General features: G+C 62.7%; 50 protein-coding genes (2 of these 50 only partly in view). 30 read left to right on the top strand and 20 right to left on the bottom strand.

Annotated elements, in window-relative coordinates:
• Positions 1–940: the 3' portion of a methionine adenosyltransferase gene (gene metK, locus ACIPY2_RS03815; RefSeq protein ID WP_347107571.1), read on the top strand. 290 nt of this gene lie to the left of the window's left edge; the window shows 940 of its 1,230 coding nt (coding positions 291–1,230); the start codon falls outside the window, past its left edge; the stop codon is at positions 938–940.
• 145 nt (positions 941–1,085) lie between these two features.
• Positions 1,086–3,176: a primosomal protein N' gene (locus ACIPY2_RS03820; RefSeq protein WP_400265018.1), complete on the top strand. Its 2,091-nt coding sequence runs from the start codon at positions 1,086–1,088 to the stop codon at positions 3,174–3,176.
• Between the two features lie 5 nt (positions 3,177–3,181).
• Here ACIPY2_RS03820 and map read toward each other — a convergent pair whose 3' ends face one another.
• Genes map through ACIPY2_RS03845 form a run of 5 tightly spaced genes read right to left on the bottom strand, consistent with a single transcriptional unit; the run spans position 3,182 to position 7,894 of the window.
• Positions 3,182–3,958: a type I methionyl aminopeptidase gene (map, locus tag ACIPY2_RS03825; RefSeq protein WP_400265019.1), complete on the bottom strand. Its 777-nt coding sequence runs from the start codon at positions 3,956–3,958 to the stop codon at positions 3,182–3,184.
• Positions 3,955–5,064 (bottom strand): glycosyltransferase family 4 protein, encoded by a 1,110-nt coding sequence (locus tag ACIPY2_RS03830; protein WP_400265020.1) that lies wholly within the window; start codon positions 5,062–5,064, stop codon positions 3,955–3,957. The genes map and ACIPY2_RS03830 overlap by 4 nt, the downstream gene beginning before the upstream one ends.
• Positions 5,061–6,005: an alpha/beta fold hydrolase gene (locus ACIPY2_RS03835; RefSeq protein WP_400265021.1), complete on the bottom strand. Its 945-nt coding sequence runs from the start codon at positions 6,003–6,005 to the stop codon at positions 5,061–5,063. The genes ACIPY2_RS03830 and ACIPY2_RS03835 overlap by 4 nt, the downstream gene beginning before the upstream one ends.
• Positions 6,006–6,015: 10 nt before the next feature.
• A complete protein-coding gene (locus tag ACIPY2_RS03840) occupies positions 6,016–6,897 on the bottom strand; it encodes an aldo/keto reductase (RefSeq protein ID WP_400265022.1) in 882 nt (293 codons plus the stop codon).
• Between the two features lie 34 nt (positions 6,898–6,931).
• Entirely contained in the window at positions 6,932–7,894 is a 963-nt protein-coding gene (locus ACIPY2_RS03845; protein ID WP_400265023.1) for a sugar-binding transcriptional regulator, read from the bottom strand.
• A 121-nt stretch (positions 7,895–8,015) separates the two neighbouring features.
• Here ACIPY2_RS03845 and ACIPY2_RS03850 point away from each other — a divergent pair, with 121 nt between their 5' ends.
• The 8 genes from ACIPY2_RS03850 to holA all read left to right on the top strand — a co-directional run bounded on the left by ACIPY2_RS03850 (position 8,016) and on the right by holA (position 19,685).
• Positions 8,016–9,803 (top strand): glycerol-3-phosphate dehydrogenase/oxidase, encoded by a 1,788-nt coding sequence (locus tag ACIPY2_RS03850; protein ID WP_400265024.1) that lies wholly within the window; start codon positions 8,016–8,018, stop codon positions 9,801–9,803.
• A gap of 92 nt (positions 9,804–9,895) precedes the next feature.
• On the top strand, positions 9,896–10,648 hold the full coding sequence (locus ACIPY2_RS03855) for an MIP/aquaporin family protein (protein WP_400265025.1): 753 nt from the start codon (positions 9,896–9,898) through the stop codon (positions 10,646–10,648).
• A gap of 62 nt (positions 10,649–10,710) precedes the next feature.
• The gene (gene glpK / locus ACIPY2_RS03860; protein WP_400265026.1) at positions 10,711–12,225 is read left to right on the top strand and encodes a glycerol kinase GlpK; all 1,515 of its coding nucleotides are present in this window, start codon (positions 10,711–10,713) and stop codon (positions 12,223–12,225) included.
• A 311-nt stretch (positions 12,226–12,536) separates the two neighbouring features.
• A complete protein-coding gene (gene leuS, locus ACIPY2_RS03865) occupies positions 12,537–15,059 on the top strand; it encodes a leucine--tRNA ligase (protein ID WP_400265027.1) in 2,523 nt (840 codons plus the stop codon).
• A gap of 75 nt (positions 15,060–15,134) precedes the next feature.
• Positions 15,135–16,118 (top strand): DegV family protein, encoded by a 984-nt coding sequence (locus ACIPY2_RS03870; RefSeq protein ID WP_400265028.1) that lies wholly within the window; start codon positions 15,135–15,137, stop codon positions 16,116–16,118.
• Positions 16,119–16,184: 66 nt separating this feature from the next.
• A complete protein-coding gene (locus ACIPY2_RS03875; protein WP_400265029.1) occupies positions 16,185–17,015 on the top strand; it encodes a helix-hairpin-helix domain-containing protein in 831 nt (276 codons plus the stop codon).
• A gap of 88 nt (positions 17,016–17,103) precedes the next feature.
• Positions 17,104–18,750 carry a ComEC/Rec2 family competence protein gene (locus tag ACIPY2_RS03880; RefSeq protein WP_400265030.1) on the top strand — a complete coding sequence of 549 codons (1,647 nt, stop codon included), beginning with the start codon at positions 17,104–17,106 and terminating at the stop codon, positions 18,748–18,750.
• The gene (holA, locus tag ACIPY2_RS03885; RefSeq protein WP_400265031.1) at positions 18,669–19,685 is read left to right on the top strand and encodes a DNA polymerase III subunit delta; all 1,017 of its coding nucleotides are present in this window, start codon (positions 18,669–18,671) and stop codon (positions 19,683–19,685) included. Before ACIPY2_RS03880 ends, holA begins: the two co-directional genes overlap by 82 nt.
• 132 nt (positions 19,686–19,817) lie before the next feature.
• On the opposite strand, the gene rpsT is transcribed toward holA, so the two are convergent.
• Positions 19,818–20,078, bottom strand: coding sequence for a 30S ribosomal protein S20 (gene rpsT, locus ACIPY2_RS03890; protein WP_347107561.1), 261 nt, complete (start codon positions 20,076–20,078; stop codon positions 19,818–19,820).
• 176 nt (positions 20,079–20,254) lie between these two features.
• On the bottom strand, positions 20,255–20,809 hold the full coding sequence (locus tag ACIPY2_RS03895; RefSeq protein WP_400265032.1) for a type II toxin-antitoxin system PemK/MazF family toxin: 555 nt from the start codon (positions 20,807–20,809) through the stop codon (positions 20,255–20,257).
• A 158-nt stretch (positions 20,810–20,967) separates the two neighbouring features.
• Between ACIPY2_RS03895 and lepA the strand changes: the two genes are divergently transcribed.
• On the top strand, positions 20,968–22,821 hold the full coding sequence (gene lepA, locus ACIPY2_RS03900) for a translation elongation factor 4 (protein ID WP_144658906.1): 1,854 nt from the start codon (positions 20,968–20,970) through the stop codon (positions 22,819–22,821).
• A complete protein-coding gene (hemW, locus tag ACIPY2_RS03905; protein ID WP_400265033.1) occupies positions 22,822–24,051 on the top strand; it encodes a radical SAM family heme chaperone HemW in 1,230 nt (409 codons plus the stop codon).
• A 28-nt stretch (positions 24,052–24,079) separates the two neighbouring features.
• Here the strand turns inward: hemW and ACIPY2_RS03910 are convergent, their stop codons facing one another.
• Both ACIPY2_RS03910 and ACIPY2_RS03915 read right to left on the bottom strand, forming a co-directional pair.
• The gene (locus ACIPY2_RS03910) at positions 24,080–24,493 is read right to left on the bottom strand and encodes a DUF4870 domain-containing protein (protein WP_400265034.1); all 414 of its coding nucleotides are present in this window, start codon (positions 24,491–24,493) and stop codon (positions 24,080–24,082) included.
• Positions 24,494–24,624: 131 nt separating this feature from the next.
• On the bottom strand, positions 24,625–25,476 hold the full coding sequence (locus ACIPY2_RS03915) for a DUF3097 domain-containing protein (protein WP_400265112.1): 852 nt from the start codon (positions 25,474–25,476) through the stop codon (positions 24,625–24,627).
• Positions 25,477–25,707: 231 nt separating this feature from the next.
• Here ACIPY2_RS03915 and hrcA point away from each other — a divergent pair, with 231 nt between their 5' ends.
• The 3 genes from hrcA to ACIPY2_RS03930 are packed head-to-tail and all read left to right on the top strand — an operon-like array spanning position 25,708 to position 28,669.
• Positions 25,708–26,715: a heat-inducible transcriptional repressor HrcA gene (gene hrcA / locus ACIPY2_RS03920; protein ID WP_400265035.1), complete on the top strand. Its 1,008-nt coding sequence runs from the start codon at positions 25,708–25,710 to the stop codon at positions 26,713–26,715.
• 50 nt (positions 26,716–26,765) lie between these two features.
• Positions 26,766–27,896 carry a molecular chaperone DnaJ gene (dnaJ, locus tag ACIPY2_RS03925; protein WP_400265036.1) on the top strand — a complete coding sequence of 377 codons (1,131 nt, stop codon included), beginning with the start codon at positions 26,766–26,768 and terminating at the stop codon, positions 27,894–27,896.
• 2 nt (positions 27,897–27,898) lie between these two features.
• Positions 27,899–28,669 (top strand): 16S rRNA (uracil(1498)-N(3))-methyltransferase, encoded by a 771-nt coding sequence (locus tag ACIPY2_RS03930; RefSeq protein ID WP_400265037.1) that lies wholly within the window; start codon positions 27,899–27,901, stop codon positions 28,667–28,669.
• A gap of 11 nt (positions 28,670–28,680) precedes the next feature.
• Here ACIPY2_RS03930 and ACIPY2_RS03935 read toward each other — a convergent pair whose 3' ends face one another.
• The gene (locus ACIPY2_RS03935) at positions 28,681–29,550 is read right to left on the bottom strand and encodes a GerMN domain-containing protein (protein ID WP_400265038.1); all 870 of its coding nucleotides are present in this window, start codon (positions 29,548–29,550) and stop codon (positions 28,681–28,683) included.
• Positions 29,551–29,960: 410 nt separating this feature from the next.
• Between ACIPY2_RS03935 and ACIPY2_RS03940 the strand changes: the two genes are divergently transcribed.
• From ACIPY2_RS03940 to ACIPY2_RS03960, 5 genes are all read left to right on the top strand, one after another.
• Positions 29,961–31,040 carry a PhoH family protein gene (locus tag ACIPY2_RS03940; RefSeq protein ID WP_400265039.1) on the top strand — a complete coding sequence of 360 codons (1,080 nt, stop codon included), beginning with the start codon at positions 29,961–29,963 and terminating at the stop codon, positions 31,038–31,040.
• The gene (gene ybeY, locus ACIPY2_RS03945) at positions 31,037–31,510 is read left to right on the top strand and encodes an rRNA maturation RNase YbeY (protein ID WP_400265040.1); all 474 of its coding nucleotides are present in this window, start codon (positions 31,037–31,039) and stop codon (positions 31,508–31,510) included. The genes ACIPY2_RS03940 and ybeY overlap by 4 nt, the downstream gene beginning before the upstream one ends.
• Positions 31,507–32,838, top strand: a complete 1,332-nt coding sequence (locus ACIPY2_RS03950; RefSeq protein ID WP_400265041.1) for a hemolysin family protein — start codon at positions 31,507–31,509, stop codon at positions 32,836–32,838. The genes ybeY and ACIPY2_RS03950 overlap by 4 nt, the downstream gene beginning before the upstream one ends.
• Positions 32,822–33,784: a GTPase Era gene (gene era, locus ACIPY2_RS03955; RefSeq protein WP_400265042.1), complete on the top strand. Its 963-nt coding sequence runs from the start codon at positions 32,822–32,824 to the stop codon at positions 33,782–33,784. Before ACIPY2_RS03950 ends, era begins: the two co-directional genes overlap by 17 nt.
• Before the next feature lie 197 nt (positions 33,785–33,981).
• On the top strand, positions 33,982–35,457 hold the full coding sequence (locus ACIPY2_RS03960) for an LCP family protein (RefSeq protein ID WP_400265043.1): 1,476 nt from the start codon (positions 33,982–33,984) through the stop codon (positions 35,455–35,457).
• Between the two features lie 68 nt (positions 35,458–35,525).
• Here ACIPY2_RS03960 and ACIPY2_RS03965 read toward each other — a convergent pair whose 3' ends face one another.
• On the bottom strand, positions 35,526–37,478 hold the full coding sequence (locus tag ACIPY2_RS03965; protein ID WP_400265044.1) for a M13 family metallopeptidase: 1,953 nt from the start codon (positions 37,476–37,478) through the stop codon (positions 35,526–35,528).
• Positions 37,479–37,728: 250 nt separating this feature from the next.
• Between ACIPY2_RS03965 and leuA the strand changes: the two genes are divergently transcribed.
• The 3 genes from leuA to ACIPY2_RS03980 all read left to right on the top strand — a co-directional run bounded on the left by leuA (position 37,729) and on the right by ACIPY2_RS03980 (position 41,133).
• Positions 37,729–39,468, top strand: coding sequence for a 2-isopropylmalate synthase (leuA, locus tag ACIPY2_RS03970; protein ID WP_400265045.1), 1,740 nt, complete (start codon positions 37,729–37,731; stop codon positions 39,466–39,468).
• 73 nt (positions 39,469–39,541) lie between these two features.
• A complete protein-coding gene (gene recO, locus ACIPY2_RS03975) occupies positions 39,542–40,312 on the top strand; it encodes a DNA repair protein RecO (RefSeq protein WP_400265046.1) in 771 nt (256 codons plus the stop codon).
• Positions 40,313–40,314: 2 nt separating this feature from the next.
• Complete coding sequence (locus tag ACIPY2_RS03980) at positions 40,315–41,133, top strand: isoprenyl transferase (RefSeq protein ID WP_400265047.1); 819 nt, start codon at positions 40,315–40,317, stop codon at positions 41,131–41,133.
• Positions 41,134–41,177: 44 nt separating this feature from the next.
• On the opposite strand, the gene ACIPY2_RS03985 is transcribed toward ACIPY2_RS03980, so the two are convergent.
• From ACIPY2_RS03985 to ACIPY2_RS03995, 3 genes are read right to left on the bottom strand one after another with little or no spacing between them, the layout of a single operon-like run.
• The gene (locus ACIPY2_RS03985) at positions 41,178–42,251 is read right to left on the bottom strand and encodes an alpha/beta hydrolase (RefSeq protein ID WP_400265048.1); all 1,074 of its coding nucleotides are present in this window, start codon (positions 42,249–42,251) and stop codon (positions 41,178–41,180) included.
• Complete coding sequence (locus tag ACIPY2_RS03990; protein ID WP_400265049.1) at positions 42,248–43,285, bottom strand: alpha/beta hydrolase; 1,038 nt, start codon at positions 43,283–43,285, stop codon at positions 42,248–42,250. Before ACIPY2_RS03990 ends, ACIPY2_RS03985 begins: the two co-directional genes overlap by 4 nt.
• Positions 43,286–43,294: 9 nt before the next feature.
• Positions 43,295–44,974 carry an FAD-binding dehydrogenase gene (locus ACIPY2_RS03995; protein WP_400265050.1) on the bottom strand — a complete coding sequence of 560 codons (1,680 nt, stop codon included), beginning with the start codon at positions 44,972–44,974 and terminating at the stop codon, positions 43,295–43,297.
• Between the two features lie 67 nt (positions 44,975–45,041).
• Between ACIPY2_RS03995 and ACIPY2_RS04000 the strand changes: the two genes are divergently transcribed.
• Positions 45,042–46,118 carry a quinone-dependent dihydroorotate dehydrogenase gene (locus ACIPY2_RS04000; protein WP_400265051.1) on the top strand — a complete coding sequence of 359 codons (1,077 nt, stop codon included), beginning with the start codon at positions 45,042–45,044 and terminating at the stop codon, positions 46,116–46,118.
• A gap of 60 nt (positions 46,119–46,178) precedes the next feature.
• On the opposite strand, the gene ACIPY2_RS04005 is transcribed toward ACIPY2_RS04000, so the two are convergent.
• Positions 46,179–46,772 carry a DUF3043 domain-containing protein gene (locus tag ACIPY2_RS04005; RefSeq protein ID WP_400265052.1) on the bottom strand — a complete coding sequence of 198 codons (594 nt, stop codon included), beginning with the start codon at positions 46,770–46,772 and terminating at the stop codon, positions 46,179–46,181.
• A 102-nt stretch (positions 46,773–46,874) separates the two neighbouring features.
• Between ACIPY2_RS04005 and ACIPY2_RS04010 the strand changes: the two genes are divergently transcribed.
• From ACIPY2_RS04010 to ACIPY2_RS04030, 5 genes are all read left to right on the top strand, one after another.
• Entirely contained in the window at positions 46,875–48,338 is a 1,464-nt protein-coding gene (locus ACIPY2_RS04010) for a dipeptidase (protein ID WP_400265053.1), read from the top strand.
• Positions 48,339–48,525: 187 nt separating this feature from the next.
• On the top strand, positions 48,526–48,915 hold the full coding sequence (locus ACIPY2_RS04015) for a HesB/IscA family protein (protein WP_400265054.1): 390 nt from the start codon (positions 48,526–48,528) through the stop codon (positions 48,913–48,915).
• Positions 48,916–49,098: 183 nt separating this feature from the next.
• Positions 49,099–49,971: a cytochrome c oxidase subunit II gene (coxB, locus tag ACIPY2_RS04020; protein WP_400265055.1), complete on the top strand. Its 873-nt coding sequence runs from the start codon at positions 49,099–49,101 to the stop codon at positions 49,969–49,971.
• A gap of 10 nt (positions 49,972–49,981) precedes the next feature.
• On the top strand, positions 49,982–51,703 hold the full coding sequence (gene ctaD / locus ACIPY2_RS04025) for a cytochrome c oxidase subunit I (RefSeq protein ID WP_347107544.1): 1,722 nt from the start codon (positions 49,982–49,984) through the stop codon (positions 51,701–51,703).
• On the top strand, positions 51,700–52,101 hold the full coding sequence (locus ACIPY2_RS04030; protein ID WP_400265056.1) for a cytochrome c oxidase subunit 4: 402 nt from the start codon (positions 51,700–51,702) through the stop codon (positions 52,099–52,101). Before ctaD ends, ACIPY2_RS04030 begins: the two co-directional genes overlap by 4 nt.
• Positions 52,102–52,194: 93 nt before the next feature.
• Here the strand turns inward: ACIPY2_RS04030 and ACIPY2_RS04035 are convergent, their stop codons facing one another.
• Entirely contained in the window at positions 52,195–52,488 is a 294-nt protein-coding gene (locus tag ACIPY2_RS04035) for an HPr family phosphocarrier protein (RefSeq protein WP_400265057.1), read from the bottom strand.
• Positions 52,489–52,643: 155 nt separating this feature from the next.
• Between ACIPY2_RS04035 and ACIPY2_RS04040 the strand changes: the two genes are divergently transcribed.
• The gene (locus ACIPY2_RS04040) at positions 52,644–53,432 is read left to right on the top strand and encodes a GntR family transcriptional regulator (RefSeq protein ID WP_400265058.1); all 789 of its coding nucleotides are present in this window, start codon (positions 52,644–52,646) and stop codon (positions 53,430–53,432) included.
• Between the two features lie 97 nt (positions 53,433–53,529).
• Here the strand turns inward: ACIPY2_RS04040 and ACIPY2_RS04045 are convergent, their stop codons facing one another.
• The 4 genes from ACIPY2_RS04045 to ACIPY2_RS04060 form a co-directional block, all read right to left on the bottom strand.
• Positions 53,530–55,203: a cytochrome bc complex cytochrome b subunit gene (locus ACIPY2_RS04045; RefSeq protein ID WP_400265059.1), complete on the bottom strand. Its 1,674-nt coding sequence runs from the start codon at positions 55,201–55,203 to the stop codon at positions 53,530–53,532.
• Positions 55,181–56,251, bottom strand: a complete 1,071-nt coding sequence (locus tag ACIPY2_RS04050; protein ID WP_400265060.1) for a Rieske 2Fe-2S domain-containing protein — start codon at positions 56,249–56,251, stop codon at positions 55,181–55,183. Before ACIPY2_RS04050 ends, ACIPY2_RS04045 begins: the two co-directional genes overlap by 23 nt.
• A 97-nt stretch (positions 56,252–56,348) precedes the next feature.
• Complete coding sequence (locus ACIPY2_RS04055) at positions 56,349–57,137, bottom strand: c-type cytochrome (protein WP_397321700.1); 789 nt, start codon at positions 57,135–57,137, stop codon at positions 56,349–56,351.
• 87 nt (positions 57,138–57,224) lie between these two features.
• On the bottom strand, positions 57,225–57,671 hold the 3' portion of the coding sequence (locus ACIPY2_RS04060; protein WP_400265061.1) for a heme-copper oxidase subunit III. The gene runs 192 nt beyond the window's last position; 447 of the gene's 639 nt are visible here — the last part of the coding sequence; the start codon falls outside the window, past its right edge; the stop codon is at positions 57,225–57,227.

Here is a 57,671-nt window from a genome sequence, read left to right on the forward strand (position 1 = left end):
TTTCGACGGTGCCCGTTGCGGAGTTTCCGTGTCCATCGGCCAGCAGTCCAACGACATCGCCGGTGGAGTGTTCAACTCCCTGGAGGCCCGCGAAGGCCGCCAGGAGGACGACTACGACCTTCAAGGAGCCGGCGACCAGGGCATCATGTTCGGTTACGCCAGCGACGAGACCGCGTCCTACATGCCCACGCCCATATGGCTCGCCCACCGCTTGTCCGAGCGGCTCACCGAGGTTCGCAAGAACGGCGAACTTGCGTACTTGCGGCCGGATGGCAAGACCCAGGTCACGGTAGGGTACGACGGCGACCGGCCGGTATCCGTTGAAACGGTGGTCATTTCCAGCCAGCACGCAGAAGAAGCGAGCCTGGAGCAGCTGCGCGCAGACCTCGCAAGCCACGTGATCGACCCCGTCCTGGCCGCATCCAACCTTGATCTCTCCCGGGCTGCGAACATCCTCAATCCGGCAGGTGCCTTCGTCATCGGCGGTCCCGTCGGCGACGCCGGCCTGACGGGCCGGAAGATCATCGTCGATACCTATGGTGGGTTCTCCCGCCACGGCGGTGGAGCCTTCTCCGGCAAGGATCCCTCCAAGGTTGACCGCTCCGCGGCGTACGCCATGCGGTGGGTCGCCAAGAACGTCGTGGCGGCCGGCCTGGCGAAGCGCGCCGAGATCCAGATTGCCTATGCGATCGGCCAGGCCCGGCCCGTGGGTACCTACGTTGAGACGTTCGGCACGGAAACCGTTGATCCCGCGCGGATCAGCGAGGCGATCAATGAGATCTTCGACCTTCGTCCGCGGGCCATCATCGATGCCCTGGACCTGAAGCGGCCTATCTACGCCAAGACGGCTGCGCACGGACACTTCGGGCGCGACGAGCCCGATTTCACGTGGGAGCGCCTTGACCGGGTGGACGAGCTCAAGGAGTTCTTCAACGCCTGACCCTTGGCGCCACCCGGCATTGGAAGAATGTCGGTGGTCCATGATTGGTTTGAGTCAGAGATGCCCGCAGTGGGTCGATCCCACTGCGGGCATCCTGCGTTGATGCAGCTGCTGACCTGATGGAAACGAGTGGAGGTTGATGGGTATGTCGGGACCTGACGTCCAGCCGGCGCTGCTCCAACCTTCTTTGCTGCAGGGTTTCCCGGAAAGGTCGGCGAAAACCACCCTCAAGGGTCCGCCTCTGGCATCGGAGAATCCCGTCGCCCGGGTGCTGCTCGAATCACCCCTGCCACATCTGGACCGGCCTTTCGACTACAGCGTGCCGGCGGAACTTTCGGGCACGGCGCTGCCGGGCGTCCGCGTCAAAGTGAAGTTCAACGGGCAGGAACTCAACGGCTACGTGCTCGAACGGAGGGAGTCTTCCGAGGCCGGGCAGCAATTGACGTCGCTGCACAAAGTCGTCTCGCCCGTTCCCGTCCTGACGCCCGAGGTCAGCGCGTTGGCAACCGCCGTCGCTGCCCGATATGCGGGGACGCTCAGCGACGTACTTCGAACGGCAATTCCGCCGCGGGTGGCCAAAGTGGAGAAGGAACCGGCCGGGGAGGAACCGGCCCAGGCCCCGGGGCAGGGCGGTATCGAAGATCCCGGGTGGTCCCTGTACTCTAACGGGAGTCCGTTTCTCCGCCATTTGGCAGCGGGCGGCTCGCCTAAAGCGGTACTCACGGCATTGCAGGGATTTGGTCCCGCAGGTTGGCCGGCATTGATAGCCGCTGCTGTGGCTGCCGTCCGCCAGTCCGGACGCGGTGCGGTGGTGGTGGTCCCTGACTACCGGGACCTTGAGCGATTGGAATCGGCACTCAATTCCGTGCTGCTGGCGGAGGACATCGCGAGGCTAACGGCCGACGACGGACCGACTCCGCGTTATCGGAATTTCCTGCGGGTGCTCAGGGGCGAGGCCGGAGTCGCCATCGGAACCCGTTCGGCCGCTTACGCACCCGTCAACGACCTCGGCCTGGTGGTCTGTTGGGACGACGCCGACGATCTCCACATCGACCAGCGGGCACCCTATGCCCACTCCCGGGAAGTGCTGCTGACGCGTGCAGGCCAGGAAAATGCTGCCTGTCTCTTGGCCTCGCACAGCAGGAGCACCGAACTTCAACGGTTGGTTGAACTGCAGTGGGCGGTGCCCATCGAGGCTCCGAGACCGGTTATTCGTGCAACTGTTCCCCGTGTCCTGAACACTGCCGACAGCTTCGAGCAGGAGCGTGATCCCTTGGCGCGCGTCGCCCGCCTGCCCGGAGCCGCGTGGCGGGCGGCAAAGGAAGGCTTGGAACGCGGTCCGGTCCTGGTCCAGGTGGCTCGCGCGGGCTACGCGCCGTCCTTGGTGTGTGAGGCCTGCCGGGAGCCTGCGCGGTGCAATACATGCCAAGGCCCTTTGGCGTTGTCCAGCGGTTCCGCCATGCCGGCCTGCCGGTGGTGCTCTACCCCCGCGCCGCAATGGCGGTGCACGCATTGCAATGGGGTTCGGCTGCGTCGGGGTGCCACCGGCGCTATCAGGACTGCCGAGGAGTTGGGCCGGGCCTTTCCCGGCCATACGGTCATCACATCGTCAGGGGAAAACATCAAGGGCAGTGTCCCGGACGCGCCGGCGCTGGTGGTCGCCACCGTCGGCGCGGAGCCGGTGGCCGTGCGCGGCTACGCTGCAGCCCTGCTCCTCGACGGCAACTCCCTGCTGCGACGGGAGAACCTCCGGGCAGGAGAAGATACCGTGCGCCGTTGGTTTAACGCTGCCTCGCTGGTCCGTCCGGCCGGTGAGGGCGGCCTGGTAGTGGTCACTGCGGACGATTCCGGTGCCACCGGTGCCTTGCTCCGGTGGGACGCCCCGGGCTATGCGTCCCGGGAACTTGCACTCCGGAAGGAACTGCAGTTGCCCCCTGCGGTCCGCGTGGCCTCTGTCACCGGCCCGAGGGCCGACGTCGTCCACTTTTCCGAGTCGCTCGGTTCTGAGCTGGACCAGGAAGGCGTGGCTCCCCTTCGGAGTGCGGGGCCGGCTCCCGTGCAGCTATACGCAGCTGGAAGCGCGGAGGCGGATGCGGATGTAAGGACGTTGTTCTTCATCCCTTATGGAGATGCGGCGGCCGCCACACAGGCAATGCGCGCTGTCAAGGCGGCCAATGCAGCCAAGCGCACGTCAGGGCCGGTGCAACTGCGCCTCGATGGCGTGGACGTTTTGTAAGCGAGTCAGGAACCGGAGGGCAGGGTGAGGATTTCGGCGCCCGTTTCGGTAACGGCAATGGTGTGCTCGGTATGCGCTGTCAGGCAGCCGGTGGCACTGCGCAAGGTCCAGCCGTCAGGGTCGGTGACAAGCTTCGCGGTGTCCGCCATGACCCAAGGCTCCAAGGCCAGCAGAAGCCCGGGACGCAATTCATAGCCGCGTCCCGGCCTGCCGGTGTTCGGGACGTGCGGGTCCTGGTGCATCGTTGAGCCGATGCCATGGCCGCCGAATTCGACGTTGACTGGGTATCCGGCGTCCTTGAGCACGGAACCGATGGCATGGGAGAGGTCGCCGATTCGTGCGCCGGGAGCCGCTGCGGCAATCCCGGCAGCAAGGGCACGCTCGGTGGCTTCGATCATGGCCACCCCCTCGGGACGGGCGGTGCTGCCAACAACAAAACTGATGGCTGAGTCCGCAGCGATGCCGTTCTTGGACACGGCAAGGTCCAGCGTCAGCAGATCGCCGTCCACAAGGGCGTAATCGTGGGGAAGGCCGTGGAGCACGGCGTCGTTGACTCCGGTACAGATATAGTGGCCGAACGGTCCCCGGCCGAATGAGGGCGCATAGTCCACATAGCAGGACTCGGCGCCCGCCTCGAGGATCATCTCTTTGGTCCACCGGTCGATGTCCAAAAGGTTGGTGCCTACAGTGGAGCGTTCTTTCATGGCCTGCAGGATGTCGGCAACCAATGCACCGGTCACCCGTGCCTTGTCCACTTCCGCCGGGCTCAGGATCTCGATCATTGCTCAACTTTCGGTTGGGGGGAGTGGCGTTTGTTCCGGTGCAGGGCCACCGCTTCTTCCGCAGCGGCGAGCAGTTGGCGTGCAGACTCGTCCCAGTTGAACTCCGCAGCGCGTTCCACCGATCGGCGCGAGCGTTGCTCCCACAGAACGCTGTCATCCAAAGCGGCAACGGCGGCCGCGAAGTCCGCCGGCGACTCCGGGTCCACGTACGTCACGGCGTCAGCTCCGACCTCGCGGAAGATCGGGGTGTCGCTGGCCACCACGGGCGTGCCGAGCGCCATCGACTCAACCAGCGGAAGTCCGTAGCCTTCTGCCTTGGACAAACTGATGAGCGCTGTCGCCCGGCGAAGCAGTTCCTCGTATTCGTCATCTGTGACGCCATTGTGGAACTCCACCTTGGCGCCGTTGGGAATGAGGACTTCCAGTTCGGCCCTTCGCTGCGGAGTGATGCGGCTGAGGAGATGCAGGGTGTAATCCGGAAGTTCCGCCATGCCCCGGATCATGGTCTCCACGTTCTTGTAGGGCATGAAGGAACCCATGTACACCAGCGACTTGTCGGCCCCAGCCACAGGGTCCCGCGGTGACTGACCAGGTTGGGGAGCGTTACCCACGATTCGCACCGGCCTGCGCGTCAAACGGTACTTTGCCATGAGGGCTTCGGTGGTCCGGCTGATGGTGGCAACGATGTCGGCGCGGTTGAGAAGAACCCTTTGGGGCCAGAACGCCTTGTGGTACAGCCGCCACAGCAAGCGGACAGGGGCGGGCAGGAAGCCGGGAGGTGTGGGGTGTTCGTAGTAGATGAGGTCGTGCAGAGTGAGGATCAGGGCGTAGTTTCGGCCGAGGGTGCCCATTGTTTGCATGGGGCAGACCACCACGTCCGCGCCCAGGGTGTTCACTTTGCGGGCAACAAAAAGTTCCAACGGGGACAACGGGCTGTTGACCATGACGTGCGGAACATCCGGCAGCAGGGCAAGTTGACGTTCGTCGTTTACGAGCATGGTGACGTCCGCGATCTTCGCCGTGGCCGCTATGAGGCTCGATCCGTAGCGGCTGATGCCGTCGTGGTGGTCTGTGCGGGTAAATCTGGCGTCGATGACTATTTTCACGCGGGATGTTCCTCCAGGAAGGTCCGGATGGCGGCGGCTGCACGGGCGGGGGTTTCGTAATGGATCAGATGGCCGACGCCGGGAATCACCACCAGCTTGCCGTTGGGCAGGCGTTGCATGAGTTTGTGCTGGTTGGGCAGCGTGGCAATCTCGTCTTTTTCTCCTGCGATCAGCAGAACGGGAAGGTGCAGCTGCCCGGCAACATCGCCCACGGTGCCGGAAACTGACGCTTTGAAGGCTTCGAGCAGGCTCTTCCTGTCCGCAAACGCACTGAAATAAGCGTCGTGCTGGCCGTGGATGAAACGGCGGAGCTGCTTGTCCCTGGTCTTGGCCATGGTGATGCTCATGATGCGGACAATCGCGCGGTTTCGCAGGAGGGCCAGCCCCACGCGCCGGGGCAACCAGGCCGAGGCCTGGTAGTAGAAGACTGCCAGCTTGGTCATCACGCCCTTGGGTCCCTCCAGCGCGGGGGCCGCGATGGGGTTGATGAGGATCAGGGGATGCACCGCGCCCGGATGGGCCGCGGCGAAGTGGCTTGCGACGATGGATCCGAAGGAATGTCCCACCAGGACCGTTGACGGACCCAGACCCAGCGCGGCCATGAAGCCGGAGATGAAGTTGCCGTAGCGCTCAACCGTGTGTTCGTCCTGAAGGAATGGTTCCGAACTGCCGAAGCCTGGCAGGTCCGGCATGATGATGCGCATCTCGGGGAGCAAATCAGCCACCCGAAGCAGTCCATGGTGGTCGCCGCGGAAACCGTGGATAACCAGGATGGTCCGGGTTTTGTCGTCGGCTTTGACCGGCTCATAGGTCCAGTAGGCAACGGTGCAACCATCAACTTCGACGTCGGAGGCCCGTGTCCGTCCCGGGAGAGATGAGCTGAAGAAGCGTCTGGGGGCCTGTGCACTGCCGGAGTTGTGGGCAGTGTCCACTTTTTCCATTCAGCAATTCCTACTTAACGTTGTCCGGGTGGGACCCGGTGCGGTGGTGGCGTTCCAATGCTGCGATTCCGTCCAGGTCCTCTTCATCGAGTTCGAAATCGAAAACAGCGAAGTTTTCCTTGATCCGTCCCGCGGTACTTGCCTTCGGTATGACCAGGTTGCCGAGTTGGAGGTGCCACCGGATGGTTATCTGGGCCGGCGTGCGCCCGTATTTTTCGGCCAGGGCCACGATGGCAGGGTCCGTCAAGACCTGTCCCCGGCCCAGGGGACTCCAGGCCTCGGTTTTGATTCCGAGCTGCTCGTGGAGCGTGCGAAGCCTTGTCTGTTGAAGCCAGGGGTGCATCTCCACCTGGTTGACGGCCGGAACGACTTCGGCAGATTGCATGAGTTGTTCCAAGTGGCCAGGCTCGAAATTGGATACCCCGATGGCGCGCACCTTGCCCTCGCGGTAGAGGGTCTCCAACGCCTTGTAGGTTTCCACGAAGAGTCCGCGGGATGCACACGGCCAGTGGATCAGATAGAGATCCACGTAGTCCAAGCCGAGGTTGGCGATCGAGGTATCGAACGCACGCAGCGTCGCGTCGTAGCCTTGGTCATCGTTCCAGACCTTGGTGGTGACGAAAATGTCCTCGCGCGCCAGTGCGTGCACGGATTCGCCTGAGCCGCCTGTTCCGAGGTTGGCCTCCCGGGCATCGCCGATCGCGCCACCTATGGCCCGTCCAACACCAACCTCGTTGCCGTACATGGCCGCCGTGTCGAACCGTCTGTAGCCTTCCCCAAGCGCGGTGCTGACCAGGGCCTCGGCGCCGGCAGGCGGGACCTTGTAGAGTCCATACCCCAAGCGGTCCATCATGACGCCGTTGTTCAAGGTCTGCCGTCCGGGGAATCTCATAGCAAAGACTCTACCCATTGCGGGCTGGATTACCTCAGGCCTGCCCGTTGAAACTCACCAGCCGCCGGGCAGAGGCCTCGTCAAGGATCAGGTCCGTGGCAAGTCCCGCAGCCAGTGCACCTTGGAGCCCGTTGATCTTCGAGGCGCCGGAGACAACGCAGATCCGACGCCTGACCTGCCGCAGTTGCTCATGGCTCGGCCCGGTGGACCGCTCGTTCAGGGTTATTCCGTCGGAGGAGCCGTCACTGCGGAAGAACACAGTGGCAACGTCTCCCACAACGTCGTCGGCAGCAAGCACTGCCAGGTCCTGCTCATCGAGGTAACCGCCGGCGTAAACGTGGCTGGGATAGTCCGAATCAACTGAACCCACCCCGAAGATGGCGATGCTCATGCGGGCCTGCAGGTCCAGGATCCTCTGAACGCTGCGTTCATTCCACATCGCGGTCTTGGTTGCGGCATGATCGAAGAACGCCGGTACGGGAAACTGTTCAACCCGTGCACCATAGGCGCTGCCGAAGCGCCGCATGATGTCGCTTGCGTAGGTGATGCCGGTGGTCTGCATGTTGCCGGCGCCGTTGAGCTGCACCACGATGCAGTCGTGCGTGACTTTCCTGGTGAGGTGTCGGCTGACCGCGCTCAAGGTGGCACCCCAGGCCACGCCGATGATGGCATTTGAATCCACAAGCGGCCCTATGGTCCTGGCCGCCTGCATGGCCACGCGGTCCAGCGTCTCGGCCTCGTTCAGCGTGTCCAGCACGGGCACCACGTGGACATCCACGCCGAATTGATCCCGGATCTGGCCCTCCAGTTCGGGAGCCGTGTCGAAAGGGCTCCTGATCTGGACCTGTACCAGTCCGGTTTCCCGGGCTGAGGACAGCAGCCGTGAAACCGTTGAGCGGGAGGTTCTTAGCTCGCGGGCGATGGCGTCCATGGTCAGGTCCTGCAGGTAATACATTTGTGCGGCCCGGAGTGCATCCGAATGCCGTGATCGTCCCATCTCACTTCCTTGCTGCACGTTTGTGCAAATAGCTTGACTCCATTTTCCACCTTCGCCAGATTAGTGGTGAAAGGTGCGACGGCAGGCAAGCCACGCACGAACCAAGCCCACGGGAGCAGTTTTGGGACACAACAGGATTTCAGGCCCTTCACCGGATGCACATCGACGTGAATCTGCCACAGCACTGCAGGCGCGGCCCTCGGCCCAGGTCCTGATCATCGGCGGCGGCATCAACGGAGTGGGAACCTTCCGGGACCTGGCCCTCCAAGGCGTGGACGTCGCCCTCGTCGAGCGCGGGGATTATTGCCAGGGCGCCAGTGGTGCCTCATCCCACATGATCCATGGCGGAATCCGCTATCTGGAGAACGGCGAGTTCCGGCTGGTCAAGGAATCCGTGGTTGAGCGCAACCGTCTTCTGCGCATCGCCCCGCACTACGTCAAGCCCCTGCAAACCACCATCCCGATTTTCAGCACGTTCTCGGGCGTCCTGGCCGCACCGATCCGCTTCCTGACGCACAAGCAGGGCAAGCCCAAGGAACGCGGAGCTTTCCTGATCAAGCTCGGCCTCAGCATGTACGACTTCTTTTCCCGCGACGGAGGTACGGTTCCGCGCCACCGCTTCCTTGGCAGGGACAAGGCGCTGGCCGAGTTGCCGCGCCTGCACGAGGGAATCAAATACACGGCGACGTACTTCGACGCATCCGTCCACAACCCTGAGCGGCTGACGCTCGACGTCCTGCAGGACGGTGAGAAGGCGGGGCGCTCCGGGGAATCCCGGAAGGGTGGAACTGCCCGTGCCAGCAATTACATCTCCCTTGTGGGCATGGGTCCGGAGGGTGCGCGTCTTCGCGATGAATTGACCGGCGTGGAGTTTGACTTCAAGGCCGATGTCATCGTCAACACCACCGGGGCATGGGTGGACCTGACCAACGAAGCCATGGGGGCGGCCAGTCGGTTCATGGGTGGAACCAAAGGTTCGCACATTGTCCTTGACCACCCGGAGCTGTTGGCTGCCTGCAACGGTCGGGAGATCTTCTTTGAACACACTGATGGCCGTATCGTCCTGATCTACCCCATGGGGGACCGAGTCTTGGTAGGAACCACCGATGTGGATGCCGACATGGCCGAAGACGCCGTTTGCACCGAAGAGGAAGTGGATTACTTCTTCGATCTCGTAGGCCACGTCTTCCCGACCATCACCGTTGACCGCAAGCACATTGTGTACAGCTTCTCCGGCGTACGGCCGTTGCCAAGGCACGACGCCACGCAGCCGGGTTTCGTTTCCCGCGACTACAGGATCGAACGCAGTGTCCGGAGCGGCGACGGCAACACCGCGACGCCGGGCGGCAAGCCCGCCGTCGTGCTCAGCCTGGTAGGCGGAAAGTGGACAACGTTCCGCGCCCTGGCCGAACACATGACCAACGATGTCCTTCGCGAATTGGGCATGGAGCGGAAGACCTCCACGGCGAAACTCGCCATTGGTGGCGGCGCAGGATTCCCGGCCACTGCCCAAGCCGAACAGGAATGGATCAAGAAGCACAAGGGACCGGGCCTTGACGCCACCCGGGTAGAAACGCTGCTGACCCGTTATGGAACCCGGGCCGAGGAAGTTATTGCCTACCTCCGAGCCGGTGACGATGCGCCACTGCGGTCAACCCGGGAACTCAGCGTCAGGGAATTGGAGTTCATGGCACATAACGAGCAGGTCGGCCACTTGGTCGACGTGCTCATCCGGCGCACGTCCTTGGCCTTCCGTGGCTTGGTGACCGGCGAACTGCTCAATGAGATCGCTGCCGCACTGGGCGGCCCCATGGGTTGGGACTCCGCGGCCAGGCAGGCGGAAGTCCGCCACGCCCAGGAAGTCCTCCGGCGCTACCACAAGGTCAATGTGCACAGCTTGGTGGACTAAACCCACCATCGGGACGGCGCCGGAGACGGTGCCGTCCCAACAGCTCCTTCAACCCGCGAGGGGGCTGACAACAGAAAATAGAGGAGTCAAAGATGTCTCTTGGAATTGTTTTCCTATCCGAAGTATTCGGAACCATGATGCTGACCCTTCTGGGCTGCGGCGTTGTGGCTAACGTTGCGCTCAAAGGCACCAAGGGCAACAACGCCGGATTCTTGATGGTGACGTGGGGCTGGGGAATTGCGGTCTTCGCGGGCGTATTCGTGGCCGCAAAGTCAGGTGCGCACCTCAACCCGGCCGTCACCCTTGGCCTGCTTGTCAAAGGCAGCAAGGAATATGCGCCCGATGTGGCGGTCAGCTTCGGATCTACGCTGACGTACTTCGGTGGTGAACTCCTGGGTGCATTCCTGGGCGCAGTGGTCTGCTGGCTCGCCTACAAGCAGCACTTCGACGCCGAGCCGCTTCCGGCCAACAAGCTGGGCACTTTCTCCACTGGTCCGGCCATCCGATCCACTCCATGGAACCTGGTGACTGAAATTATCGGCACCTTCGTGCTGGTTTTCGTGATCCTGACCTTCGGCGGTACTCCGTCCGGCCTTGGGCCCCTTGCCGTGGCACTCCTCGTGGTCGGCATCGGTGTTTCCCTCGGCGGCCCAACGGGCTACGCCATCAACCCGGCGCGTGACCTTGGCCCGCGCATCGCCCACGCTGTGCTTCCCATCCAAGGCAAGGGCTCCAGCGATTGGGCCTACTCCTGGATCCCCGTGGTTGGTCCGCTGGTCGGTGGTGCCTTGGCCGGCTTGGTTGCCCTTTGGGTTCCGGACATCATGCCCGCCGTGGCCGGCTGATCCAGTAGCGATTTTCCCTCGACAAAACGTAAACCCATAACAACAAAGACAAGGACGTCACCGTGAACCAATACGTCATCGCCATTGACCAGGGCACCACCAGCACCCGGGCCATCGTCTTCGACCACTCGGGCAGCATCGTCTCCTCGGGCCAAATGGAGCACGAACAGATCTTCCCGCAAGCAGGTTGGGTGGAGCACAACGCGGCCGAGATCTGGAACAACACGCGCGAGGTCATCGCCTCGGCCCTGTCCAAGGCGAACCTGACCCGCCACGATATTGCCGCCGTCGGAATTACCAACCAGCGCGAGACCGCGGTGGTCTGGGACAAGAACACGGGTGAACCGGTCTACAACGCCATCGTCTGGCAGGACACCCGAACGCAGTCGATCGTCGACGAGCTTGCAAGGGACGGCGGGGGAGACCGCTTCAAACAGAAGGTCGGCCTGCCGCTGGCGACCTACTTCTCGGGCACCAAGATCAAGTGGATCCTGGACAACGTGGACGGAGCCCGCGAACGCGCCGAAGCCGGTGACCTGCTGTTCGGCAACACCGACGCGTGGGTGCTGTGGAACCTCACGGGTGGTACCGACGGCGGTGTCCACGCCACGGATGTTACCAACGCCTCCCGCACTCTTTTCATGGACCTTGAGACACTCCAATGGGACCAGGAAATCCTGGACATCTTTGGCGTTCCGGCGTCCATGATGCCTGCGATCAAGTCCTCCTCGGAGGTCTACGGCAACGTGCATACGTCCCAACTGCTGAGGGAAACCCCCGTGGCCGGCATCTTGGGAGACCAGCAGGCAGCCACGTTCGGCCAGGCGGCTTTCCAGCCCGGCGAAGCCAAGAACACCTACGGCACGGGCTGTTTCCTGATCTTCAACACCGGTGAGGAAATCGTCCACTCCAAGAACGGGCTGCTCACCACGCTTGGGTACAAGCTCGGTGACCAGAAGCCGCACTACGCGCTGGAAGGCTCCATCGCCGTGACCGGTTCGCTGATCCAGTGGCTGCGCGACAACCTCGGCATGATCAGCTCCGCCCCGCAGGTGGAAGAACTGGCCGCAGGGGTGGAGGACAACGGCGGCGTGTACATCGTCCCGGCCTTCTCCGGTCTCTTCGCCCCGTACTGGCGCGCCGACGCCCGTGGTGCCATTGTGGGCTTGACCCGCTTCGCCAACAAGGGACACATCGCCCGTGCCGCTCTGGAGGCGACGGCCTTCCAGACCCGAGAGGTGCTGGATGCCGTGAACGCGGACTCGGGAGTTCCGCTCACCGAGCTGAAGGTCGACGGCGGAATGGTCGCCAACGATGCCCTCATGCAGTTCCAGGCGGACATCCTGGGCGTCCCTGTGGTACGGCCCAAGGTCATCGAAACGACCGCGCTCGGCGCCGCCTACGCTGCAGGCCTTGCTGTCGGTTTCTGGAACGACCTCGGCGAGCTCAGCGCCAACTGGGGCGAAGACAAGCGCTGGGAGCCGCAACTGGACAAGGAAGAACAGGAGCGGCAGTTGCGTCTATGGAAGAAAGCCGTGACGAAGTCCATGGATTGGGTCGACGAGGACGTTAAGTAGTCTGGCCTGTCGTTGATGACGGCTGCGCCTGCCCCGCCCGCTTCGCGGTGCCCACCACACCCCGGGCGAGGCGCGGCCGTCATCAACTCTCCTGTCAGCTCCAGAAGCCTCCGTTGCGACTGGAGATTTTAAAGGTGCGCTATTGTAGATCTATGCGTGCGAACCTTCTGCTTAGTTAGCCGCGCGGCCTTTGAGCCGTGCGGCCGCCCCTCCATTGTCGAGGGGCTTTTGTGTGTCCGGGGCATTGCGGTCCCGGTGCGTGTGACAGCAGCAGGGGACTATACCGCCATCGAGAACAGAAGAGGGCAGCAGTGAGCGTTCAGCCGGAGACAGAGACCGGAACAGCACAGACGGCGGCGACGCCGGAAGAAGGTGTGTACAGCTTCGCAGCCATGGAAGCGAAGTGGCCGCAGGTTTGGGAAGACCTTAAGGTCTTCACTCCGGCCGACGACGGTTCGCGGGACCGTAGGTACGTTCTGGACATGTTCCCGTACCCCTCCGGTGATCTCCACATGGGCCACGCGGAAGCTTTTGCCATGGGCGACGTCGTTGCCCGCTATCTTCGGCAGAAGGGCTTCGATGTCCTGCACCCCATCGGTTGGGACTCCTTCGGACTGCCCGCGGAGAACGCTGCCATCAAGCGGAATGCGCACCCCAGCGAATGGACGTACGCGAACATCGACACCCAGGCGGCGTCGTTCAAGCGCTACGCCATTTCCGCTGACTGGTCGCGGCGGCTCCACACTTCCGACCCCGAGTACTACCGCTGGACGCAGTGGCTGTTCAAGCGCTTCTACGAGCGCGGCCTGGCGTACCGCAAGGACTCGCCCGTAAATTGGTGCCCCAAGGACCTCACCGTCCTGGCCAACGAGCAGGTAGTCAACGGCGCCTGTGAACGATGCGGCACCCCCGTGACCAAGAAGTCGCTGAACCAGTGGTACTTCAAGATCACCGACTATGCCGACCGCCTCCTGGAGGACATGGACCAGTTGCAGGGTCACTGGCCCGAACGCGTCCTGGCCATGCAGCGGAACTGGATTGGCCGCTCCGAAGGTGCCCACGTCCGCTTCGTCATCGAGGCGGCCGGCAGCAAGCCGGAGCGCGAAGTCACCGTGTTCACCACCCGTCCGGACACCCTCTACGGCGCAACGTTCTTCGTCGTCGCAGCTGACGCACACCTGGCGCTGGACCTGGTGACCCCCGAGCAGCATGACGAGCTGATGGCCTACCGCGAGAAGGTTAAGGCCCTCTCGGAGATCGAGCGCCAGTCCACCGAGCGGGAGAAGACCGGCGTCTTTACCGGCCGCTACGCCGTCAACCCGCTCAATGGTGAAAAGCTGCCGGTGTGGGCCGCAGACTACGTGCTGGCCGACTACGGGACCGGTGCCATCATGGCCGTGCCCGCCCACGACCAGCGCGACCTCGACTTTGCCAAGGCGTTCAACCTGCCTGTCCGGGCAGTGCTGGACACAGGCGAAGAGGACCCGGCCGAGACAGGCGTGGCGACGGCGGGCGAAGGCACGCTGCAGAATTCCGGTGAACTGGACGGCCTTTCGAAGTCCGAGGCCATTCCGGCAGCCATCAGCATCTTGGAAAAGCTCGGAACCGGCGAAAAGTTCGTCAACTTCCGCTTGCGTGACTGGCTGCTGAGCCGCCAGCGTTTCTGGGGCACGCCCATCCCGATCATTCACTGTGGTGAATGCGGCGAAGTACCCGTGCCCGATGACCAGCTGCCGGTCAGGCTCCCCGACAACCTGCGTGGTGAAGCGTTGGCCCCGAAGGGGACCTCTCCGCTGGCTGCTGCCGTCGAGTGGGTCAACGTTGAATGCCCCAACTGTGGACGTGCCGCCCAGCGTGACACGGACACCATGGACACCTTTGTCGATTCCTCCTGGTACTTCCTGCGTTTCGTCTCGCCTGATTACACCGAGGGTCCCTTTGATCCTGAGAAGATCAACGACTGGATGCCCGTTGGCCAGTACGTGGGCGGCGTGGAGCACGCCATCCTGCACCTGCTGTACGCGCGGTTCTTCACCAAGGTCATCAAGGACATGGGCCTCATTGAAACCAATGAGCCCTTCAGCGCCCTGCTGAACCAGGGCCAGGTGCTCAACGGCGGCAAGGCCATGAGCAAATCCCTCGGCAACGGCGTGGACCTCGGTGAGCAGTTGGACAAGTTTGGCGTCGACGCCGTCCGCCTCACCATGGTCTTTGCCTCACCGCCGGAAGACGACGTCGACTGGGCGGATGTATCGCCGTCGGGCTCGGCCAAGTTCCTGGCGCGTGCCTGGCGTCTTGGCCAGGACGTCAGCAGCGAGCACGGTGTCGACCCGGCCACGGGTGACCGCGCCCTGCGCACGGTGACCCACAAGACCATTGCCGACGCTGCCGAACTTCTGGACAACAACAAGTTCAACGTTGTTGTGGCCCGACTCATGGAGCTGGTCAACGCCACCCGCAAGACCATTGACTCCGGTGCCGGCGCGGCTGACCCCGCCGTCCGCGAGGCAGTCGAAGCCGTTGCTGTCATCCTGAGCCTCTTCGCCCCGTACACCGCTGAGGACCTCTGGAACGCGCTTGGGCACCCGGCTTCCGTGGCAAACGCCGGCTGGCCCACCCACGACGAAGCCCTGTTGGTCCAGGACACCGTCACCGCCGTGGCCCAGGTCCAAGGCAAGGTTCGCGACCGTCTGGAGGTTTCCCCGGACATCAGCGAGGACGCATTGCGCGAGCTCGCCTTGGCCTCCGAAAATGTCCAGCGTGCCATGGACGGCCGCGGCATCCGAACTGTGATCGTGCGTGCGCCTAAACTGGTGAACATCGTTCCGGCCTGACGGTCCCTCAGGTGTAGACATTGCGGCCGCCGGCAGGATTGCCGGCGGCCGCTGACCTTTAAGGAGAATTCCGTCGTGCCGGAGCGTGAACCCCCAGCATGGATCTGGCTGAAAGACCGCCTGTCGCGCCTTCGGATGCCGGTCGCGCCTGTCCCGGTCGCGGACGAGGCGGGTTCCGCCGTCGTACGGACTGCGGTGGTGACAGACTCTGCAGCCGCGCTGCCCGCGGACTGGGTCAGCGCTTTTTCCGCGGACGGCCGTTTGGCCGTTGTGCCGATGCCGGTCATGGTGGGGGAGGAGATTTTCGGCGAAGGCGAGGATGACATCACTCAAACCCTTGCGGTGGCTCTTGCCGCAGGTGCCTCGGTCAAGACTTCCCGCCCGTCCCCGGGCCAGTTCGAACAGGCTTATCTTGCGGCCCAGCGCCGCGGGTTCGAATCCGTGATTTCCATCCACATTTCGTCGGCGCTTTCGGGAACAGTCGACGCCGCCCGCCTGGCGGCCGAACGCGTCGACATCCCCGTCCAAGTGGTCGACTCGCTCACGGTCGGGATGGCCCAGGGCATGGGGGTCCAGAGCGCAGTGGTGGCATCGGCAGCAGGCCAGCCCGTGGACGAGGTCCGGGTCTTCGCCCAGCAACGCATGGAGCGCACCAAGGTCTACTTCTACGTTCCGAGCCTGGAACAGCTGAGGCGCGGAGGGCGTATTGGGGCGGCAGCTTCACTGCTCGGGACCGTGCTCTCGATCAAGCCGATACTGGCAGTGGACGGGGGCAGGATCGTGCCCCTCGAAAAGGTGCGTTCCGCTGTGCGAGCCGTCGCACGCCTGGAGGAAATCGTGGCGGCTGATGTCGCGTCCCGCCCGCCTGGCCAGGCCCGCCTTGCCCTCCACCATTTCGGGAACCCCGCGGAAGCAGAATCGCTCGCTGCCCGGCTTGCCGCGAAGTGCCGGGACTGCCCACCCGCACAGATCAGTTCGCTGCCGGCCGTGCTGGCGGCTCACGCAGGCCTTGGCGTCCTTGCGGTCATAGTCGGCGAAAGCAGCACGCCCGGTAGTTGACGGGGGTTATCCACATAGTCACCGAACCCAGCCGGCAGCGAGCACGCTCCGCCCTAGGTTCGAGGTATGCCACGCTGGAACCACGACGCATCCACCGATGCCGCAGCACAGGCATTCAGGCGGAGGCTTTCCCCTTGCGAGGGCACGTCCGGAGCTGAAGAGTCGTTGCTCAGACTTCCCGGCCCTGACGAGATTCAGGATTTCCCGGAGATTCAGGGGGAGGCGGAAGCCGGCGTGCCGGTCCCGGCGCGGGTCCGCTTCCGTACCTCGCGGAAAGTGGCAATCCTCGTAGTCGTCGTGAGCGTGCTGGTCCTTGCCTGCTTCGTGTGGCAGGCTGCCCGGGACCAGACTACTTCGGAGCCGCTGCAACAGTCCGTAACCGGTGCAGGCAGCGGGGGCGGCAGCCTTCAGACCTCATCGGCGAACCCGGAAGCCGTCCCGCCGGAAACCAAGGCGGGTGAAATGGTCGTGGTGCACGTGGCAGGGGCAGTCCTCAAGCCCGGAGTCGTCTCGCTGCCCGCCGGCAGCCGGGTCTACCAGGCCATTGAAGCGGCCGGGGGAGCGACGCCGGGGGCCGCCCTCGACCAATTGAATCTTGCCGAGCCAGTCAGCGACGGCGCCAAGGTCACCGTTCCTGTACCTGGGGAGGTTCCCGTTGCCGGTGCGATTCCGGAGGCTGGTTCGCCCGGAGCGGGCGGCAAGCTCAACATCAACAAGGCCTCCGTGGACGAATTGGGGACACTGCCCAGGGTTGGACCCGTCATGGCGCAGCGCATAGCAGACTGGCGCAAGGAACACGGGCCATTCGCGTCGGTGGACGAGCTGGACGCCATCGAGGGAATCGGTCCCAAGCTGATGGAGTCGCTAAGGAACCTGGTTTCGGTCAACGATGGGTGAGCCGGCTGGAGCAGTTGCGCGGAGCAGGAGGCTGGATCTTAGACTTGTTCCTTCGGCCGTTCTCGTTTGGGCCGCCGCACTTACGGGCGTGGTTGTTCCCCAGCTGTGGCGGATTGTCCTGGGCACTGCCCTTGCCGTTGCTGCTGCCGTTCTGTTGTCGGGAACCAGGCCGCGCCGGTTGCGAAGCCGGCGCCCCTCGAGGCCCCGTACCCTTCCGTCAACCCTGGGGCTCGCCTGCGTCCTTGGCGCCGCAGTGGCCTTCCACTGCGCCCTAGTCACGGAACGGCGGGACCACGGTCCCCTCGAAGCTGCCGCTGATATCGGCGAAAGTGTGCTGATCGAGCTGCGGGTTACCGGCGCCCCCATCGCTGCGCCGCCCCCGGGCGGGTCCGGAGCCGTGCGCTGGGCTGTCCCGGCAGAATTGGAGTCCCTTACAACCGGAGGCCACGTTGTCCACGGGTACGCGAAGCTCACCGTCATGGGAGGGGAGGAGTGGCGCGATGCCCGACCCGGACAATCCCTTCGGACGACCGGAATCTTGAAAGAAGCGAGGCCCGGCGGACCGGAGGCAGCCACCCTCAACGCCTCCACGGCGCCCGTTCTCTTGCGCTTGGTTCTTGACGTTCAGGCCCCTGCGGCCGCAGCCCGTGAGCGTTTCCGTGATGCGTCCTCACGGTTGCCTCCGGATGCCGCCGGATTGTTGCCGGGTATGGTCGCGGGGGATACCAGCGCACTTCCGGAGGACCTCGTCGCTGCAATGAAAACTACGGGAATGACACATTTGACGGCCGTCAGCGGAGCCAACTGTGCGGTGATCCTGGGTGGCTTCCTCATGCTGGCCCGCACCCTTCGATTGCCGCGTCCGTTCGCTGCCGTCGTGGCAGCCGGCGGGCTGGCAGCCTTCGTGGTGCTCGTAGGTCCGGATCCCAGCGTCCTCAGGGCCGCGGTTATGGGGTGCGTTGGACTCGCCGCTGTCGCGGGAGGGCTCCGTGGCCGGTCACTTTCCTTCCTGTGCTTGGCCATTACGGCGTTGTTGCTCTCCGACCCCTTCCTGGCCGGGAGCATCGGCTTCCTGCTGTCTGTCCTGGCGACCCTGGGGATCGTCCTCTTCGCTGGACGCATCGCCTCCTGGTTTCCCTCGCGTGTTCCTTCATGGTTGGCCGCTGGCGTAGCTGTCCCTTTGGCCGCGCAGCTCATGTGCGCGCCCGTCATTGTTGCGTTGCAGCCGCAACTGACCCTTTACTCCTTGCCTGCAAACGTCCTGGCCGGTCCGCTCGTCGCCCCGGTGACCGTTCTAGGTACTTTGTCTATGCCTCTTGCCTCCGCGGCGCCCTGGCTGGCCGCGGCGCCGCTGGCAGTTGCGGGCTTTTGCGCCACCGCCGTTGCGGGCGTCGCAAGGTTTTTTGCGGGACTACCGGGGGCCGCCTTGCCCTGGTCCGAAGGCGGAACGGGCATTGCTGCCATGGTCCTGTTCTCCGTGGTCATGGGACTTGCTGTCATGGCTGCGCTGAGGCCCACCCTTCTCCCAGGGGAGATCCTGGTCATGCATCGGAAGGTCATGAAGGGATTGGAGTGGCTGGAACGGCTGCAAGACCACCGCCCAAGACGTGGCAGACTTAAAGCCTCCACAACGTCCTCCGGAAGGAACCATCCGTGGCTGCTGCCCAAAACAACCGGGCCAAGAGCGTCGCGGCGAACACCGTCAGCTGGCGGGATGCTTCGCCGGCCGCCGTAGTCCTGATCTCAGGTCCTGAGGAATACCTGGGTATTCGCGCCATGGACAGCATTCGCTTGAAAGTGCGCACGGCTGCTCCGGACGTCGAGGTGAGCAAGCTCAACGCCGGTTCCTATGAGCCTGGTTCTTTGTCCATGACGGTCGCTCCATCACTCTTCGGTGAAGGCAAGCTCGTTGAGGTCGAAGGACTGGAGGCGATGAACGACGCCTTCCTGGCAGACGCCATGAAGTACCTTTCCCGACCGGAGGACGATGTTGTCCTGGTACTTCGCCATTCGGGCGGCGTCAGGGGAAAGAAACTGCTCGATGCCATCAAAGCTGACGGATGGCCGGTTGTTGACTGCCAGCCGTTGAAGAAGGACGCAGACAAAGTGTCCTTCGTTGTTGCCGAGTTCAAGGCCGGCGGACGAAGAATAGAGGGTGAGGCAGTCCAGGCTCTCGTGAATGCTGTAGGTGCCAACCTTTCCGAATTGGCTGCAGCCTGCAACCAGCTGATCGCGGACGCGACCACTGCCGTGGATGCAGCCACCGTCGACCGGTACTACGGCGGACGGGTGGAAGCCACGGCCTTCAAGGTCGCAGATGCCGCAATGGCGGGCAATGGCCCCTTGGCTCTTTCCACGCTCAGGCACGCTCTCTCCACGGGGGTCGATCCGGTTCCGTTGGTCGCCGCCCTGGCGGCCAAACTGCGCACGCTCGCAAAGGTGGCCGGGGCCAAGGGCTCCTCTGCCATGATCGCAAAAAGTCTTGGAATGCAGCCCTGGCTCGTGGAACAGGCGCAAAGAGACGTCCGTCGCTGGACGCCCGAAGGACTGATCCGTTCCATTCAGGTGATCGCCGAGACGGATGCTCAGGTAAAGGGCTTGTCCCGGGACCCTGTCTACGCGGTGGAGCACGCCGTCACCGTGATTGCCTCATCGGCCCGGGGGCGTTGAGCAGAAGTCGCAGCGGAACGGGATCCGCCGTCGGACGCCAGCTTAAAGGCCGACGGGCAACCGCTTAAAGCCAGGAGGCCGGCACCCAACGGGTGCCAGCCTCCTGTTCAGCTCAGTCGAACTGGAAAAACCTTAGAGTGCGTTGACCTTCTTGGAGATCGCCGACTTGCGGTTCGCAGCGTTGTTCTTGTGAATAACGCCCTTGCTGACAGCCTTGTCCAGCTTACGGCTGGCAGCAGCAAGTGCAGTTCCAGCAGCATCCTTGTCAGCAGACGCAACGGCGGTGTTGACTGCGCGGATGGCGGTCTTCAGCTCGGACTTGACTGCGTTGTTACGCAGGCGGGCCTTCTCGTTGGTGAGGATGCGCTTCTTCTGGGACTTGATATTAGCCACGTATGAACTCTCTTTTTAATGCGGAAATGGTCTAGAGGGTTATCAGGTTGGCCATCGACTGAGCGGCGTGGGGATGCCTATGGCAGCCAACCATGCGTGGCCGTCGACCTGCACGGACACACAGCTATAAATAATAGCAGATACTTGCCGTTAGGGTTGAGTCGGTCCACCCACCATCATCCTTGGCCCCGCCGGCCTTGGAGTGCCCGCGCTACCTCCTGGAAGCGGGCCTCGCCCAGCACCGCCCCCTCACGCCTTATTGCGCCGGGGTAAATGCGGACGACGCGGTCCACTTTGACCTCGCTCGGGCGGCCTTGGCGGTCCCATGGGCCGGTTCCGATGTCCACGTAGCCCGCTGCCCGGACGCCGTTGTCGTGGTCCTTGGAAGTCAGCATCAAACCCAGGAGCCAGCGGCCGTCCCGCCCTATCAGCAGCACAGGCCGGTCCTTTCCCTGTGTGTAGTCCTCTTCGTAAGGGACCCAGCTCCAGACGATCTCCCCCGGGTCCGGATTGCCGTCGGGTTTTGGGGAGTACCGGGGGCTGACGCTGCCGCGGAAATCGCCGGGGTAGGCAACTGCCTGGGGCACGACGTCGGCGGGTCGGCCTTGGTGTCTGGTGGAACCAGGGCGTCCGGGGGTGGGGTTCGGGGAAGCCGGCTTGGTGCCGGCGCCTCCCAGCGCCCGGAGGGATCGGAGGATGAATGTGCCAAGTGGTCGCAGGTTCAGGGCCATGGGACAAAGCTATCGTTGGATCAGGTGCGGATGCGCCGCAATGTACGTGGAACCGCCGGTTCGTGGGACACTGGAGGATCAGAGATGCGGTATTTCCTTTGCTGGCCCATGCCCGGCTTGAGGCTCAACCGCGTGAATGCCGACAGTTAGGACCTTGCGTGTCTCCCATGGCCCGCACCGCACCGGTGCCCGCCGCAACAGATCCGGCCATCATCCGGAACTTCTGCATCATTGCCCACATTGACCACGGTAAGTCCACCTTGGCCGACCGCATGCTGCAGTTCACCGGCGTCGTTCAGCAACGCGACATGAAGGCCCAGTACCTGGACCGCATGGACATTGAACGTGAGCGCGGCATCACCATCAAGTCGCAGGCTGTCCGCATGCCTTGGGAACTTGATGGCACCAGCTACGCCCTGAACATGATCGACACCCCGGGCCACGTCGACTTCACGTACGAGGTCTCCCGGTCCCTGGCAGCCTGCGAGGGCGCGATCCTGCTGGTTGACGCGGCGCAGGGCATCGAGGCCCAGACGTTGGCCAACCTGTACCTGGCGATGGAAAACAACCTCACCATCATTCCGGTTTTGAACAAGATCGACCTCCCAGCGGCGCAACCGGAGAAGTACGCGGCTGAGCTTGCAAACCTCATCGGCGGAGACCCGGAGGATGTGCTCAAGGTTTCCGGTAAAACCGGTGTAGGCGTTGAGGCGCTGCTGGACAAGATTGTCCGCGACCTTCCGGCACCTGTTGGCAATCCCGACGCGCCCGCGCGTGCCATGATCTTTGACTCCGTCTATGACACCTACCGTGGCGTCGTCACCTACGTCCGTGTGGTTGACGGCAAGCTTCACCCACGCGAACGCATCCAGATGATGTCAACCCGCGCAACCCACGAACTCCTCGAAATAGGGGTGAGCTCGCCTGAGCCCACCCCGTCAAAGGGCCTGGGTGTGGGTGAGGTGGGATACCTCATCACCGGCGTGAAGGATGTCCGTCAGTCCAAGGTTGGCGATACTGTCACCAACCAGGCCAAGCCGGCCTCGGAATCCCTGAGCGGCTACGCCGATGCGAAGCCGATGGTGTTCTCCGGCCTCTACCCCTTGGATGGCACGGACTACCCGGTGCTTCGCGACGCATTGGAAAAGCTGATGCTCAACGACGCCGCCTTGGTCTACGAGCCTGAGACCTCGGCTGCGCTGGGCTTCGGCTTCCGTGTTGGCTTCCTTGGGTTGCTGCACCTTGAAATCACTCGCGAGCGTTTGGAACGCGAGTACAACCTCGACCTCATTTCCACTGCACCCAACGTGGAGTACGAGGTCACCCTGGAAGACAAGCGGGTTGTCCACGTCACCAACCCCAGCGAGTACCCCACGGGCAAAATTGCCGAAGTTCGTGAGCCGATGGTCTCCGCCACCGTCCTGGCGCCCAATGAGTTCGTCGGTGCCATCATGGAGCTGTGCCAAAGCCGCCGCGGCCAGATGAAGGGCATGGACTACCTGTCCGAGGACCGCGTCGAACTCCGTTACTGGATCCCGCTGGCCGAGATTGTCTTCGACTTCTTCGATCTGCTGAAATCCAAGACGCGCGGCTACGCCTCGCTGGACTGGAAGGCCGACGGCGAGCAAGTGGCAGACCTCGTCAAGGTCGACATCCTGCTCCAGGGCGAACAGGTGGACGCCTTCAGCGCCATCACCCACCGCGACAAGGCCTACGCCTACGGTGTGATGATGACCGGAAAACTCCGCGAACTCATTCCGCGGCAGCAGTTCGAGGTGCCCATCCAGGCTGCCATCGGCTCCCGCATCATCGCGCGCGAGAGCATCCGGGCCATCCGCAAGGATGTTCTTGCCAAGTGCTACGGCGGTGACATCACCCGTAAGCGCAAGCTGCTCGAAAAGCAGAAAGAAGGCAAGAAGCGCATGAAGATGGTTGGCCGTGTTGAGGTGCCCCAGGAAGCCTTCATCGCAGCGCTGACCACCGACGAGTCCAAGGACAAGGCCAAGAAGTAAATGCCCAGCGTCCTACCTTTGGGCGATCCGGCACCTGCGGACGGCATCTTGCCGCCGCAGGTGCTGGACGGCGTAGAGCAGCGCAAATTCGGTCTCTACGTGCACATCCCGTTCTGTGCTGTCCGCTGCGGCTACTGCGACTTCAACACCTACACGGCCACCGAGCTGGGCGGCGGTGCGTCGCAGGATGCCTATGCGTCGACGGCGGTCTCCGAACTCGGATTCGCGGCTGCGGCCCTTGATGCCTCGAGCCTCCCGCGTCGGCCCCTCAGCACTGTCTTCTTCGGAGGCGGCACGCCCACCCTCCTGCCCGCGGAAGATTTGGCGCAGATCCTTCGTGCTGCCGTAGGCCATTGGGGTCTTGAGCCCGGCGCCGAGGTGACCACCGAGGCCAATCCGGATTCCGTGACTCCGGAGTCGCTGAGGCTGTTAGCTGACGCCGGCTTCACCAGGGTTTCCTTTGGCATGCAGTCGGCCGTGCCGCATGTTCTTAAAGTGCTGGACCGTACCCACACCCCGAGCCGGGTGCCGCAGGTGGTGCAGTGGGCCCGCGAGGCAGGCCTGTCTGTCAGCCTGGACTTGATCTACGGGACCCCCGGGGAGTCCATGGAGGATTGGGAACTCTCGCTCAAGACGGCACTGTCCTACGAGCCCGATCACATCAGCGCCTATGCGCTGATAGTTGAGGATGGCACCAAGCTTGCCGCGCAGATCAGGCGCGGCCAAGTGCCCGGAATCGACGACGACGACCACGCCGCCAAATATGAGCTGGCGGATCAAATGATCTCAGCGTCAGGCCTGGATTGGTACGAGGTCAGCAATTGGGCCCGGACCCCGGAACAAGCCTGCAGGCACAACCTGGCCTATTGGCGCGGTGACGATTGGTGGGGGATCGGGCCGGGAGCGCACTCGCATGTAGGCGGCGTGCGGTGGTGGAACGTCAAGCATCCCACGGCCTATGCGGCCAGGTTGGCGGCCGGGAGTTCGCCCGCCGCAGGCAGGGAAACGCTCGACGCCGGAACCCGGGAAGTGGAGCGCATCATGCTGGAAGCCCGGCTTGGTTCCGGGCTCGCGGTGGATGCGCTGGATAAGGTGGGCCGGCACGCCGTGGCAGGCCTCATAGCTGACAAGCTCGTGGACCCGGCCGCTGCCTTCAAGGGCCGGTTGGTGTTGACCCTCAAAGGCCGGCTGCTGGCCGATGCCGTGGTGCGCCGGATCCTGCCGGACTAACGCCTTTACCCGGGACCGGGCGGGCCTGTTACTTGATCCAGCGCAGATTGAAGCGGTAGCGGTGTGGTTGACCGTGGTTCACCCGGATTCCCGCCGAGACGGAGAAGCAGGTCAGTGCTACCCAGATCGCGGTGGCGATCACCGCAAAGATGTTTCCAACCACAGGCAACAGGACCAGAAGGTTTGCCAGAACGGCCGCAATCGTGGGGGGAAGCGTGAAGTTCAAGGCTTCCTTGGACTCCTGTGCGGTGAAGGGACCGCGTTCCCGGAAAATCAGGTAGATCAGCAAGGACGGCAGGCAACCCAGGATGCCGCCGAAGTGCGCAAGGGTAGCCCACTGGCGGTCCTCGCCCGCGGTCAGCGGGAGTGCGTTTGCAGGTGCACCATGATACTGGGGCTGGCCTGCGGCCCTGCCCGGTTCTTCTGGAGCGTTCTCTGCCACGGTGTCTTCCCTTTGCTGTAAAAATGTTGCGGTGTTGCTGTCCCAGAATACTGGGTCGAGGCTGCTTCGGAAGACCACGGCCTCCTTGAAGGGGTTGGTGTCACATGCCGCGGAATGGCTTGCGGCCCGGTCTAAGGGGCCGTGAGGAAGTCGATCACTTCCTCGACCCGGCCCAGCAAAGAAGCCTCAAGATCGGCGTAGCTCCGCACGGCGCCAAGCAAGCGTTGCCAGCCCAGCCCGATGTCTTCCGCTGTCTGGTGAGGCCAGCCAAAGGCCCTGAGGATCCCTGTTTTCCAGTCGACCCCTCGCGGGACCGCCGGCCATTCGGGGATCCCAAGTACCTTGGGGCGGATGGCCTGCCAGACGTCCACGTAAGGGTGTCCGACGATCAGGACATTGCCGGCCGCGCCTGGGACCGTCATGGCCTCGGCCGCGATCCGGGATTCCTTTGAGCCTGCCACCAAGTGGTCCACGAGGATCCCGAGCTTGCGCTGCGGTCCGGGCCCGAAGGATGCAATGGCTGACTTGAGGTCGTCCACGCCGTGGAGGGGCTCCACCACGATGCCCTCAACGCGGAGATCGTCGCCCCATACCTTCTCCACGAGTTCGGCGTCGTGCTTGCCTTCCACCCAGATGCGGCTGGCCTTGGCCACCTGGGCCCGTTGGCCCTGAACGCGGACGGAGCCGGAGGCCGTACGCCCGGCCGGAACTGCGCCTGCGGGCACTCTCGCTGCCGGGGGCATCAGCTGTATCGGTGCACCTTCGAGGAGGAACCCGAACCCCAGTTGGAAGGACTTGACCTTTCCACGTCTGTCCTCGAGGGAAACAATGTGCATGCCGCCGGACTTTTCAACCCGGACCACTTCCCCTACCCAGCCTGACTGGACATCTTCAAGGACCATTCCGCGCTGGACGGGCACTTCCGGCAGTTTTCGCTTGGCCGGTGCCGTCAGGTCCTGCGGACCCCAAGTGTCGAAAGCCAAGGAGCTCATACCTCTTTGCGCTGGGAATCCAGCCGGGCACGCGGATGCCGCCGGCCCCGCTGCGGATGGGGGCAGCGGACGGTTTCAATGCTAGCAACGCGGTGGCCCATACTAGACTTGTTAGCACTTGGGCATGTTGAGTGCTAAGCAGATGGTGATGGTGATGTGTTTTTTTGAAGGTCCCCCAGGCGCCGGCCGCGTGGACCCGGATGGTCGTCAGGAGGTGTTGCAATGAGTGAGCCGCGCAAACTGGAAGTCTTGCGGGCCATCGTTGAGGACTACGTGCATTCCCGTGAGCCTGTCGGGTCGAAGGCTCTGGTGGAGCGCCACCACCTCGGTGTTTCCAGCGCCACCATCCGCAACGACATGGCGGTTTTGGAAGAAGAAGGACTCATCGCCGCTCCCCACACCAGCGCGGGCCGTATCCCCACGGACAAGGGTTACCGCCTCTTCGTGGACCGGATTTCGCAGGTGAAGCCCTTGTCCGCTGCTGAGCGCAGGGCCATCCATTCGCTCCTGGAGGGGCCGGATGACCTTGACGACATTCTTGAGCGGACCGTGCGGCTCCTTTCGCAGCTGACCAACCAGGTCGCCGTCGTGCAGTATCCACATTCAAAGCGGGCGCTGGTCCGCCACGTGGAGTTTGTGCTGCTGGCCCCGAAGCAGGTGCTGGCGGTCCTGATAGCGGACACCGGCAGCGTGGGACAAAAGGTCGTCGACGCCGGTGCGGACGTCAGCAACGAGGCCCTGATGGTGCTGCGCTCCAGGTTCCTTGGAAGCATCGCCGGAACCCAACTCGATTTGCTCCCCCAGGTCCTTCCCTCCGTTGTGGCCTTATGCCCTCCTGAACTCCGCGGTGCAGCGCAGGCCCTGGCCGTGGGACTGCAGGCGCTGAGCGACACCAGCCGCGAAGAGCGGATCCTCATGGCGGGAACCGCAAACCTCGCCCGCTCCAACGTGGACTTCCCGCTGAGCATCGGTCCGGTACTTGAGGCCCTTGAGGAACAAGTGGTCATGCTTCGGTTGTTGTCGGACATGGGGGACGACCCGCGCGGAGTCACGGTCAGCATCGGACGGGAAAATCCGTACGACGGTCTTGCCGAAGCTTCAGTCGTGGCCACCGGCTACGGCTCCGGGGCGAAAGTGGGCATCCTGGGACCAACCCGCATGGACTACCCCACAACCATGGCCGCCGTTCGCGCCGTGGCCCGTTACCTTTCCCGAATCCTCGGCGGCTGACACCAGCCGCCGCCAATGAACCGCAGTACAACAAGGAAGAGATACCGACTTTGAGCAGCCACTATGACGTTTTGGGAGTCTCCCCGGAAGCCACCGGAGAAGAGATCAAAAAGGCGTACCGCAAGTTGGCGCGAAAACTGCACCCCGACGTCAACCCCGGGGAAGATGTCGCGGAACAGTTCAAGGCAGTAACGCACGCCTACGAAGTCCTGTCAGACCCGCAAAAGCGTCGGGTCTACGACGCCACTGGCAACGAAAACGGAACGGACAACGGCTTCGGCGGGGGTTACTCCGGCCAGGGCTTCGCCTTCCAGGACATCTTTGACACGTTCTTCGGTGGTGGGGGCGGCGGCCACGCCGGGCCCGCTTCACGCGTGCGCCGCGGCCAGGACGCGCTTATCAGCGTCAGGATCGACCTGAAGGACGCCGTCTTCGGTGTCAACAAGAAACTCGAAGTCGACACTGCAGTCACCTGCCCCACGTGTGATGGCAGCTGCTGCCGTCCCGGCACCCACCCTGAACGTTGCGATATCTGCGGCGGCAGCGGCCAGGTACAGCGTGCAGTGCGTTCCATCCTTGGCCAGGTCATGACAACGGCGCCCTGTGGCTCCTGCGAAGGTTTCGGGACCATCATCAAGGACCCCTGCAACGAGTGCAACGACCAAGGACGTATCCGCAGCCGCCGATCCCTGACCATCAAGGTCCCGGCCGGCGTGGCAACGGGCACGCGCATCCAGTTGTCGGGACAGGGAGAAGCCGGCCCCGCAGGCGGTCCTGCGGGCGACCTGTATGTGGAGATCCGCGTCAACAGCGATTCGACGTATGTCCGTGAAGGCGACGACCTGCATGCGACGCTGAGCGTTCCCATGACGGCGGCGGCGCTGGGTACCGAACTCAGCCTCGAAACGTTCGACGGACCCCAGGAAATCGACGTCAAGGCCGGCACGCAATCGGGCGAGATCATTACGCTTCGAGGCCTCGGCGTGACGCACCTTCGCGGCTACGGGCGTGGCGACCTGAAGGTCCATCTCCACGTCGAGACGCCCGGAAAGCTCGATGCGGCCCAGGAAGACCTGCTCCGGCAGCTCGCCAAGCTGCGGGGGGAGCAATTCACTGAAGGCAAGCTCGTGGCCAGCGGTGGCATGTTCGCCAAGCTCCGGGACAAGCTCGGTAACCTGTAGCGGTGAGCAATCCCGTTTTCTTCGTCCCTGCCGGAAGCCTGGACGGGACCGGTCCCGGGTCCCTGTTTGTCCTCGAGGGTTCCGAGGCCAGGCATGCCGTGACGGTCAAGCGCCTTGGTATTGGCGAGCCCGTGGATATCGTGGACGGCGCCGGCGCCAGGCTGACAGGCATCGTCTCCGACGCCGGGCCAGGCACTTTGTCCGTTACGGCGTCCACGGTGGTCTTCGAAGAAGCCCCTGCAGTCCGGCTGGTCCTGGTTCAGGCACTCGCAAAAGGTGACCGGGACGAACTTGCCATTGAGACGGCCACCGAACTGGGCATTGACGCCGTGGTGCCCTGGCAGGCGGAACGCTCCATTGTCCGTTGGAAGGGCGAGAGGGCTGCCAGGGCCCACGCGAAATGGCAGTCGGTGGTTACGGCCGCCGCCAAGCAGGCCAGGAGGGCCTGGATTCCGGAGGTGCGCGCCGCGCTCGACTCTGCTGCCTTGGCCAAGGCGGTGGCTGCCGCTGACCTCGCTGTCATCCTGCACGAGGACGCAAAGAACCCGCTCCGTACGGTCCTTGAAGGCGCCTCCGAATGGGCAGCGGGGGAGGCGCCCCGCGAGGTGCTGCTGATCGTGGGCCCCGAAGGTGGTATTTCTCCCAGGGAGGTAACCCGGTTCAGCGATGCAGGTGCCGTTACCGCACTGTTGGGACACCATGTGTTGCGGTCATCAACGGCAGGACCGGCCGCCGTCGTGCTGGCGAGCGACATCCTGGGCCGCTGGAGCTAAAAGGCCTGGCGTCAGTTGACGCTGAAGAGCTTCGTATCGAGTGTGGACTCGTCGGAGTGCCCGGAGTCGTCTCCCTGAGCGACCCGGAGTTCGTATTTTCCTGGCTTGAGGTTCGCGCTGAAGGAGAAGACCCCGAATTGGCCCGGTTCGCCGACAGCCTTGACCTGGCCCGTCAGGAGGCTGGTCCGAGTGCCGCTCCCGTTGTCCTGGAGGATCTGCCAGTTGACCGGTTTGGAGCTGTCTGTGATTCGGCCGTTCACCTTGATTGTCCCCGCGGCCAATGTGGTGTCTTCCTGTGGATCGATGATCCACACCGGTGCCACCAGGGATGCATCGCGGGCCATCGGCTGGCCAAGCTTCACTTGACCGAAGGCCATGAAATCCGTATGGCCATCCACCAGGATGACCACCTGAATCTGCTGGCCGGAGTTGATCAGGCCCGAGGACGAGGCTGCAGCGGTGGCCGTGTACACCAATTGCTGGATTGCGCGTTGGGCCATGCCGGCGTCGAGGTTGGAGTTGAAGGCGTCCCGCGAGATGTCCACAGTGATCACGTTCTTGCCCGAGATTGACGTGGCGAGACTACCGGGTTCCTGCCAGGGCGTGAAGAAGTCGTGGTCCAGCGGTTTTTCGGCCATCATGATCCGGAGCGCCGTGGTTACGGGGTTCTCGTCGCCGGAGATGTCCCGGAACTCCCGGTATAGGTAGACGTTGTCCTTGCTCCGGCCGATCCAGTAGACAGGGATCTTGGTGGACGCCTGGGTGGTTTCCAAGGGGGCGTTGCTGGCTGGAGCGTCCTGGACGCTTACCGCGGGGCTCGTTGTCACAGGCGTGGTTCCGCCGTTGGCGATGCATCCCGTCAGGAGGAGGACAGCAAGCATCGCCGGGGCGGCAATCGCGGACCTTGACAGGTGTCGCGCGCCCTTGTGCTGGTTTGCTCGCTGGGTGATGGGTGTTCCTTGCTTAGCGGCCCGTGAAGGCCGGTTTCTGCGCGGGCCCTCTTATGCCCGCCTTGCCAGCTTGGCATATGAACGACGACGGACGGCGGGGTTTGGCGGGCACCGCCACCAACTGAAACAGGATTGATATCCGCTTGATGCCGAGTTGAGACAAAATGTCGAGGCCCTGCCGCGGGCCAGGCTGTCCGGGTGCTGGAGGTTCCCATGTGCCGGGGCTGGCGTAGGATTGAAGGCATTCCGGCAAAAGGCCGGGCCCTTTTATCGGCCCTGCCCGGATCGTCGGATATAACGCGAAGGACAACCGGAGGAGAACAGGCCGTACGGCCAGCACTATGAGTGAATCCCTGAATGGGCGGCTGAGGACCGGTAACGGGAACCCAGCGGCCGCCGAGTTCCCGCACACATTACCGGGCACGCGCACGGAAATCGTCACGTTCGACAACTCCGATCAGATGGTTCATTCGCTGGGCAGCCATGATGAGGCCTTGCGCTATATCGAGGATCAATTCCCTGATGTGAACTTCCACGTTCGGGGCAACGAACTTTCCATGTCCGGACCCTCAACGGTTATTCCCCGGATCATGCGCCTCCTCGAGGAGGTCCGTGGACTGGTGGCCAGGGGGACCGTGGTGACTCCCGATGTGCTGCAACAGCTGGTTTCGCTGCTGCGCAGCCAGTCGGTCCAGAATCCGGTGGATGTCCTCACCCACAACATCCTTTCCAGCAGGGGCAAGACCATCCGCCCCAAGACGCTGAACCAAAAGAATTACGTCGATGCCATCGACGAGAACACCGTCATCTTCGGGATTGGGCCAGCCGGTACGGGCAAGACTTACCTCGCGATGGCGAAGGCCGTGCAGGCCCTGCAGAACAAGGAAGTCAGCCGCATCATCCTGACGCGGCCCGCAGTCGAAGCCGGTGAGCGCCTGGGATTCCTTCCCGGCACCCTGAGCGACAAGATCGACCCCTACCTGCGGCCTCTGTACGACGCCCTGCATGACATGATGGACCCCGAATCCATCCCGCGCCTGATGGCGGCGGGCACCATCGAAGTGGCTCCGCTGGCTTACATGCGCGGACGCACGCTCAACGACGCCTTCATCATTCTGGATGAGGCGCAGAACACCACCCCGGAGCAGATGAAGATGTTCCTGACCAGGCTGGGCTTCGGGTCCAAGATGGTGGTCACCGGTGACGTCACCCAGATCGACTTGCCCTTCGGGGCAACATCCGGGCTGCGAATCGTCCGGGAGATTCTCAGCGGCATCGATGACGTGAACTTTTCGATCCTTGAGGCAAGCGACGTCGTCAGGCACCGGCTGGTGGCGGACATTGTTTCTGCCTACAGCAAATGGGACGACGCCCACAGGCCTGGCGCTGCCGCCCAACACAAACGTGGAGAACGTAAATGAGCATTGAAGTAAACAACGAGTCCGGCGTGGAGGTGGATGAAGCCCAGCTGGTGACGTTGTCCCGCTTCATCTTTGAGCGCTTGTACATCCACCCCCAGGCCGAGCTGTCCATCCTGCTCGTGGATGAAGCAGCGATGGAAAAGCTGCACATTGAACTGATGGACGAACCCGGTGCCACCGATGTCCTGTCAGTCCCCATGGACGAGCTGACGCCCGGAACCCCGGATAAGCCCGCTCCCCAGGGAATGCTGGGCGATATTGCCATCTGCCCGCAAGTAGCCGAGGTCCAGGCGCGGAATGCAGGACACCCGACGCAGGACGAAATGCTCCTGCTCACCACCCACGGCATCCTCCACCTCCTTGGGTTCGACCACGCAGAGCCGGAGGAAAAGGAAGAGATGTTTGGCCTGCAGCGTGAATTGCTGTCTGAGTTCCTGGGCAAGGATGCCCCCATGGAGACCATGCAGTGACCTCGCTCATCCTGGTCGGCATGGCGCTGGTTTTCCTTAGCTTTGTCGCCTTGCTGACCGCGGCCGAGGCAGCCTTCAACTTCCTGCCCAGGCACGAGGCCGAGCAATCGGTCCATCGAAGCAAGGGCAAGGCCCTTGGAAGTATCCTCAAGAACCCGGTCGCCCACATCAGGGCACTCAGGTTTTGGCGCGTCTGGTTCGAGATGGCAGCCGCGGTGGCTGTCGCCGTCGTTCTTCACAGCCTGCTGGACAACGTGTGGCTCGCCGGCCTGGCCGCCACGGGCATCATGGCGATCATCGGATTCGTGCTGGTCGGGGTATCGCCCCGGCAGCTGGGACGCGCACATTCGGGTCCCGTGGTCCGTTTCACGGCGCCCCTGATCAGGTTCCTTTGCTGGATCCTCGGGCCCATTCCCGGTTGGCTGGTGGCCTTGGGTACTGCCGTGGCGCCGGGGGCACCGGCCGGCGACGACGCCTTCGTCAGCGAGGAAGAGTTCCGTGAGTTCGTGGACCGTGCCGCCGAATCGGACATGATCGAAGACAACGAGGCGGAACTGATCCATTCCGTCTTCGACTTCGGCGATACTTTGGTCCGCTCGGTCATGGTTCCGCGTACCGACATCGTCAGCATCGGCACCGGCTCGGGGCTGGAAGCGGCCATGGCTTTGTTCCTGCGGTCCGGCTATTCCCGGATTCCGGTCATCGGAGAGAACACCGACCAGATCAAGGGAATCCTTTACCTTAAGGACGTGGCAGCGGCACTGCACCGTACCGAGCCCCACCTGCAACCGCACGACGTCGACTCTTTGGCCCGCGAGGTCCGTTACGTTCCCGAGTCCAAGCCGGTGAGCGACCTCCTTACCGAACTGCAGAAGGAATCCACGCACGTTGCGATCGTGATCGACGAGTACGGCGGCACCGCCGGGCTGGTGACCCTTGAAGACCTCATCGAGGAGATCGTCGGTGAAATCGTGGACGAGTACGACTCTGCCGCGGAAGAGGCGGTTGACCTCGGCGACGGCACCTATCGGGTGAGTTCGCGGATGAGCATCGATGACCTCGGGGAACTGTTCGGCATCGACCTGGACGACGACGAGGTGGACACCGTGGGTGGCCTGCTTGCCAAAGCCTTGGGGCAGGTCCCGATCGTTGGCAGTTCCGTGGAAGTGAGCGGAGTTTCGCTGAAGGCCGATAGGCTTGAGGGTCGCCGAAACCGGGTCAGCCACATCATTGCGGCGGCGATGCCAAAAGAAGAAACTGACCTTGAAGACCTTCTTGACGAGGCAGAAACAACGCAACAGGGAGTTCCACGTGAGCAAGCAAAGTAATAAATTCGACGCCGATCATGATTTCGGCGGCTTCCACGCGGGATTCTCGGTCTTGGTGGGCCGCCCGAACGCCGGAAAATCGACGCTGACCAACGCGCTGGTGGGCCAGAAGGTTGCCATCACCTCGGCCAAGCCGCAAACCACCCGCCACACGATCCGCGGCATCGTCCACCGTGAGGACGCCCAGCTGATCCTCGTTGACACACCTGGCCTGCACCGGCCGCGCACATTGCTGGGCAAGCGCCTCAACGAACTCGTGGCAGATACCCTGGCGGAAGTTGATGCGATCGGTTTCTGCCTTCCGGCCAACGAGAAGATCGGTCCCGGCGACAAGTACATTGCCGCGCAGTTGGCAGCCGTAGGCCGCAAGCCCATTGTTGCCATCGTGACCAAAACGGACCTCGTGGACCGGCAAGCCCTCACCGAACAACTCCTCGCGGTGGCCGAACTCGGCCGTGAAGTCCTCGGTGGCCAGGGCTGGGCGGACGTCGTCCCCGTTTCTGCGGCAGACGGATTCCAGGTCAATACAGTAGCGGATGTCCTCATCGGCCACATGCCGTCGTCGCCACCCCTCTATCCGGACGGAGAATTGACCGACGAACCGGAAGCCGTCATGATCGCCGAACTTATCCGCGAAGCGGCGCTTGAAGGTGTCCGCGACGAACTTCCCCACTCCCTGGCTGTGGTTGTGGAAGAAATTGTGCCCCGGGAAGGGCGCACCGAAGACAACCCCTTGCTTGATGTCCGGGTAAATCTCTACGTGGAGCGTCCGTCCCAGAAGGCCATCATCATCGGCAAGGGCGGGAGCCGCCTGCGCGAAGTGGGCACCAATGCCCGCAAGGGCATCGAGACGTTGCTTGGGACCCGGATTTACCTGGATCTGCACGTCAAAGTGGCCAAGGACTGGCAGCGCGACCCCAAGCAATTGGTCAAACTGGGCTTCTGACCTGCCAAGAATCACCGGCGTGGGAAGTTGCCCGATAGGCAACTTCCCAGAAACGGCCATTATGATTGCGGGGATCCACGTGTTTGAGGAAAGGTAACCGAATAGTGCGACGTCGTGAAGCCCGGTCGCAGGGCGCCGGCACCGCTGCTCCCGGCGCGGCGCGCCATGGAGGAGATCCGGAGGCGACTCCGCGGCACATGAACGCGCCCAAAGGTCTTCCCTTATGGCTGAAGATCGTCACGGGCGTTGTCTCGGTTGCCTTGGTTGCCGGAGTTGCCTTTACCGCTTTCTGGTTCATCCGCCTCCAAAACAACATCACCAAGGCTCCCTTGAGCGCCGGAGACACCCGCGACACCGGCGATGCCGTGGTCAATGACAAGACGGACCGGCTCCAGATCCTGATCTTGGGTTCGGATACCCGTGACGGCAAGAACTCCCAGTACGGCACGTCGGAGGACTCCACCGGTTACGGGCATTCGGACGTCATGATGCTCCTGGACATCTCCGCGGACAACAAACGCGTCAGTGTCATGAGCTTTCCGCGTGACCTCCTCGTGGATGTTCCGCAATGCACGGACCGTAAAACCAACCAGACATTCCCCGCACGCAACGGGGTCATGATCAACGAGGCCATGGCCGAGGCCGGCATCGGTTGCGCCGTGGATACGATCAACAAGCTCACCGGACTTAAGGTCGACCACTTCATGATGGCCGACTTCAATGCCGTCAAGGAACTGTCCAAGGCAGTAGGCGGCGTCGATGTTTGCGTCAGCGATCCCGTTTTCGACCCCGACTCCGGACTCCGTTTGGCCAAGGGCAACTCCCAGGTTGAGGGCGAGCAGGCCTTGTCCTTCCTTCGTACACGGCACGCCTTTGGTGATGGTGGCGACCTCGGCCGGATCAAGGGACAGCAGGCATTCCTTTCATCCCTGACCAGGAAGTTGAAGTCCGAGGGCACCTTGGGCAATCCTCAGCGGCTCTTGCAGATTGCCGACGTCGTGACCCAGAACCTCACCGTTGACGAAGGGCTGGCATCCGTGCCGACCCTCCTGACCATTGGTGGACGGCTGAAGGACATTGATGTGTCCAAGGTGGCCTTCGTCTCGGTGCCCACCCAGCCTGCAGCCATCGATCCCAACCGGCTTGAGCTGGTTGAACCCCAGGCTTCGCAGCTTTTCGCGGCCCTGCGGGCGGACCTTGATTTGACCAACCCCGGCGCAACGTCGAGTCCCTCGGCCTCAGCTGCGCCCACAGGCACGGCAGCTCCTCCCACCACTGCAGCTCCGCCTGCGCCGGCCTACAACAAGGCTATCCAGCCAGTGGCCGTGGCAAACGGCAGCGGTGTGGGCACGCGCGCCCAGGAAATCCTGGCTGTCCTGACCGGCAACGGATTCACACAGGCCGTTTCCTACTTGGCCAACCCGGTGGAACAGACAGTGGTCTACTACGGTGCCGATTTTGCCGACGTTGCCACGGATGTCGCCGCACTGTACGGAATTCCGGCTACTCAGGTCAAGCAGGCAGCAGGTGTGTCCGGTGTGCAGGTTTACGTCGGTACTGACTTTGCCTCCGGGACCGCGTACGGGGCCGCCTCGGTGCCCACCGACGTGGTCAACCAGACTGCCAAAGACGCTGTGTGCCAGCAGGTGAATCCGCTCTACATCACCCAGTAGCGCGCAACTGTCCCAACTGAAAGTGGCCGGGTCCCCAACGGGATCCGGCCACTTCGGGTTTGGGAGCTTTACCAGATGCTGACGCGCTCGGCAGGCGCCAGGTACATCTTGTCCTCGGGGGTGACCCCGAATGCCTCATGGAAAGCATCGAGGTTTCGCACGATCGCGTTGGTCCTGAATTCGTTGGGGGAGTGGGGGTCCGTCGCGAGCCGGCGGATGGCTTCCTCCGTGCGGATCACCTGCCGCCAACCTGCTGCCCAGGACATGAAGAAGCGCTGGTAGCCCGTGAACCCGTCGATTACTTCCGGTTCGGCGCCGTTGAGGCTCAGGAGGTAGGCCTTGTAAGCGATCGTCATGCCGCCAAGGTCTCCGATGTTTTCCCCAAGCGTCAGCTTTCCGTTGACCTTGTGGTCCGGGGCAGCATACGGGGACAGGGCGTCATACTGTGCTACGAGCTTGGCCGTACGCGATTCAAAGGCGGCCCGGTCTTCCTCGGTCCACCAGTTCCGGAGGGCTCCGCTGCCGTCGAACTGGGAGCCTTGGTCATCAAAGCCGTGGCCGATTTCGTGGCCAATGACTGCGCCGATGCCGCCGTAGTTCACGGCGTCGTCTGCTTCCGCGTTGAAGAAGGGCGGCTGCAGGATGGCTGCGGGAAAGACAATCTCGTTGAGCATCGGGTGGTAGTAGGCATTAACTGTTTGCGGCGTCATGAGCCACTTGTCCAGGTCCACAGGCTTGCCGATCTCGTCCAAGTGCCGGTCGATATCAGCGTTATGCGCGCGCTCCACGTTGCCCAAGAGGTCATGGGGATCGATTTCGACTGCGGAGTAATCGATCCACTTTTCGGGGAACCCGATCTTCGGACGGAACGCTTCAAGTTTCTTGAGGGCTTCTGCCTTGGTGGCTTCGCCCATCCATTCCAAGGACGAGATACTCTCCCGGTAGGCCTCGATCAGGTTGGACACGAGTGTCTGCATGCGCGCCTTGTGGCCTGCGGGGAAATGCCGTTCCACGTAGATCTGGCCCACAGCCTCGCCAAGGGCACCTTCGACAACCGCAACTCCCCGCTTCCAACGCTCCTTGTTCTGCGGCGTCCCGCTAAGGGCCGTCCCGTAGAAATCGAAATTCGTTGCCACGAAGTCAGCCGAAAGATAAGGCGCGGCGGAGGAAAGAACACGCAGTGCCAGCCATTCTTTCCAGGTCTCCAGCGCGGTGGTTTCCAAGAGGGTCGAAGCCCCGGCAAAGAAGTCCGGGGTGCTGACCACGAGTTCTTTGCGCTTGGCGGGGTCGATCCCGGCAGCATCGAACCAGGTGTTCAGCAGGGGAAACAGTGAGGCCGCTTCTTCGGCCGACTTGAGGTTGTACGTCTTTTGGGGGTCCCGCAGGGTGACGTTGTCCCAGTGGTGGGATGCAAGGGACTTCTCAAGTTCCACAATTCGTTCGGCGGCAGCAGCAGGGTCGGGGGCTCCGGCCAGGCCGAAAAGCTTGGAAATGTATTCCCTATAAGCGCCGACTATGGGTGCGAACTTGTCGTCGCGGTAGTAGGACTCATCGGGCAGCCCTAGTCCACCTTGTCCGATGTAGAGCAGGATGCGTTCGGGATTGCCGGCGTCGGGGGCAGGGTAGATGCCGAACAGCCCGGAGACGTCAGAGCGGAAGAGGCGACCGGCGAGGGCAACCAGATCCTCCACTGAGCCCAGGTTCCGGACGTCTTCGAGGCGCTGCCGGATGGGATCCAGGCCCTTGGCTTCCACCGCGGCCTCGTCCATGAAGCTCGCGTAGAGTCCGCCGATCTGCTTTTCGACGCCGGTAGCCGCTTCGCCCTTGCCGGCGGCCTCTTCGATAATCGCCTTAACGGCGAGTTCCGCTTCGTCGCGCAGCGCCGTGAAGGTTCCCTCGAGTGGCCTGTCGTCAGGGATTGTTGTGCTGTTCAGCCAAGCGCCGTTGACGTGTTGGTAGAGGTCGTCCTGCGGCCGGACGTTCGTGTCGATGTTGGAAAGAGTGATCCCCGACTGTGGCACTGTGGCTCCTTGTGTGGACGCTGCAGCCGGCGTTGCCACCGTCGCGGCGTCTGCATAGTGGACGTTGCATTGGGTGTTGCAATGTCATCATACGCACCGTGTTACTGTGAACTTGTGCGTGCGGAAATGCTTCTTCTTAGCTGCCGCGGCGAGGCCTGAAAGCTAACTGAAAGCTGGGCCATCCTCGCCGCGGAGTTTCGTTGTGCCCGGCTAAGCTTTCACTTAGTTCTTAGAGAAAAGGCCACACGACATGCGCAATGCACAAAAGCCCTCAGGTATGCCGATCCACCGCTATGTCCCGTTCCAGGACCAGATCACGGTGGAGGTGCCGGACCGCACTTGGCCGGACAAGGTCATCACCAAAGCCCCGCGCTGGTGCGCCGTCGACCTGCGGGACGGAAACCAGGCGTTGATCGACCCCATGAGCCCGGCCCGCAAGCTGAAGATGTTCCAGCTGCTGGTGAAGATGGGATACAAGGAAATCGAGGTCGGTTTTCCCTCGGCCTCGCAGACGGACTTTGATTTTGTCCGTCAGCTGATCGAGGGCGGCCACATCCCCGATGACGTCACCATCCAAGTGCTGACCCAGGCCCGGGAGCACCTGATTGAACGGACCTATGAGTCCCTGGTGGGTGCCAAGCAGGCAATTGTCCACCTCTACAACTCCACCTCGGTCCTCCAGCGCCGCGTTGTCTTCAACCAGGACGAAGACGGCATCCTGGATATTGCCTTGCAGGGCGCACGCTTGTGCAAAAAGTATGAAGAGACCCTGACGGACACCCACATCACTTACGAGTACTCGCCCGAGTCCTTTACCGGTACCGAGCTCGAGTACGCGGCACGCGTTTGCAACGCCATTGCCGATGTCTTCGAAGCTTCCGCTGATAAGCAGGTCATCATCAACCTGCCCGCCACGGTTGAGATGGCCACGCCCAACGTTTATGCCGACTCGATCGAGTGGATGCACAGGAACCTGCACCCCCGGGAAGGCATCATCATTTCCCTGCACCCGCACAACGACCGTGGTACAGGCGTCGCGGCGGCGGAACTCGGCTACCTGGCAGGAGCGGACCGTATTGAGGGTTGCCTGTTCGGGAACGGCGAGCGTACCGGCAACGTCGACCTCGTGACTCTGGGCCTGAACATGCTGGTTCAGGGCGTAGATCCCATGATCGACTTCTCCGATATCGACGAGGTACGGCGAACGGTGGAGTACTGCAACCAGTTGCCCGTTCCCGAGCGTTCTCCCTACGGTGGCGACCTCGTCTTCACGGCCTTCTCCGGATCGCATCAGGACGCCATCAAGAAGGGGTTCGAGGCCCTGGAGAAGGACGCAGCAGCGGCGGGTGTTCCCGTGGACGACTTCACTTGGCAGGTTCCGTACCTGCCCATCGACCCCAAGGACCTGGGCCGAAGCTACGAGGCCGTCATCCGGGTCAACTCGCAGTCCGGCAAGGGCGGTGTGGCGTACCTGCTCAAGAACGAGCACAACCTGGACTTGCCGCGCCGCGCCCAGATTGAGTTCTCCGGCGTCATCCAGCGCCGCACCGATGCCGTAGGCGGCGAAGTCAGCGGCGCACAGCTGTGGCAGATCTTCCAGGACGAGTACCTGCCTTCGGACGAGGAACAGTCGCAGTGGGGACGCTACTCGCTGGGCAGTATCAGCACCGAAACCGACGAGTCCGGCGCTGTGACAATGAACGCCAACCTCCGCATCGATGGCGCAGAGGTGCGCAGGACCGGCCATGGCAATGGTCCGATCGCAGCGCTGCTGGACATCCTGCATCACGACGGCGTGGACGTCCGTGTACTCGATTACAGCGAGCACGCGCTGTCCGAGGGCGGAAGTGCAAGTGCGGCCGCCTACGTAGAGTGTGCTGTTGGCGAACGGGTCCTGTGGGGTGTGGGAATCGACCCCAGCACCACCACGTCCTCGTTGAAAGCCCTGATCTCCGCCGTGAACCGGGCAGTCCGGGACGCCCAGGCCTGATGCGCAGATTGCCGTGTGGTGACGTGGCAATCCGTCACCACACGGCCCGGCGGTCATTCCCCGGGGCTACCGGATGCGAAGATTAGGTGTGGCCAATCCTTCGTCCTTCGCAGCACGTTCTTACAGGGACGATGCCGTGGTGCTTCGCACCCATAAACTTGGCGAAGCGGACAGGATCATCACCCTGTTAACCAAACACCACGGGCAAGTTCGGGCTGTGGCAAAAGGAGTGCGCAGGACCAGCAGCCGCTTTGGTGCCCGGCTTGAGCCGTTCATGGTGGCGGACTTGCAGCTCGTTTCCGGACGCTCGCTCGACATCGTCACGCAGGCGATCGCAAAGGGTGCCTATGGCAGCAGCATCGCAGCGGACTATGGACGTTTTACCGTAGCGGCAGCGATGACCGAAACCGCCGAGAAACTAACGGACGCGGATGCCGAGTCGGGAACGGCGCAGTACAACCTCCTCGTGGGTGCGCTGGCCGCATTGAGCCGCTCGGAACACCCTCCTGAGCTCATCCTGGACTCCTACCTTTTGCGTGCCTTGGCGACCGGCGGCTGGGCGCCGAGCTTCACGGACTGTGCCCGTTGCGGCAGGCCGGGACCGCACACGGCTTTCGCCGCCCCTCTCGGAGGCATGGTCTGTGTTGATTGCCGGCCGCCGGGGTCGCCTGCGCCGGCACCCGAAACAGTTCTTTTGCTCGGTGCGCTGCTCACCGGAAATTGGAGCGTAGCGGATGGTTCCGATCCGCGGCATCGCCGGGAGGCCGCCGGCCTGGTGGCCAGCTATTTGCAATGGCATTTGGAACGCGCCGTGAAATCACTTAAACACGTGGAGCGAAGCTGACAGTGGTACCTGGAAAAAAGAACAATGGCCGCACACGGACCCAACCGGTAGCGGCGCCGTACAAGCATCCCTCCGGAGCCGTGCCGCCGCAGATACCGCAGGAATTGATCCCCCAACACGTAGCTATCGTCATGGACGGGAACGGCCGTTGGGCCAACCAGCGGGGACTGCCCCGCGTAGAAGGCCATAAGGCCGGCGAGCCAGCATTGCTGGACGTCATGGCGGGGGCTATCGAGCTCGGCGTCAAATACGTGAGCGTCTATGCGTTTTCCACTGAGAACTGGCGGAGGTCCCCGGAGGAGGTCCGCTTCCTCATGGGATTTAACAAGGAAGTGCTACGCCGGCAGAGGAACCAACTCGATGAATGGGGAGTCCGCATCCGTTGGGCCGGTCGCAAGCCAAAGCTATGGGGGTCGGTTATTCGCGAACTCCAAGAGGCCGAGGAATACACGCGGGGCAATGAAACCTGCACGTTGACCATGTGTGTTAACTACGGTGGCCGGGCCGAAATCGCCGACGCCGTCTCGGCCATTGCGCGGGACGTCGCCGCAGGCATCCTGAAGCCGGGAGCGGTCAGCGAAAAGACCATCCAGAAATACTTGGACGAACCCGACCTCCCCGACGTTGACCTCTTCCTCCGGAGTTCAGGTGAACAGCGGCTTTCAAATTTCCTCTTGTGGCAGTCTGCTTATGCCGAGTTTGTCTTCATGGACACCCTGTGGCCGGATGTGGACAGGCGCACTCTTTGGGAGGCCGTAGAGATCTACGCCAAGCGCGATAGGCGGTATGGCGGCGCCGTGGATGCCGCTCCGGCGAAATGACTGGCACGCCCGTGCTTTTTCAGCGTTCGTAAGCGTAGGAAGCGCTAATACGGGTAGGAGGAGAGCCACACGGCGACGTCGTGGAAAGCCTGCTGGCGGATTGTCCTGCGTGACAGGAAGACGTCGTGCAGTGCCCCCGGGTACCGGAAGACTGCGGTCCTGCGTCCCAGCCCCAAGGCCCGCCTGGCTGTTTCCTCTACGTCGATCACTGCATCGGCGCGCATGAGGTCCGCCGTCCATTCGGCCTGGATCCGGGTGCGTCCGGACAGCAGAACCAGCACCGGGGCGTCGATGTTGAGTTTTCTTTCCACCGCGCTGTGTCCGGCGAGAACTGCCTTGGTCCACCCCGCGCGGATGGGAAACGAGGCGCGCGGCCGCCACTCCGGGTCCAGGTACCACTCTCCATGGGCCTGGCTGCTGACGCTCTCCCAATAGGCGGGCATGTCAGGAAACCGGAAGGGGCGCTTGGGGTCGGTCCGGGCAAAGGGCTCAACCAAATGCATGGCAATACTCCGCACCAGGCTGCTTCCCTGCAGTTCCAGCCATGGTGAGTTAAGAACCAACGTGCCGATGCGCCCGGGGTTCCTGTCTGCCCACAGGGAGGCGATCAGGCCGCCAAGGGAGTGTGCCACGAGGTGGATGGTCGGTGGAACGTTATTACCGGTCCGGGCTGCCACATCTTGCTCGATCCGGGCCAAGGCGGCTGCAATGTCGGCGTCGTAGACGGCCAGGTCGGAAGCGTATCCGGGCGTCTGCCCGGGAAGGAGGCTACGGCCGAACTTGCGCAGATCCAGCGCATAGAAGTGGAAACCCGAAGCCGTGAGGTGTTCAGCGAGTTCGGTCTGCAGGAAGTAGTCGGCCCAACCATGGAGGTAGAGGACGGCACGCGGGGCCGCTGCGGCGTCCGGCTCCACGCGCCGTCGGCGCCGCTTGGTAAACGCCGGGAAGAAGTCGAGAATGCCGTGGGGGAGTGGTGCCGCTGCTGACGGAACATGCCGGACAAGCGTTGCTTTGACCGCGCCTTCCTCATCCGGAGGCAGCGGCAGGTCGAGGCGTTCGAACCCATGTCCCAGCACATCGGGCTGCCAAGTGGTCAGGGTTTCATCAGTCGTGGTCATTCGTCCCCAATGCTCCGTGCGGGCGTCGTGTCGTCCGTCATGTATCCCTTGATCCAGCGTGCCAGGCGTGCATAGGCGTCGGCCCTGACTTCCGGAGCGGAAAGAAACACGTCGTGCAGGCCCCCTTCAATCCGTTCCAGTGTGACACTCCGGCCCAGGGCCATTGCGCGCATTGCAATCACGTCTACGTCCAGTACGGCATCGGAGCGTCGCATCGATTCCTGCCAGACCATACCGTTGGCGCTGGCTGCTGACGTGAGAACAAGTACGGGGATCTCCAGGCCGAGGCCTCGTGCCACTTGGCTGTGGCCTGCCAGCACAGCCTTAAGCCAACCCGCCCTGACGGGGAAAGCGAAGGGCGGCCTGTACCGTTCATCGAGCGGCCATTCGCCCTCGGCGGTGACGCTGATGCTGCGGAAGTAGAAGCCCCGTTCCGGAAGCCGCAGCACCATCTCGGGTCGCAGGCGGGCCAGCGGTGCCACCATGGCCTGTGTTGCCAGGCGCCCGATTGAGCTCCCGTGCATTTCCAGCCATGGGCTGTTCAAGATCAGGGACTGGACAATTCCGGGGTGCCGCCGGGCCCACAAAGCTGCCACGAGGCCGCCGGTGGAATGTCCCATGAGTGCCAGGTTTCCGTTGCCTCCGCCCGTGGCGGTGTCCCGGACCAGTGCCAGCGCCTGGTTGATTTCGGTGTCATAGTCGGAGAGGTCGGCTACGTAGCCTCCGACGGTCCGGGAGTCCAGGTTCCTGCCGTGATTGTGCATGTCCAGTGCATAGAATTCGTAGCCTTGGCGGGCCCAGAACTGTGCCAATTCCACATTGAAGAAATAGTCGCTCCAGCCATGGAGAAACAGGACTGCACCTGGACCGGCGTCGTGGTTTCGGGAACCGGTGCCGTCCGGGGCGGTAGCGGCGTCTTCGCGGCCCGGACGGTACCGGACCAGCGTGGCACGGCGCACGGCGCCGTCCGCCCCCTCGGTTTCCAGGGTGCAGGACTGGAAGTCTGCGCCGAGGATGTCAGTGGACCATTCCATGCCCTCAGCTTAGACACTGGCCGCCGCCTCCGTGCCTGCAACCCTGCCGGTGAGAAGGCAACTGCCGAGGAAGGTACCTTCCAGGGCCCAGTAGCCGTGAATACCCCCGCCACCGAATCCGGCGGCTTCGCCGGCGGCATAAAGACCGGTGACCGGGTGGCCATCGATGCCCAGGACCCTGGAACGGAGATCGGTTTGCAAACCGCCGAGGCTCTTCCGGGTGACCACGGAAAGGCGGATGGCAATGAGGGGGCCATGCTCCGGATCAGTGAGCCGGTGCGGGGGAGCGACCCTCATGAGCCTGTCCGTCGCAAAGCGGCGGGCGGCCCGGATTGCGGCAAGCTGCGGATCCTTGCCGAGGCCGCTCGACACCTGGAGGTCGCGGGCAGAGACTAATGCCTGCAGGTCTGCGGCACTGATGAGTTCGCCACCAGCGAGGTTGTTCATCCGCCCCGCCAACTCGGTAATGGAAGATCCCTGCACGAAGTCGACGCCCCTCTGCAGGAAGCGTTCAATGGGAGTGTCTCCGCCGGGCTTCAGGCGTGAAAGCAGGAGCCGGATATCCTTGCCTGTCAGGTCGGGATTCTGCTCGGACCCCGAAAGCGCCAGTTCCTTCAAGGCGATGGTCCTGTTGAGGACGAACCACGAATGGCTGTGCCCCGTCGCGGCAATGTGTTGGAGAGCCCCTTGGGAATCGAAGCCGGGAAACAGGGGTGCCGGAAGTTGCCGCCCTTCCGCATCCAGCCAAAGGGACGACGGTCCCGGGAGGATCCGGATGCCATGCATGGGCCACACCGGATCATGGTTGTGGATACCCTCCGGGTAATGCCACATGCGGTCGCCGTTGATCAGGTTTGCACGCACAGATGCGGCGACGCGAAGGAATTCTCCGTCCACCGAGGCTGGGACACCGCTGAGCATGTAATCCGGTGCCTGGCCTCCGGGCCACTGGCTTCGAACGGCGTCATGGTTGCCGCCGATTCCGCCCGTGGTCACCACCACGGCACCTGCCGCGGCCTGGAAATGCCCGACGACGGTCCTCGTCGAACGCTCGCCGCGCGCCGCCGTCGAGGGTTCCAGGACTTCACCGGCGACGGCGGTTACAGCGCCGGAGTCCTGCACCAGGGATGAGGCCCGATGACGGTAATGAAGACTGATGCGGCCGGCGGCCACACCCTCGCGCACCTTGTCCAGGAAGGGCCTGACGACGGCGGGACCTGTTCCCCAAGCTACGTGGAAACGCGGAACGGTATTTCCGTGACCAAGCGGTCCGTAACCGCCACGCTCCGCCCATTGGACGAGGGGGAAAAAGCCGACTCCCAGGTTCTTGAGCCACGAGCGCATCGGGCCGGCTGCGAAGTCCACGTAGGCCTCTGCCCAAGATCGGCCATAAGCATCTTCCGGGCGGTCGAAGGCCGCGGATGCCAGCCAGTCCCCGAGGGCCAGTTCGGCGCTGTCTTTGACACCCAGGCGGCGTTGCTCGGGGGTGCCAACCATGAACAGGCCGCCGAATGACCAATGGGCCTGCCCACCGGACGATGCGGCGGGTTCCTGGTCCACTATGGCAACCCGTTTGCCTGCTGCATAGGCCATGGAAGCTGCAACCAGCCCGGAAAGCCCGGCTCCGATCACCAGGACATCGGTTTCATAGCGCAACACATGATGTTGATCACGATCCTGGAGTGACATGGCTACATGCTAGCCGCACCCGGGTCATGGGTTTGGTCTGCTGTGGCTGAACCGGAAAACTAGGAGCATGCGTGTTTACCCCACCTTTTTCAAGCTCGCCTTCTCCTGGATGGATGCGGAGAAAGCCCACAAGATCGGCTTCCAGGCCATTCGGGCCGCCCACCGAAGCGGTGCCGGGCGTGTCCTGGCCAGGCTGACAGCGCCGGACACTTCGCTGCGGACGCATGCACTTGGCCTGACGTTCCCTTCCCCCTTCGGCCTCGCAGCAGGCTTCGACAAGGAGGGTCACGGGATCGAGGCCCTCGCCGAGCTCGGCTTCGGGCACGTCGAAGTGGGTACCATCACCGGCCAAGCCCAGCCGGGCAACGAGAAACCCCGATTGTTCCGCTTGATCGAGGACCGGGCTGTCATAAACCGCATGGGCTTCAATAATGACGGCGCGGCCGCAGTGGCACCGAGGCTCCGGGCTGCGAGGGCTGCCCTGCAGCGGAAGTACGCTTCCGTTCGGCCAATCATCGGAGTCAACATCGGAAAAACCAAGGTCGTGGAACTTGATGACGCCATCGAGGATTATCTCGTCAGCGCGCGCAGCCTGGCGCCGGCTGCGGACTACCTCGTAGTGAATGTCAGCTCGCCGAATACGCCGGGACTGCGGCTGCTGCAGAACGTCGAGACACTTCGTCCGCTCCTCAGGTCCGTTGGCGACGCGGCCGACGAGGCAGCAGGGCGGCACGTTCCCCTCCTGGTCAAGATTGCTCCGGACCTGAGCGACGAGGACATCGACGACGTCGCCCGCCTGGCACTGGATCTCAAACTTGACGGGATCATTGCCACGAATACAACGATCGGCAGGGACGGCCTATCAAGCGATTCCGCCAAGGTGCAGTCACTGGGTGCGGGCGGCCTCTCGGGCGCGCCGCTGAAGCAGCGTTCCCTGGAGGTGCTGCGCAGGCTGAAACAAGCCGTCGGCGACCAACTTGTGCTCATTGCCGTTGGTGGTGTGGAGACGGCCGCGGATGTACAGGAGCGGCTGGACGCGGGGGCCACCCTCGTTCAGGGTTACACGGCTTTTCTCTACGAAGGACCGTTCTGGGCATCGTCGATCAATAAGGGCCTCGCAAAAATACGCCGGGCAGCTCCCTGATTATCCTTGGCAAAAAAAGACCCCGGACCGATGGTCCGGGGTCTTTTGTCAGTGGTTGTGTCAGGACGGGTACTGCCCGCGCTTGACCAAGGGCTTGGGAAGGCGAAGCTTACGGAACTGCAACGCGCGCATGCAGCCGTACCAAACAGTGCCGCGTTCCACCTCGCCGAATTTCGCAACGAGGCGCTTGCGCAGTTGGCGGGAAAGAATGAACGCGTCCACAAACACCGCCAGGAACATGATCCAGAATCCGATAAGCACGTAGGAGATCTGGTCGCTGCTGGGCGGAACCACCAAGGAAATCACCACAAAGAGCAGGGCGCCGAACATCAGGTATTCGCCCAGGCTGAACCTTGCGTCTACGAAGTCACGGACAAAGCGCTTCTGGGGTCCCTTGTCGCGCAGCGGAAGGTATTTCTCATCGCCGGTGTCCAGGGCCTGGCGCATCTTCTGCCGCTGGTCCTGGATGGCGACACGTTCGGCCTCTTTGGACGCCTTGCGGTCGGTGGGGACCAAGGGCCGCTTTCGAGCTGCCTCCTGAACCTTCCGTTTGGGCGTGGGTGCGCCCTTCCCGACGAGGGGCTCCTGGGCGGCGGCGTGGGCCTGGTCTACTACTGACTGAGCGCTTGGCTCTTCCTTTTTGCGTCCGAACACCACTACAGAATACAGCGCGGGCAGGTGGCGCACGTTACGCGACGGTCCTGACACAGCCCGGGGAACCGCGCCACTCCGGGGGGCGGCGGTAAGGTGTGGACCATGACTTCAGAACATGCGGAGATCCCGCAGACCCAGCAAAGGAACGCCGACAATACCCCCGTCGCAGGCAAGCCCGTCCCCGGTATCGACACCGAGGCCTTGACCAAGGCTGTCAACGACGGGTTTGACGCCACCCTTTCCTCCCTGAAGGATCTTGTGGCCATACCCGGGATTGCCTGGGCCAGCTTCGACCCGGCCGAATTGGACCGGAGCGCGGAGGCCGTTGCGACCTTGGTTCGCGAGACTGGAATGGACGACGTCCGCATCCTGCGCGTCCCGAAAACCGACGGCACTCCTGGTGGACCTGCCGTCGTCGCGCGCCGCCCCGCGCGGGACGGTAAACCGACAATCCTGCTCTATGCCCACCATGACGTCCAGCCTCCGGGAGACGGTGCGCTCTGGAAATCCGAACCCTTCGTTGCCGAGGAACGAGGCGACCGCCTCTACGGGCGCGGAGCCGCGGATGACAAGGCGGGCATCATGGCCCACCTCGCCGCCTACGCGGCAGCATCGAAGGTTCTTGGCGAGGACTTCGGCCTGGGGGTGACTTTCTTCTTCGAAGGCGAGGAAGAAGCAGGGTCCCCGACCTTCCGCCGTTTCCTGGAGGAGCACCGTGAGCTGCTGCGTTCGGACATCATTGTTGTGGCGGACTCCAGCAACTGGAAGGTCGGTGTTCCGGCGTTGACCACCAGTCTTCGCGGCCTGGTAGACGGCACCTTCGAAGTACGGGTGTTGGACCACGCAGTGCACTCCGGGATGTTCGGAGGACCGGTACTGGATGCTCCTACGTTGCTGTCCCGCCTTATCGCCACACTCCATGACGAACACGGCAATGTTGCCGTTGCGGGTCTGGTGGGCCGGGACGAGGTAGAGGTCGACGTTGAAGAGTCGGACTACCGGGCAGATGCCTCCGTGCTCGACGGCGTACAGCTCGCCGGTAGCGGCACCATCGCTTCGCGGTTGTGGACCAAGCCGGCATTGTCGATCATTGGAATCGATGCGCCCTCGGTTGACGTGGCTTCAAATACCCTGATCCCTGCGGCGCGGGCAAAGTTCAGCATGCGGCTCGCTCCGGGCCAGGATCCCGAAGCCGCCATGACTGCCCTTCGTGAACACGTCGAGTCACACGCGCCGTTCGGCGCCAAGGTCACTTTCACCCCGGGGGAGCAGGGTAATGCCTTTGCCACGGATACCTCCTCCGCCGCCGCCCAAGTGGCCCTCTGGGCGCTGGCCGAATCCTGGGGAGTCAAGCCCGTGGAGATGGGAATCGGTGGCTCCATCCCGTTTATTGCCGACCTCACGGAGGCGTACCCGGAAGTGCAAATCCTGGTGACCGGTGTGGAAGATCCCGACTCCCGTGCCCACAGCGCCAACGAATCACTGCATATAGGAGACTTCCGGCACGCGGTGCTGGCGGAGGCCTTGATGCTGGCACGGTTGAATGTACAGGGGCTGCAGGGGTAATTCCTGCGTTCCAAACCCGACCGATGCGTGGTGCCGCGGGAACAACGGATGACGCCGCGTAGTTACGTCAGGAGTTATAGCTAAGCGTCTGCGCGACGTAGCATGGAGCTATAACCCGTACGTCATTTGGGTAAGGGCCGGCTTCGTCCAGGCGAAGCCGCCAAACGCGTTATAAGAAGGTAGGCCAATGAGCACTGCAACCAACGAAAACAGCACTGGAGCACAGCTCGCCACGGGCGATGAGCTTCCCACGCACGAGGTCAACCTGACCGATGTTGCCGCCGGCAAGGTCCGCAGCCTCCTGGAACAGGAAGGACGCACTGACCTGCGGCTGCGTGTTGCAGTCCAGCCGGGAGGCTGTTCAGGCTTGATCTACCAGCTTTACTTTGACGAGCGCCTGCTCGACGGCGACGCCGTCCGCGACTACGACGGCGTCGAAGTGGTCGTTGACAAGATGAGCGTGCCGTACCTTAGCGGCGCCAGCATCGACTTCGAAGACACCATCTCGAAGCAGGGTTTCACCATTGACAACCCCAATGCCGGTGGCTCCTGCGCCTGCGGCGATTCGTTCCACTGACGTGAGCTGCCGCCGCATGTCGGCACCGTCCCGGTCGCGTTCGTCCGCGATCGGAGCCACGGTGCCGACATGTGCGCGAAAACCGCTTCATAGCGGTAAGCTCTACATCGGGTAGTAAAACTTTTAGTGTGCCCGGTGGGCCTTTGGCCTGCCGGGAGACAGCAACAAGAGGAAGGGCCGTCTGTGAGTTCGCAGAACCGAACCGGCAGCCGACGCATAAAGATCACCTCGATCACTGGCTTGGCACTAGCCGGCGCGTTGGTTTTGACCGGATGTTCACCAGAGGTAGAGAAGGGTTGGCTGCCTACAGAGCGCGGCACCACCAACCACACTGACCGGATCATGGACCTCTGGGTCAACTCATGGATCGCCGCCTTGGCAGTCGGTATCATCACGTGGGGCCTGCTGGTCTGGTGCATCATTGCCTACCGTCGCCGCAAGGGCACCACGGGATTCCCCAAGCAGCTCAGCTATAACCTGCCGCTCGAGGTCTTCTACTTGACCATCCCGCTGTTCATGGTGCTGGTGTTCTTCTACTTCACCGACCAGGACCAGCGTGCGATTGATGACCGCTCGCAGCCGGCAGACGTCGTCGTTGACGTCCGCGGCAAGCAGTGGGCATGGGACTTCAACTACAAGCAGGGCCAGGTTGTTTCCGAGGACCTCCACGAGGCTGGCGTCCAGGCACACCTGACCGGCAATGAAGTCAACAAGGACCTCCTCCCCACCCTGTACTTGCCCGTCAACAAGTCGGTTGACCTGGAGCTTAACTCCCGCGATGTCATCCACTCTTTCTGGGTTCCCGCCTTCCTCCAGAAGCGCGACATGATCCCGGGCAAGACCAACTACATCCGTTTCACCCCAACGAAGGAAGGCACCTTCGACGGTAAGTGTGCCGAACTTTGCGGTGAATACCACTCCGAAATGCTTTTCCGCGTCAAGGTTGTCTCCGAGTCTGAATTCAAGGCTCACATGGACCAGCTTCGCCAGGAGGGCAACACGGGCCTGCTCGGTGCGGAATATGACCGCAACCCGAACCTGAACGAAACCAAGTAAGGGGAGCGACGTGGCTACATACACTCAATCCGCCGGGGTCCTTGAGGCTCCAGTAGTTCCTAAGTCCAAGGGACGTATCGTCGTCAACTGGATCACGTCCACGGACCACAAGACCATCGGGTACATGTACCTGATTGCTTCGTTCGTGTTCTTCTGCCTCGGCGGCGTCATGGCGCTGCTGATCCGTGCTGAACTGTTCGAACCCGGAATGCAGATCCTGCAGACCAAGGAACAGTACAACCAGATGTTCACCATGCATGGCACGGTCATGCTCCTGATGTTTGCAACGCCGCTGTTCGCCGGCTTTGCCAACGTCATCATGCCGCTGCAGATCGGTGCTCCGGACGTTGCCTTCCCGCGTCTGAACGCGTTGGCCTTCTGGTTCTTCCTGTTCGGTTCCACCATTGCCGTTTCCGGTTTCATCACCCCGCAGGGTGCTGCCTCCTTCGGCTGGTTCGCTTACGCACCGTTGTCGAATACAACCTTCAGCCCGGGTGTCGGCGGTGACTTGTGGGTCTTCGGTCTCGCCCTGTCCGGTTTCGGAACGATTCTTGGTGCGGTCAACTTCATCACCACCATCATCTGCATGCGTGCCCCGGGCATGACCATGTGGCGCATGCCGATCTTCACCTGGAACACGCTGGTAACGGCCATCCTGGTCCTTATGGCCTTCCCGCCGCTGGCAGCCGCTTTGTTCGCCCTCGGTGCCGACCGTCGTTTCGGTGCGCACATCTTCGACCCCGAGAATGGCGGCGCTGTCCTCTGGCAGCACCTGTTCTGGTTCTTCGGCCACCCCGAGGTGTACATCATCGCCCTGCCGTTCTTCGGCATCGTGTCTGAGATCTTCCCGGTCTTCAGCCGCAAGCCGATCTTCGGCTACAAGGGCCTCGTGTACGCAACCATCGCCATTGCTGCCCTGTCCGTGACTGTGTGGGCACACCACATGTACGTCACCGGGTCCGTGCTGCTGCCGTTCTTCGCCTTTATGACCATGCTGATCGCTGTACCGACGGGCGTGAAATTCTTCAACTGGATCGGTACGCTCTGGCAGGGCTCCATCACCTTCGAAACCCCGATGCTGTGGAGCATCGGCTTCCTGGTGACGTTCCTCTTCGGTGGCCTCACCGGTATCATCCTGGCCTCACCGCCGCTGGACTTCCACGTCTCGGATTCCTACTTCGTGGTGGCGCACTTCCACTACGTCGTGTTCGGCACCGTGGTGTTCGCAATGTTCGCCGGTTTCTACTTCTGGTGGCCGAAGTGGACGGGCAAGATGCTGAACGAGCGCCTGGGCAAGATTCACTTCTGGCTCCTGTTCCTTGGCTTCCACGGCACGTTCCTCATCCAGCACTGGCTCGGTGTCGAAGGCATGCCGCGTCGTTACGCCGACTACATGCCGCAGGACAACTTCACCTGGATGAACCAGTTCTCCACCATCTCCTCGTTCGTCCTGGGCGCCTCGCTGCTGCCGTTCTTCTGGAACGTGTACATCACGTGGCGGAGCAACAAGAAGGTGGAGGTTGACGACCCGTGGGGCTTCGGTGCTTCGCTTGAGTGGGCTACTTCCTGCCCGCCGCCGCGTCACAACTTCACCTCCCTGCCCCGTATCCGCTCCGAACGCCCGGCGCTGGACCTGCACCACCCTGAGCTTGCACAGGTCCACACCGCACAGGCTCCGGACCCGGCAGCAGTGCTGCTCGGTAACGCTGACCAGAAGGACGTCCGCAAGTGAAAATCGAATCGTGGCTCTTCGGAGCCGGAGTCTTCTTCTTCATTCCGGTAACCATCGTTTACGGGTTCCTGACTGAATGGCACGAATGGGTCGGCGTTCTGGGCATCCTCCTCGTCGGGGGCCTTGCGGGCATGATCGGTGCGTACCTTGGCTTCACAGGCCGCCGCATCGGCCTTCGTCCTGAGGACCGCCCCGACGCTGAGATCCACGAAGGCGCAGGCGAGCAGGGTCACTTCAGCCCGTGGAGCTGGTGGCCGCTGGTCCTCGGGCTGGCATGTGCCGGCGGATTCCTCGGCCTGGCAGTCGGTTTCTGGGTGACCTTCATCGCAGGCGGCCTTGCACTCGTAGCCTTGGTTGGCTGGGTCTTCGAGTACAGCCGCGGCGACCACGCACACTAAGTAACAGACAAAGTACGACGACGGCGGCCCCCACCAAAAGGTGGGGGCCGCCGTCGTCATTTGCTGTTTAGTCAGCTGCCGCTCAGGTACCACTCATCGGGCGTGGCTTGCCTCCAGAACCTCTGAAAGGCTGACCAGGGCATGAGAGGCCTCTTCCGGGCTTTGATCCTCAGAAAGCGCCTCCTGAGCGACCTCGAGAATCACCGTGCACCCGTGCTCGAAGTCCTCCGTCATAACTTCCAACAGTGAACGAGCGTCAACTGCTACGCCACCGGACTTACGTATGGTGACGGGAAGCCCCGTTTCATTGACGGCGCGAACGAAGACCGCTGCCGCGCGGGCGTGAAGGCCGATCTCGGCGGCGACGAACGATTTATGCTGCAGCAAGCCTGCTCCTGGTTACGGGGACCCCAAACGGATTTTGATCCTTACAAGCGTAGCGGGCCGTGCCGCAATTTCCGCATCAATACGCAACTGGTCTAGACCGACCGTCAGGCTGAATTATCCTTGATTCATGCACCATCGAGTCGCAGGATTTGCCCATGCCTGAAGCAGCCAACATTGCCGGGGAGATTGACCGTACCAGCAGTACCCCCATCTACATCCAGCTGCGGGAAATCCTCAGGGCCTTCATCGGAGAGTCCTGTCCTCCCGGATCCTCCCTGCCCTCCGAGCGGGACCTGTCCCTGCGATTCGGGCTCGCGCGGATGACTGTCCGGCAGGCCATCGATGCTTTGGTGGGTGAAGAGGTACTTGAGCGGGTCGTGGGGTTGGGGACGTTCGTCAAGAAGCCGAAACTTGACCTGCAGGTTAAACTGACGTCCTACAGTGAGGAAATGCAGCGTCGCGGGATGGTGCCCGCGGCGAAGGTGCTCAGTTTCGAACAGATCGCCGCCAGCGCGTTTCTCGCCAGGGAGCTTCAACTGGAGGAAGGCACCCCGCTTGTGCGTTTCCGTCGGCTCCTCCTGGCGGACAACGAGCCCATGAGCGTTGACGAAAACTTCATTCCTGCCCACCGCGTTCCCGGTCTCTTGGACGAGGCCCCTCCGACGTCGTTGTACAACGTACTCAGCGAACGGTTCGGCCTGGTCATGGAATGGGGCGAAGATATGATCGAAGCCACCGCTGCTTCGCCGTCAACGGCGCGCCTCCTCAATGTGGACGTCGGTTCGCCGCTCCTGAAGATCCAGCGCCACGCATTCGTCGCACGCGCCATGGTGGACTACTCGGTCTCGTACTACCGGGCTGACCGCTATAAGCTCTGGATCCCGCTTCAAAGGCCTGGCGTTAGGCCCACGCGGAACTACGCGTCCGGGTACCGTACCCAGTAGCCCGGTACCGTGCATGGACTGCACCACTGATGAGTTACGACAAAGGGCGGGCCCGATCCTTCAGGATCGGGCCCGCCCTTTGCTTGTTCAGTCCAAGTTAGTGACTGAGGCTCTTTTGGTCAGCACCGGCCTCGATGGCCTCGTGGTGACCGTGCGAGTGCGCTGCCTCGAGTTCCGCAGGTGTTGCCGGAGCAACGCGGTCTTCGAAGAACCACTTGGAAAGTGCCGCGCGGCGCTTTTCCTTGCGGGTGACGACGCCGTGCTCGTTCGGCTGCGCCGGCAGCGGGGCGGGTGACTCGAAGCCAACCAGCTTGTATCGCTTGTACTCGTCCAGTGGAGCGTGGACCTCGATGAACTCACCATGGGGGAGGCGGACAATACGACCGGTTTCACGGCCATGGAGTGCAATTTCACGGTCCTTGCGCTGCAACGCCAGGGCGATGCGCTTGGTCACGATGAAGGCGATAACCGGGCCAACGAAGAACAGTGCGCGCAGCCAGTACGTGACATCGTTCAACGAGACGTGGAAGTGGGTGGCAATCAGGTCGGAACCTGCAGCTGCCCACATGACGCAGTACCAGGTGAAGCCAGCGACGCCAATGGCGGTACGGGTGGGGGCGTTCCTCGGACGGTCCAGAACGTGGTGTTCACGGTTGTCCTTGGTGACCCAGCGTTCGATCCACGGGTACGTGAACAGGACAGTGAAGATGATGCCTGCCGGTACCAAGGCCGGCAGCAGGACGTTCAGCGTCAACGTGTGTCCGAAGATGATGTATTCGAAGTGGAACCCATTCACCACGCCGGGCATGAGACGCAGGGCGCCGTCCACGAACCCGATGTACCAGTCAGGCTGCGTACCAGCCGAAACGGGGGAGGGGTCGTAGGGGCCGTAGTTCCAGATCGGGTTGATCGTGAACGCCGCGGCCATGAGCGCGAGGACGCCGAACACGATGAAGAAGAAGCCGCCGGCCTTTGCCGCGTAAACCGGACCGAGGGGGTAGCCAACCACGTTTCCGTCGTTGCGGCCAGGGCCGGGGTACTGGGTGTGCTTGTGTACAACCACCATGAAGAGGTGGACGACGATCATCAGGAGGATGAGGGCCGGCACCAGGAGGATGTGCAGTACGTAAAGGCGGCCAATGATGGCTGTGCCAGGGAACTCCCCACCAAACAGGAAGAACGAGATGTAGGTGCCGATCACCGGGATGGACTTGATCACGCCGTCAATGATGCGCAGGCCGTTGCCGGAGAGCAGGTCATCGGGGAGGGAGTAGCCGGTGAAGCCGGCAGCCATAGCGAGGATGAGCAGTACGCCACCAACAACCCAGTTCATTTCACGGGGCTTGCGGAACGCACCCGTGAAGAACACACGCAGCATGTGGACACCGAGCGATGCTACGAAGAGCAAGGCCGCCCAGTGGTGAACCTGGCGCATGAACAAACCACCGCGAACATCAAAGGAGATGTTCAGCGAGGAGTTGTAGGCAACGGACATTTCGACGTTGTACAACGGCGTGTACGAACCCTGGTAGTGGGTTTCAGCCATGGACGGGTCGAAGAAGAACGTCAGGAACGTCCCGGACATCAGCAGGATGACGAAGGAATACAGCGCCACCTCACCGAACATGAATGACCAGTGGTCGGGGAAGACTTTACGGCCGAATTCGCGGAGGATGCCGGAGCCACCTACACGTTCGTCGACAAAGTCAGTGAAACGGCCTACTTTGGTCTTCGCTACGAAGGGGGCTTCAGCTGTTGATGAGGCGCTCATGCTCGTCACGCTCCCAGTAACTCGGTCCTACGGGTTCTTTGAAGTCGCTGGTAGCGACGAGGTAGCCCTCTGCGTCAACTGCGATGGGCAGCTGGGGGAGCGGACGGCTGGCCGGTCCAAAGATGACCTTGCATTCCTGCGTGAGGTCGAACGTGGACTGGTGGCAGGGGCACAGGAGGTGGTGGGTCTGCTGCTCATAAAGTGCAACAGGGCAACCAACGTGCGTGCAGATCTTGGAGTAGGCAACGATTCCGTTGTAGCTCCAGTTTTCACGGCCCTGGGACGGGTTCAACGAGTTCGGGTCCAAACGCATCAGCAGGACGACGGCCTTGGCCTTGGCGTTCAGCTTGCCTTCGTGGAGTTCGTTGAGTCCCTCGGGGATAACGTGGAACGCGGAACCGATGGTTACGTCCGAAGCCTTGATGGGTGTGCCATCGGGATCGCGGGTGAGTCGCTTCAGCTTGCCGTTCTCGGGCGCCCACATCGTGTGGGCCAGCTTGTCATCGGGCCGCGGGCCAAGGTCGCCAAAGATGGCAAGGGCCGGAAGCGGTGCCAGTGCAACTGCGCCAAGAAGGGTGTTGCGGATCAGCGGACGGCGCTTGATGCCGGTTTCCTCGACGATGTCATCCACGATGCGGACGGCCGCCTGGCGGTCTTCCTCGGTACGGATGGCGTGGCGCTCTTCCGAAACCTCATGGTCCGGCATCAGGGCCTTGGCCCAGTGCACGATGCCAGTACCAATGCCGAGCATGGCAAAGGCCGTGCCCAGGCCCAGAAGCAGGTTCTGCGTGCGGATGGTCGCGATCGTGGAGTCGTGGCCAAGATCAATGGCGAAGTACGCCACCAGGAAAACCAGCGTGCCGATGACAGAAACGCCAAACAGAATGGCTACCTGACGCTCGGCGCGCTTTGCGGCTACCGGGTCCGTGTCAGCCAGGCGCAAACGATGCGGAGGAAGTCCCGGATCCTGGAACTTCTCCACCTCATTCTGACCAGCCGTAGCTACGGTGCCCGAGTGGTTCGGACTGCCGTCACTATGGTTGCCCATAATTCGCCTCATCCTTCTCTCGTTGTCTCGGCCTGCGCCGAGTTTGTTTTCAGTTCAAAACTGCTGTCAGGGCAGCAGAAGTATGTTGCCGTCCGGACTAGGACGTGCGTGATGTCAGCCAGATGGTGAAAGCGATGATTACTCCAAGGCCAGCGACCCAAACGAACAGGCCTTCGGATACCGGGCCCAGGGAGCCGAGGTCGGCACCACCGGGTGAACCGTTGGCTTCGATCGTCTTCAGGAACGTGATGATGTCACGCTTGTCTTCCGGGGTGACGTTGGAATCGTTGAACACGGGCATGTTCTGGGGGCCCGTAGCCATAGCTTCGTAAATGTGCTTGCCGGTGACATCGGCAAGGGCCGGCGCGAACTTGCCGCGGGTCAGCGCGCCACCTGCGGCGGCTGCGTTGTGGCACATGGCGCAGTTCACGCGGAACAGTTCGCCACCCTTGGCGGCGTCGCCCTTCTCATCCAGGAGGTGCTCCTCCGGAATGGCGGGCCCGGCGCCGAGCGATGCGACGTAGGCCGAGAGCTGCTTGGTCTGCTCGTCATTGAACTGAACGGGCTTCTTCTGTGCCTGGGGGCCATTCATCTGCATGGGCATACGGCCGGTGCCAACCTGGAAGTCAACTGCTGCAGCACCCACGCCGACCAGCGAGGGGCCGTCCTGGGTTCCGCTGGCACCCATGCCATGGCAGGTGGCGCAGTTTGCGGCGAACAGCTTGCCGCCCTCTTCTACGTCACTTGCGCTGTAGCTCGTGGTGTCGGCCTTGGCCTGGTTGACGGATGTGGCAATGGCGTAAAGCCCACCAGTGAGGAGGAGGCCCATCAGCAGCAGCGCAATGGCTGCCAGTGGGTGACGTCGCTTCTGCGAGAGTGCCTTCACGTGGTGGTTCCTTTATTCGATCCTGCGTCGGCTCCGTGAGCCGCTTCTTGAAATTCTGCCTCTTGTAGAAAAAGAGTCAAAGCCGGGCTACCTGAGGACGTAGATGACCAGGAAGAGGCCGATCCACACGACGTCGACGAAGTGCCAGTAGTAAGAGGTGACGATCGCCGACGTTGCTTCAAAGTGCCCGAACTTCTTGGCTGCGAAGGCGCGGCCAATGATGAAGAGGAATGCGATCAGGCCGCCGATGACGTGCAGGCCGTGGAAGCCGGTGGTCATGTAGAAGGCGGAGCCGTAAGCGTTCGAGGACAGGGAAACGTGCTCTGAGACGAGCATGGCGTATTCCGTGGTCTGTCCGGCTACGAAGAACGCACCCATGATGAACGTGAGGACGAACCACTCGCTCATGCCCCAGCGGGTGAACTGCAGCAGGCCGCCGGTGCGGCGCGGTTCGAGCCGCTCAGCGGCGAACACACCCATCTGGCAAGTGAAGGAACTGGCCACGAGGACGATGGTGTTGACGAGCGCAAACGG

It is taken from the genome of Paenarthrobacter sp. NPDC089675 (assembly GCF_044749185.1).
GTDB lineage: Bacteria > Actinomycetota > Actinomycetes > Actinomycetales > Micrococcaceae > Arthrobacter.

What these genes read in the sequence shown, in the direction of transcription:
- ACIPY2_RS03820 (WP_400265018.1), top strand. Translation starts at nt 1,086, where the DNA reads ATGTCGGGACCTGACGTCCAGCCGGCGCTGCTCCAACCTTCTTTGCTG.
- map (WP_400265019.1), bottom strand. Translation starts at nt 3,958, where the DNA reads ATGATCGAGATCCTGAGCCCGGCGGAAGTGGACAAGGCACGGGTGACC.
- ACIPY2_RS03835 (WP_400265021.1), bottom strand. Translation starts at nt 6,005, where the DNA reads ATGGAAAAAGTGGACACTGCCCACAACTCCGGCAGTGCACAGGCCCCC.
- ACIPY2_RS03840 (WP_400265022.1), bottom strand. Translation starts at nt 6,897, where the DNA reads ATGAGATTCCCCGGACGGCAGACCTTGAACAACGGCGTCATGATGGAC.
- ACIPY2_RS03845 (WP_400265023.1), bottom strand. Translation starts at nt 7,894, where the DNA reads ATGGGACGATCACGGCATTCGGATGCACTCCGGGCCGCACAAATGTAT.
- ACIPY2_RS03855 (WP_400265025.1), top strand. Translation starts at nt 9,896, where the DNA reads ATGTCTCTTGGAATTGTTTTCCTATCCGAAGTATTCGGAACCATGATG.
- ACIPY2_RS03875 (WP_400265029.1), top strand. Translation starts at nt 16,185, where the DNA reads ATGCCACGCTGGAACCACGACGCATCCACCGATGCCGCAGCACAGGCA.
- ACIPY2_RS03895 (WP_400265032.1), bottom strand. Translation starts at nt 20,809, where the DNA reads ATGGCCCTGAACCTGCGACCACTTGGCACATTCATCCTCCGATCCCTC.
- hemW (WP_400265033.1), top strand. Translation starts at nt 22,822, where the DNA reads ATGCCCAGCGTCCTACCTTTGGGCGATCCGGCACCTGCGGACGGCATC.
- hrcA (WP_400265035.1), top strand. Translation starts at nt 25,708, where the DNA reads ATGAGTGAGCCGCGCAAACTGGAAGTCTTGCGGGCCATCGTTGAGGAC.
- ACIPY2_RS03935 (WP_400265038.1), bottom strand. Translation starts at nt 29,550, where the DNA reads ATGCTTGCTGTCCTCCTCCTGACGGGATGCATCGCCAACGGCGGAACC.
- ACIPY2_RS03940 (WP_400265039.1), top strand. Translation starts at nt 29,961, where the DNA reads ATGAGTGAATCCCTGAATGGGCGGCTGAGGACCGGTAACGGGAACCCA.
- ybeY (WP_400265040.1), top strand. Translation starts at nt 31,037, where the DNA reads ATGAGCATTGAAGTAAACAACGAGTCCGGCGTGGAGGTGGATGAAGCC.
- ACIPY2_RS03960 (WP_400265043.1), top strand. Translation starts at nt 33,982, where the DNA reads ATGAACGCGCCCAAAGGTCTTCCCTTATGGCTGAAGATCGTCACGGGC.
- leuA (WP_400265045.1), top strand. Translation starts at nt 37,729, where the DNA reads ATGCGCAATGCACAAAAGCCCTCAGGTATGCCGATCCACCGCTATGTC.
- recO (WP_400265046.1), top strand. Translation starts at nt 39,542, where the DNA reads ATGCGAAGATTAGGTGTGGCCAATCCTTCGTCCTTCGCAGCACGTTCT.
- ACIPY2_RS03985 (WP_400265048.1), bottom strand. Translation starts at nt 42,251, where the DNA reads ATGACCACGACTGATGAAACCCTGACCACTTGGCAGCCCGATGTGCTG.
- ACIPY2_RS03990 (WP_400265049.1), bottom strand. Translation starts at nt 43,285, where the DNA reads ATGGAATGGTCCACTGACATCCTCGGCGCAGACTTCCAGTCCTGCACC.
- ACIPY2_RS03995 (WP_400265050.1), bottom strand. Translation starts at nt 44,974, where the DNA reads ATGTCACTCCAGGATCGTGATCAACATCATGTGTTGCGCTATGAAACC.
- ACIPY2_RS04000 (WP_400265051.1), top strand. Translation starts at nt 45,042, where the DNA reads ATGCGTGTTTACCCCACCTTTTTCAAGCTCGCCTTCTCCTGGATGGAT.
- ACIPY2_RS04010 (WP_400265053.1), top strand. Translation starts at nt 46,875, where the DNA reads ATGACTTCAGAACATGCGGAGATCCCGCAGACCCAGCAAAGGAACGCC.
- ACIPY2_RS04015 (WP_400265054.1), top strand. Translation starts at nt 48,526, where the DNA reads ATGAGCACTGCAACCAACGAAAACAGCACTGGAGCACAGCTCGCCACG.
- ACIPY2_RS04040 (WP_400265058.1), top strand. Translation starts at nt 52,644, where the DNA reads ATGCCTGAAGCAGCCAACATTGCCGGGGAGATTGACCGTACCAGCAGT.
- ACIPY2_RS04045 (WP_400265059.1), bottom strand. Translation starts at nt 55,203, where the DNA reads ATGAGCGCCTCATCAACAGCTGAAGCCCCCTTCGTAGCGAAGACCAAA.
- ACIPY2_RS04050 (WP_400265060.1), bottom strand. Translation starts at nt 56,251, where the DNA reads ATGGGCAACCATAGTGACGGCAGTCCGAACCACTCGGGCACCGTAGCT.